This window comes from Neorhizobium sp. CSC1952 (genome assembly GCF_030378245.1).
GTDB classification, from domain to species: domain Bacteria; phylum Pseudomonadota; class Alphaproteobacteria; order Rhizobiales; family Rhizobiaceae; genus Neorhizobium; species Neorhizobium oryzae_A.
The window spans coordinates 549,982-603,685 of sequence record NZ_CP128416.1 but is presented as its reverse complement, the minus strand read 5'-3'; the positions used below and the strand labels follow the sequence as shown (position 1 = coordinate 603,685).

The following is a 53,704-nucleotide window of genomic DNA, read 5'->3' as shown; positions in this document are numbered from 1 at the left end:
GGATGTCTTCGGCCTGGATGTAGCGCCAGATGTCGACCTCCGTCCAGTTGGAGAGCGGGAAGGCGCGCACGCTCTCGCCCTTCTTGATCATGCCGTTATAGATGTTCCAGAGCTCCGGCCGCTGGTTGCGCGGGTCCCATTTGTGGTCCGGCGTGCGGAAGGAATAGATGCGCTCCTTGGCGCGCGAGGCCTCCTCGTCGCGCCGCGCGCCGCCGAAGGCCGCGTCGTAGCCGCCGGCGTCGAGCGCCTGGCGCAGCGCCTCCGTCTTCATCACGTCGGTATAGAAGGCCGAGCCGTGGGTGAAGGGCGTGATGTTCTCGGCCTTGCCGCGCTGATTGGTGTGGACCACGAGGTCGAGATCGTATTTCTCGGCGATCTCGTCGCGGAACTCGATCATCTCGCGGAACTTCCAGGTCGTGTCGACATGCAGAAGCGGGAAGGGGACGCGGCCGGGATGGAAGGCCTTGCGGGCGAGATGCAGGAGGACGGACGAGTCCTTGCCGATCGAATAGAGCATCACCGGCTTTTCGAACTCTGCCGCCACTTCGCGAAAGATGTGGATCGCTTCGTTTTCGAGGGCTTTCAGATGGGGATCGAGCGGCGGTCTGGAAACGGGCGGATTCTTGATTTCCGTTTCCTGTACGGACAGGGGCATTTCGGTCTCCGGGTATTCGACTGTAACAAACACAAAAGGTTAGCTGGCTTGCTTGGCTGGCCGGTTTAGCTGGCCCAGTTAGCTGGCTTGGGCGACGGGTTGAGCGGCGCTTTCCGGCACATGGTTGTCCGGAACATGCAGGCCGCATTCGCGCTTCTCGTCGTTTTCCCACCACCATCGGCCCGCACGCTCGGGCTCGCCGGGCTTGATGGCGCGGGTACAGGGTTCGCAGCCGATCGAGGGGTAGCCGCGCGCGTGCAGCGGGTTGACCGGGATCGCTTCCGCCGCCACATGGGCGCGGATCGTCTCGATGTCCCAATCGGCGAGCGGGTTGATCTTGATGAGGTTGCGCTCGGCATCGTATTCGGCAAACGGCGTCGATGCCCGGTTGCCCGATTGGCCGCGGCGGAGGCCGGTGATCCACACGTCGGCGCCGGCAAGCGCCCTGGCGAGCGGCTTCAGCTTGCGCACGTGACAGCAGGCGTGGCGGGCTTCGACGCTGTCGTAGAAGCCGTTCAGACCGTATTGCGCGGCATAGGCGTCCACGTCGTCCTGTTCCGGCACGAAACGGCGGATCGTGATGCCGTAGCGCTCCTCGGTCTCGCCGATCAGGTCGACGGTTTCCTTGAACAGGCGGCCGGTCTCCAGCGTCGACACCTCCACCGGCAGGCGGTGGGTGCCGATCGCGGCGGCGATCACCTGGTCCTCGATGCCGAGCGAGGTGGTGAACACCGCGTGGCCGAGCTCGGCAGCCAGCGAAAGGCGGCCTGCAAGGTCGAGGCTTTCGAGCTTTGCATCAAGAGTTTCGGCCAGCGCCGGAGGATCCAGTGCCGGGGAATCTGGGGCCGAACGGTCTTGGCCTGCATCGTCGTGAAGGGTCATCATGTCTTCTTTCGTGAGCGATTTCTTGATTATCCCGGTTTCGCGCACGTAAGGACAGAAAAACCCGTTTCTTCCCATGGAGATGGAGAGCAAATATCTCTCCAAAGCCGGCCTCACACAAAAAACCTGCCGCCTTAACCAAAAGTGACCGATTTTATCTTCGGAAACGCTCGCATTGGTTTGTATTTTCTCATGATTTGAGCTAATCGGGATATATGCCCGCAAGGCAGGGTTTCCGATTGCGGACATGCACCCCTTGAGCGCCTTTGCGGCGAACCCGTGGATGCCCCGTACGAAGCTGATTGAGCGGCGCCGTGAGGACCGATTTGGCCTTGCGGCGGCGTTATTGTCGATGGTTGCGTGATGATATCCCAGAAAGCGAAATATGCGCTGAGAGCGCTCGCGGCGCTCGCGCAGGCCGATCCCGCCGAGCCGATGCTGATCTCCGAGATCGCCGTCCAGCAGAGCATTCCGAAAAAGTTCCTGGAACAGATCCTGCTCGACCTGAAGCGCTCCGGCATCGTCGTCAGCCGCCGCGGCAAGCAGGGCGGATATCTCCTCCTGAAGCCGGCCCACGCCATCACCTTCGGCGAGGTGCTGCGCCTCGTCGACGGGCCGATCGCGCCGCTTCCCTGCCTCAGCCAGACCGCCTACCGCAAATGCGAGGACTGCGACGGCGAGCATCTCTGCGAAATCCGCCACGTCTTCGCCCGCGTCGCCGATGCTACCCGCGACGTGCTGTTCAGCACGACCATCGCCGATGCGGTCGAAGGCGCCGGAGAGCCGAAGGCCGCCCCGGTCCGGGAACTGCTGACGGCGTAAGGCGTCGATCCTTCGTCTTGGCGCTGTAGGGCTCGCGCGTACAGACTTTTCCTGTGCGCTGCGACGCTTCCGAGGGCTTCTAGGCGATCGCGATAATCTCGAGCTCCTGATCGCCGACGTTCACGACATCTCCCACGGCCTTGTCGGTGAGGGCGCGGGCTACCGGTGATACGTAGGAAATCGATCCCGCTTTGGGATCGGCTTCGTCCTCTCCCACGATGCGGTACGTCTGCACTCGCCCGTCCTCTCTGGCGAAGGTGACTGTGCTTCCGAAAGCAACCGTCTCGGTCGAAGTCGGGGCAGGCACGACCTGAGCGGTGCGAAGTCTTTCCGCAAAATAGCGCAGATCCCGAAGCGGGCTTGCTGCCTGGCGTCGCCGTTCGTTCACGTCTTCGATCGTGCTTGCCGCATCGTAGGCCTTTCGGGCTTGATCCAGCTGCAATTCCAGCGCTTTCCATCCCGCTTCGGTAACGAGGTTCGGGTGAGGAGAAATCGGACGATCCGGCAGCAGCGTTTCCGAAGCGGTTTCGGCACTCTCTTCCTTGGTGAAGGCAACGCTCAATTTCGAACTCCGTTCAGGCGTGGCAAGGTCTTAAATCCGTGAAGCGGCGGTCCGGCATTTTGTCAGAAGCGGGCATGACCCGTAACCGGCTGCGCTATGGGATGCGTGAAAAATCTTTCTTCGAATGCTGCAAAATCCGGATTGTGGCGGGATTGTGATTTTCCGAAGCCGGGTTTTCCCGACGCTGGCATTCTCTTCGCGGACTGGCGGTTAATGCTTTCTTTGCTGGCGGGACCCGCGCGGGGAAACAGTTTTGCCTTCTTTTGTCCCTCGATTGACTAACACGACCTAGCCGATAGAGTTTCAGGCGAAACAACAGGAGGGAACCTCATGTTCAATTTTGCCCAGGGACTTGGCCAGGGATTTGGTAAACGATTGGGGGCCGTCGCCCTCGGCCTGTCCCTGACCGTCGGGATGACGGCGGGGGCGGTTGCGCCGGCTTTCGCCGAGACGCAGCTCCTCAACGTCTCCTACGACCCGACCCGCGAGCTCTACAAGGATTTCAACGCCGCCTTCGCCAAATACTGGAAGGCCCAGTCAGGCGAGGATGTCACGATCCGCCAGTCGCATGGCGGTTCCGGCGCGCAGGCCCGTTCGGTCATCGACGGTCTGGAAGCGGATGTCGTGACGCTGGCGCTCGAAAGCGACATCAACGCGATCGAGAAGAGCGGCAGGATCAAGGAAGGCTGGCGTGCGCGCCTGCCCAACAATTCCTCGCCCTATACGTCGACGATCGTCTTCCTGGTGCGCAAGGGCAATCCGAAGGGCATCCACAACTGGGGTGACCTCGTGAAGGACGGCGTACAGGTCATCACGCCGAATCCGAAGACATCAGGCGGCGCGCGCTGGAACTATCTGGCCGCCTGGGCCTGGGCGAACGAGGAATACAAGGGCGATCTGGAAAAGGTCAAGGCCTATGTCGCCGATCTGTACCGGCATGCGCCCGTGCTCGATACCGGCGCCCGCGGCTCGACGGTGACGTTCGCCCAGCGGCAGATCGGCGACGTGCTGCTCGCCTGGGAAAACGAGGCCTATCTCGCCGGCGAGGAATTCGGCAAGGACGCCTTCGAGATCGTCGTCCCGCCGATCTCGATCTTGGCGGAGCCGCCGGTCGCGGTCGTCGATGCGACGGTTGATGCCAGAGGTACCCGCAAGGTCGCCGAGGCCTATCTGCAGTATCTCTATTCCGACGAGGGCCAGAACATTGCGGCCAAGCACTTCTATCGTCCTTCCAAGCGTGATGTGGTAAAGCCGGAACTTCTGAAGGCGCTGCCGGACATCAAGCTGGTGACCATCGACGACCCGATCTTCGGCGGCTGGAGGAAGGCGCAACCGGAACACTTCGGTGACGGCGGCGTCTTCGATCAGATCTATAAGCCTGGTAAATAAAGTCGGGATATCGAATGACGAACATAGCTGCCGCAGCTCCGGCGCGGTGGCGATTGAAACAGCCGAGCATCATCCCGGGTTTCGGGCTGACGCTCGGTTTTTCGCTCGCCTACCTGTCGCTGATCATTCTCATCCCCGTCGCCGGACTGTTCTGGCGAAGCGCCGAGCTGGGATGGGCCGGCTTCTTTGCGATCCTCGGCGACGAGCGGACGCTGAGGGCTCTCTACGTTTCGTTCGGGACCGCCTTGGCGGCGGCGCTTGTCAACGTGGTGTTCGGCACGCTTGTCGCATGGATGCTGAGCCGCTACAGCTTTCCCGGCCGCAAGCTCATCGATGCGATGGTCGATCTGCCTTTCGCTCTGCCGACCGCCGTTGCCGGTATCGCGCTGACAACTCTTTACGCGCCGCAGGGCTGGATCGGTTCGCTCTTCATGCCTTTCCGCATCGCCTTCACGCCGCTTGGCATCGTCATAGCGCTGGTCTTCATCGGCTTGCCCTTCGTGGTGCGCACGGTTCAGCCCGTCATGGAGGAGATCGACCGGGAGATCGAGGAGGCGGCGGCGACGCTCGGCGCCAACCGTTTTCAGACGATCCGCCGTGTCCTTCTGCCGGGGCTGATGCCGGCGATCCTGACCGGTTTCGCGCTCGCCTTCGCCCGCGGGGTCGGGGAATACGGCTCGGTCATCTTCATCGCCGGCAACATTCCTTACGTTTCGGAAATCGCGCCGCTCTTGATCGTCATCCGCCTGGAGGAGTTCAACTATGCCGGCGCCACGGCGATCGCCACCATCATGCTGATCATCTCCTTCCTGATGCTTCTCGTCATCAACCTGATCCAGGCCTGGAGCCGCAGGAGATATGGCAATGCCTGATCAGCTCCGTTCCCCTTCCGCAACGCCGCCGGCCTTCCGCGATCCCGCCAGCGAAGGTCTGCTCGCCAAGGTTCTTCTGATCCTTCTGGGGCTCGCCTTCCTCGGCTTTTTCCTCGTCCTGCCGCTGGTCTCGGTTTTCGTCGAAGCCTTCCGCAACGGCTTCGGGGATTATTACGAGGCGTTGATCGAACCGGATGCGGCTGCCGCAATCCGCCTGACGCTTCTCGTCGCCGCGATCGCCGTGCCGCTCAATCTGGTCTTCGGGCTTGCCGCCTCCTGGGCGATCGCCAAGTTCGAGTTCAAGGGCAAGTCGTTCCTCATCACCCTGATCGACCTGCCGTTCTCCATTTCGCCGGTCATCTCCGGCCTGGTCTACGTGCTTCTGTTCGGCGCCAACAGCGCGCTCGGGCCGTTCCTCAAGAGCTACGGCATCGAGATCCTCTTCGCCGTGCCGGGCATCGTGCTCGCCACCGTCTTCGTCACCTTCCCCTTCGTGGCGCGCGAGCTGATCCCGCTGATGCAGGACCAGGGCACCGGCGACGAGGAAGCGGCGCTGTCGCTCGGCGCATCCGGCTGGCAGACCTTCTGGTACGTGACGCTGCCGAACATCAAATGGGGCCTGCTCTATGGCGTGCTCCTCTGCAATGCGCGCGCCATGGGCGAATTCGGCGCCGTCTCCGTCGTCTCCGGCCGCATCCGGGGGCTCACCAACACCATGCCGCTGCATGTCGAGATACTTTATAATGAGTATAACATGGTCGCGGCCTTCGCGGTGGCTTCGCTGCTCGCGTTCCTGGCGCTTGTCACGCTCGCGCTCAAAACATTTCTCGAACTTCGGTTCGGTGCCGGTGCTACCGGCGGCAGGCATTAAGAGGTCCTATGGAAGTCACCATCAGCAATATCCGCAAGGAGTTCGACCGTTTCCCGGCGCTGAACGACGTCTCGCTCAAGATCGCCTCCGGCGAGCTGATCGCGCTGCTCGGCCCCTCCGGCTCGGGCAAGACGACGCTTCTGCGCCTGATCGCCGGGCTCGATTTCCCGACGGACGGCAAGATCTTCTTCGGCGAGGAGGATGCTTCGCACCGCTCGGTGCAGGAGCGCAATGTCGGCTTCGTCTTCCAGCACTATGCGCTCTTCCGTCACATGACGGTCGCGGAGAACATCAGTTTCGGCCTCAAGGTGCGTCCGTCCTCGGCCCGGCCGCCGAAGGCGGAGATCCGCCGCCGCGTCCTGGAACTCCTGGACATGGTCCAGCTCGGCGGTCTTGAAAAGCGCTATCCGCACCAGCTTTCCGGTGGGCAGCGCCAGCGCGTGGCGCTCGCCCGCGCCATGGCGATCGAGCCGCATATCCTGCTTCTCGACGAGCCTTTCGGCGCTCTCGATGCGAAGGTGCGCAAGGAACTGCGCCGCTGGCTGCGCGAATTCCACGATCGCACCGGCCACACGACGGTCTTCGTCACGCACGACCAGGAAGAGGCGCTGGAGCTCGCCGACCGCGTCGTCGTCATGAGCCAGGGCAGGATCGAGCAGGTCGGCTCGGCGGACGACGTCTACGACCGCCCGGGTTCGCCCTTCGTGTTCTCCTTCATCGGAGAGTCCTCGCAGCTTCCGATCGAGGTCAAGGGCGGCACGGTGCTCTTCCAGGGGCAGCCGATCGGCATTTCCGAAACAGAGGAAGGGGCAGGGGAGCTGTTCTTCCGCCCCGAGGACGTGGTGCTCGTCGACGCGCCGGATGCACTGTTCGGCAAGGTGACCGCCTGCCGCCGTCTTGCCGGTACCCGCATTGCCGAGATCGACATCGCCAACGACGGGCACGCGCCCTATCACGTCGAGGTGGAGGTGCCGCTCCATGCGCCGGTCGAATTGCGCAGCGAATTGCGCTTCCGCCCGACCCGCTGGAAGATCTTCCGGAAATAGGCGTCTTCAGGCCCGCCGCGCTCCTCTGCGCGAGCGGGCCTGGCGACGATGAACCGATATTCAATAAGGTGTGAAACCTCTGGTCATCGATGGCGGCTTCCACATCTTCGGGGATATGATCGCCGCAAAGGGAGAGCCGTCATGTCCAGCCTTTCGATCGCCCGCATCCTTGCCGGAACTGCCATAGCCGCGGCCGTCGCCGGCTCTGCCGCCGCCCATCACGGCTGGTCCTGGGCCGAAGCCGACCAGGTAGAGCTCCGGGGCACCATACATTCGATTTCCTTCGCGCCCCCGCATCCGACGCTGGAAGTCCGTGCCGAAGACGGCGTCTGGCGCGTCGAACTCGGCAATCCGAACCAGACCCAGCGGTCGGGTTTCGTTGAAGGACAGGCGAAGGTCGGCGACGAGATCGTCGCCACCGGCAACCGGTCCGAGGACCGCAACGAGAGGCGCATGAAGGCGGTGCGCATCGTCGTCGCCGGCAAGACCTTCGACATCTATCCGGAACGCATCCGGACGAACTGAGCCAGGAACAGTATCCGAGATGGAATTTCTCGCCCCGCTTGCCGAGACGCCGCTCGCGCGGGCGCTGATCTCGTCCTCGACGATCTATCTTCTGGTCAATGCCGCGCATATCCTCGGCATCGGCATGCTGTTCGGTGCGATCCTGGCGCTCGACCTCCGGCTCCTGGGCCTCGCGCGGGCCATGCCGCTGCCGGCCACAGCCCTCTATCTTTCGCGCATGGCCGGCGCGGGCGTCGTGCTCGCGATCGTCACCGGGCTCTGTCTCTTCACCGTCAAGCCGGTGGAATATGTCCGCAATCCGGCTTTCCTCTTCAAGCTGGGGCTGATCGCCCTCGGCCTCGTCAACGTTGCGGTCGTCCATTTCGGCGCGGGCTGGAAAGCGATGCTTGCGGGAGAAAACCCGAGCACCGCCCTTCGCATCTCCGCGGCATTTTCCACGCTGATCTGGATCGCTGCGGTGATCTCGGGGCGGTGGATCGGGTTTCTGTAGTTCCTTGATAAAAACATGCATCTCATGCATATTGCATCGCAATTGCGATGCATGGAGCAATGTCATGAAAACTGCGACGATCCCCTCTCTTCGCGTCGATCCGGAACTGCGTGCTGCTGCCGAAAGCGTGCTCAAGGAAGGGGAGACCTTGTCTGCTTTCGTCGAGGATTCCGTGCGAAAGCAGATCAATTATCGCAAGACGCAGACGGAGTTCATTGCACGGGGGTTAGCTTCGCTTGCGGAAGCGGAGCGAACGGGCATTTACTATACATCCGAAGAAGTTCTGGCTGAGCTTAAAGGCATGCTTGATGCCAAGCGGGCCGAGAAACGAAAGCAATGACATATCAGGTCAAGCTTACGGAAAAAGCTCGGCATGATCTGCGGCGCCTTTATGCATATATGCTTGATTTGGATGAGGATGCGGCGGTGCGGGCTTTGGAAGCGATAACCTCTGCGATGGCAATCCTTGAAAGATTTCCCTTCTCCTGCCGTAAAGCGATTGGCGATAATCCGCTTTTACGAGAACTCCTCGCGCCATTCGGCTCGTCCGGCTATGTTGTGCTGTTTCGTATTGATGGCAGCGAAACGGTGACGATCGCTGCCATTCGTCATCAGCGCGAAGAAGACTATCACTGATCACCGATCGCTTACCGCCGCCCGCGGGTTGACCCAGGGCTCCTGATTGCTCCGCGGCAGCGGCTGCTTGCCGAGGATATGGTCGGCTGCCTTCTCGCCGGTCATGATCGAAGGGCCGTTCAGGTTGCCGTAGGTCACGTGCGGGAAGATCGAGCTATCCGCGACGCGCAAGCCCTCGACGCCGATCACCTGGCACTCCGGATCGACCACGGCGAGAGGATCGCCCGCCCGGCCCATGCGGCAGGTGCCGCAGGGGTGATAGGCGCTTTCCAGGTGCTCGCGCAGAAAGGCGTCGATCTCGTCGTCCGTCTGCACCTTCTCGCCCGGCTGGATCTCCGGTCCGCGATATTGGTCGAAGGCCCTCTGCGAAAAGATTTCGCGCGTCAGCCGCACGCAATGGCGGAATTTCTCCCAGTCCTCCGGATGGCTCATATAGTTGAAGCGCAGCACCGGATCGGCCTTCGGATCGGGCGAACGAAGCGTCACGCTGCCGCGCGATTTCGAGAGATTGTAGCCCACATGAACCTGGAATCCGTGGGTATTGGCGGCCGCGCGCCCGTCATAGGAGATCGCCACGGGGAGGAAATGGTACTGGATGTCCGGCTGCTTCAGCCCGGGCGCGGAGCGCAGGAAGGCGCAGGCCTCGAACTGGTTGGAGGCGCCGAGCCCGCCCTTGGAAAGCAGCCATTGCGCGCCGGCCACACCCTGCCAGAACCAGGGAAGCCAGGAATAGAGCGAGACCGGCTTCAACGAGATCTGCTGGAAGTAGAATTCCATATGATCCTGCAGGTTGGCGCCGACGCCCGGCCGGTCGGCCTTCACCTCGATGCCCATTTCCTTGAGATGCGCTGCCGGACCGATCCCGGAGAGCATCAGCAGTTTCGGCGAGTTGAAGGAGGAGGCGGAGACGATGACCTCGCGGTTCGCGCGGATGATTTCGGTCACGCCCCGCCGCTCGATCTCGACGCCAACCGCGCGGCCGTTCTCGATCACGATCCTGTTCGCGAACCCGTGGACCAGCTCGACATTCGGCCGTTTCAACGCGGGCTTCAGATAGGCATTGGCCGCGGACCAGCGGCGGCCGCGATGGATGGTCTGCTCCATCAGCCCGAAGCCTTCCTGCTTCGAACCGTTGTAGTCGTCGGTCAGTTCGAAACCGGCTTGGCTGCCGGCCTGGATGAAGGCGTGAAAAAGCGGGTTCTTCACCGGCCCGCGCTTGACATGCAGCGGCCCGTCGGTGCCGCGCCAGCCTTCCTCGCCGCCCTCGGAATTCTCCATCCGCTTGAAATAGGGAAGCACGTCCGCATAGGCCCAGCCGGTCGCGCCGAGCTCTTCCCAGCGGTTATAGTCTTCCGCGTGGCCGCGCACATAGACGAGGCCGTTGATGGAGGACGACCCGCCGATCACCTTGCCGCGCGGCGCCGTGATCCTGCGGTTGTTGAGATTGGGCTCGGGTTCGGAGAGATAACCCCAGTTGTAGCGCTTCATGCTCATCGGCCAGGCCAGCGCGCCGGGCATCTGGATGAACGGCCCGAAATCCGATCCGCCCGCCTCGATGACGATCACCGAATGCCTGCCGTCCTCCGACAGGCGATAGGCCATGGCGGAACCCGCCGAGCCCGAACCGATGATGACGAAATCTGCCTGAAGCATGTCAGTTCTCTCCAGACCGTTTCTCTATGTCGTGCCGTGTCCGCCCCCCTCTGGCCTGCCGGCCATCTCCCCCACGGGTGGGGAGATTGGATGGGTGCACTGGCTTCCCCAAACAAAAAGCCGCGGCAGCGAGCGCACCGTTCACGTGACGGGAAGGCCGAGCGGCCTGTGATCTCCCCACCTGTGGGGGAGATGGCCGGCAGGCCAGAGGGGGGCGATCTTGCGCGACGGCCATGGTGGACATCAATACGGCGCCTCGACCGGTCCCATGCCCACATAGACCGTCTTCAATTCCGAATAATGCTCCAGCGCCGCGAGCGAGTTCTCCCGTCCGAAACCGGATTGTTTCGAACCGCCGAAGGGGATTTCCACCGGGCAGAGATTGTAGCTGTTGATCCACAACGTACCGGCCTGCAACTGATCCGCCACCCGGTGTCCGCGCGTCAGGTCCGCGGTGAACACACCGGCCGAAAGGCCGAATTCGGTGGCATTGGCCCGTGCGATCGCTTCTTCCTCGCCGTCGAAATCGAGCACGCACATGACCGGCCCGAAAATCTCTTCCCGCGCGATGGTCATCCCGTCCGTGACGTCGGCAAATACGGTCGGCTGCACGTAATAGCCTTCGCCCGTCACGTGGTTCGGAATGCCGCCGCCGGTGACGAGCGTCGCGCCCTCGGCCTTGCCCTTGTCGATATAGGAAAGCACCTTCTGCCGCTGGTCGAAGGAGACCATGGGGCCGAGCTGGGTGGCCTCGTCCATCGGATCGCCGATAATGATCTTCTCCGTCCGCTCCTTCAGCCGCGACAGGAACTCCTCCTTCACGCCGCGTGCCACGAAGACCCGCGTGCCGTTGGAGCAGACCTGGCCGGTCGAATAGAAATTCCCGAGCATCGCGCCGCCGATGGCGCTATCGAGATCGGCATCCTCGAAGACGATCAGCGGCGATTTGCCTCCGAGTTCCATCGTCACGCGCTTGAGGCGGCCGGCGGCGGCCGCGGCCACCTTGCGGCCGGTCGGTACCGAGCCGGTCAGCGAAACCTTTGCCACGTCGGGATGGTTGATCAGCATCGGTCCGGTATTCCGGTCGCCCTGGATGACGTTGTAGAGTCCCTTGGGAAGCCCGGCTTCCACCAGGATTTCGGCAATCTTCAGGGCTCCGAGCGGCGTATTTTCCGAGGGCTTGAAGACCATCGCATTGCCGGCCGCAAGCGCCGGCGCGCCTTTCCAGCAGGCGATCTGCTGCGGATAGTTCCAGGCGCCGATGCCCACGCAGACGCCGAGCGGCACGCGCTTGGTATAGGCGAAGTCGCGGCCGAGCGGGATGTAGTCGCCGTTGAGGCCTGCGGCGATCACGCCGCCGAAGAATTCGAAACTGTCCGCCCCCGAGGTGGGGTCGGCGACGATCGTCTCCTGGATCGGCTTGCCGGTGTCGAGCGTCTCCAGTTCGGAAAGCTCGCGGTTCCTCTCGCGCATGATCTCGGCTGCACGTTTCAGGATGCGGCCGCGCGCCGTCGGGCTCATCGCGGCCCATTCCGGCTGGGTGCGCTTGGCCGCGGCGATCGCCTTCTCGATGATCGCGGGTGTCGCCGCATGCAGCCGGGCGATGACCTCGCCGGTCGCCGGATAGAGGCTTTCGATGACGGCGCCGTCTTCGTCCTCGACATATTCGCCGTCGATGAAGTGGCTGGCGGTCGGCTGGGCTTTCATCTCATTCGCCTCTTGGATAACGCTTCGATTCCTCGAGATTGTCGAGGTTCATGTGGTTGCGCATATAGCGCTCGGAAGCCTTTTGCAGAGGCTGGTGATCCCACGGGTAATAGGCGCCGTTTCTGAGCGCCTCGTAGACCACCCAGCGGCGCGCCTGGCTTTCGCGTACGGCGGCGTCGAATTCCTGCATGTTCCAGTGTGCCGCCCGCATATCCCTGAACGCCTGAAGAATGTCGGCATGCTGGGGAGCCGCCGCCAGGTTGGTCAGTTCGAGCGGATCGGTTTCGAGATCGAAAAGCTGCTCGGGATCGAGCTCGCAATGGATATACTTCCATTTGCCCTCGCGGATGGCGACAAGCGGCGCATAGGAAGCTTCCGCCGCATATTCCATCAGCACCGGGCTGGTGCGGCTGTGGCCCTCCATGATCGGCTTCAGGCTTTCGCCGTCCGTCCAGGGCTTGATCTCCTCCATGGAAATGCCGGCGAGATCGCAGAGCGTCGGCGTCACGTCGAGGTTGGAGACAGGCGCCATATGCAGGGCAGGGGTGATGCCGGGGCCGGCAATCATCAGCGGCACGCGCGCCGAGCCTTCGAAGAAGTTCATCTTGAACCAGAGGCCGCGTTCGCCCAGCATGTCGCCGTGGTCGGAGCAGAACAGGATCAGCGTATCGTCCAGCATCCGCGTGCGCGAAAGCGTATCGATGAGTTCGCCGACCTTCTCGTCGATATAGGAAATGTTGGCGAAATAGGCCCGGCGCGAGCGGCGGATGTTCTCTTCCGTGACCTCGAAATTCTTGTAATCGCAGGAGAAGATGATCCGCTGCGAATGCGGGTCCTGCTGTTCGATCGGAATTTCCCCGATGTCGGGAGCCAAGTGCCCGCAATCCTCGTAGAGGTTCCAGAACTTCTTCCGCGCCACATAGGGGTCGTGCGGGTGGGTGAAGGAGACGGTGAGACACCACGGCCGCCGGCTCTCGTCGTCGTTCTCGCGCGAAAGCTGGTAGAGCTTCTGGTTGGCGAGGAAGGCGACCTCGTCGTCGTATTCCATCTGGTTGGTGATCTCGGCGACGCCGGCGCCGGTGACGGAGCCGAGATTGTGATACCACCAGTCGATCCGCTCGCCCGGTTTGCGGTAGTCGGGCGTCCAGCCGAAATCGGCGGGATAGATGTCGGTCGTCAGCCGCTCCTCGAAGCCGTGGAGCTGATCCGGCCCGACGAAATGCATCTTGCCGGACAGCGCCGTGTAATAGCCGGCGCGGCGCAGGTGATGCGCGAAGGTCGGGATCGAGGAAACGTATTCGGCGGCGTTGTCGTAGACGCGCGTGCGGCTCGGCAACTGCCCGGCCATGAAGGAGGCGCGAGCCGGCGCGCAAAGCGGCGAGGAAGTGTAGTTGTTGGCGAACCGCGCCGAGCGGGCCGCGAGCGCCTTCAGATGCGGCGCATGCAGCCAGGCGGCCGGCCCGTCCGGAAAAAGCGTGCCGTTCAGCTGGTCGACCATGACGATGAGGATATTCGGCTTGGTCACGCGCATGGTCCTTTAATGGCCCGATCAGCATATGGTGGATCGAAGCTGCTGCCCACGGCGGACATGTTCACACAGCTCGTCTGTGGGCAGATCCTCGGGACAAGCCCGAGGATGACGGAGTGTATGGCGCGGGCCGGCAGGACAAGAGCCGTCGCAACTTGCTCAAGGCTCTCCATAAGGACCTGAGGCACGATCTCTCCGCCGTCATCCTCGGGCTTGTCCCGAGGATCTGTCCACAAACACTGCTGGAGATAGACCGCGATGTCGTACGTGCTAACCCTACCCCCGAGGCGAAGCATTGGTATGCATTGCCGTCCTGCTGTGACCATATTGAAATCGCCTTAGATTCCCTCAGCAAATTGAGTTATTTTCGATCTCGACGGCAATCAAGAATGGTTTGCGAACCTTCCTGTCTCAAAAACGCAGGCTGTGGCACATGATCATGCTGATGACCAAGCGTAAGCCAGCGACGGTCGGGGAAATCCTTGTCGAGGAGTTCCTGGAGCCGCTGGGCTTGACTCAGGGCGCGTTGGCCGAGGCCATGGGCGTGCCGCGCAAGCATGTGAACGAACTCTGCAACGACCGCCGCAATATCACCGCGCCGACCGCGCTCATCCTTGCGCGGGTATTCGGCAACAGCCCGGATTTCTGGCTAAACATCCAGCGGCGCAACGACCTGTGGAATACGATGCACAATTCGAAGGAGCTGGAACGGATCGAGCGTGCCCGACCGATCCATAACGCCGCGTGACGAACCGTTGACCTCCGTCAAGCCTGCTCCACATCTTATCCGATAGCTTCGGGTAAGGCTTTGCGGAAAGGGGATGGACATGACATTCGGTCTGGACACGCCGTCGATCTCGATGGTTCGCGACAAATGGGGCTGGTTTCTCGCCCTCGGCATTCTTCTTCTCGTCTTCGGCATCATCGCTTTCGCCAATCTCTTCGTGGCGACGGTCGCTTCGGTCTTCTATATCGGCATGATGATGCTGATCGGCGGCGTCGCCTATCTCGTCCATGCCTTTCAGGTGAAGGGCTGGGAGCAGATCCTGTTCTGGGCCTTGAGCGGTGTCCTTTATACCATTGCCGGCCTGCTCGCCTTCTGGAATCCGGCCCTGACGGCGGTCGTGCTGACCTTCCTCATGGCGGTGGCGCTCGTGGTCGCCGGCATTTTCCGCCTCTGGGTCGGCTTCAGGATGCGTCCGATGAAGGGCTCCGGCTGGGTCATCGTGGGCGGCGTCGTCACCGTCCTGGCCGGCCTGATCATCGCCATCGGCTGGCCGGTCAACAGCCTTTGGATATTGGGGCTTTTCCTGGCGATCGACCTCATCATGCAGGGATGGGCGCTGATTGCGGTGGCACTCGCTGCAAGAAGCGGTGGAGTTGCGCCCCAGGTTGCCGATAAGTCTTTATAATATTAAATAAAAGCGGATTTTTCCGTCATCAAACTTTCACTGAACCGTCATCAACGGGAAAGGGATTTTTGACGAATTGCTGGGAGCCTGACTGTCGTGTTTTAGGCCATTGCGCAGTGGAGAGTATTGAGTATGTCGTCTGCGGCCATTCTTGAACCGGGCGTCTTCCGGCGATATGCGAGCGACCAGCTGGTCACTCTGGCGAAGCTGGTTCTGGAAAACGCCTTCCAGCCGATCGTCGAGGTGGGGACCGGTTCCGTTTTCGGATACGAATCCCTGCTGCGCGGCCAGGAACGGATCGGTTTCTCCTCGCCGCTCGAACTGCTCGACCAGGCCCAGGAGACCGGGCAGCTCCTGGCTCTGGAACAGATGATGGCGAACCGGGCGCTGGCGAAATTCGCCAGCCTGCCGGATTTTTCCTCCGCGACGCTCTTCCTCAATCTCGATGTGCGGATGATCCGCCACGGCCAGTATTTCCTGGAAAAGCTGGTGCAGCACCTGCGCACGGCGAATATTGCCCCGTCTTCCGTCTGCTTCGAATTCTCCGAGAGGTTCGACAACACCAGCGTGCCGGAATTCGCCGACCTGGTGACGCAGATGCGCAAGGAGGGCTTCAAGCTCGCGATCGACGATTTCGGCGTCGGACACGGCGAGATGAAACTGCTCTGCGACTATCCGGTCGACTATCTCAAGATCGACCGGCACTTCGTCGCCGGCATCGACAGGAGCCCGCGCAAGCGCCATCTGGTCAAGAACATCGTCAGCATCGCCCATGTGCTCGGCATCCGCGTGATCGCGGAGGGCATCGAGACGGAAGCGGAATTCCTGGCCTGCCGGGAATATGGCGTCGATCTCGTGCAGGGCTGGTTCATCGCCCGGCCGACGACCTTCGTCTCCGAGCTACAGCCGTCCTTTCCCTACCTCGCCGATATCGGCCGCAGCCGCCGCTCCAGCCAGTCGCTCGACGAGATACTGATCCGCAAGCAGATCGAGCACCTGCCGACCGTCTACGAGAACGAGAGCATCGACAGCGTGTTCGAACTCTTCCGCCGCAATCCGCGCCAGGCCTTCTTCCCGGTGCTGAATGCCAATGGCGAGCCGCGCGGCGTCATCAACGAATATCATCTGAAGGAATACATCTATCAGCCTTTCGGCCGCGACCTCCTGAAGAACAAGGTCTACGAGCGTTCCATCTCGCATTTCGTCGATCGCGCGCCGATCATCGGGCTCGATGCGGAAGCGGAGGAGCTGATGAGCCTTTTCGCCAACATGGACAACAGCGCCTGCGTCATCCTGACGGAAAACATGCGCTATGCGGGCGTGGTCTCCGCCGCCTCGCTCATCAAGGTCATCAACGAGAAGCAGTTGAAGATCGCCCAGGACCAGAACCCGCTGACGGGGCTGCCCGGCAACCGCGCCATCCGCGATTTCATGCAGGAGACCGGCCGCGACGACGAGGAGACCCGTTTCTTCTGCTATTGCGACTTCGACAACTTCAAGCCGTTCAACGACCACTACGGCTTCCACATGGGTGACCATGCGATCTCCCTCTTCGCCGCCCTGATGAAGCGCTACTTCTTCTCGGATGGCGATTTCCTCGGCCATGTGGGCGGCGACGATTTCTTCATCGGCGTGCGCGACTGGACCCGCGAGGAATTGAACGAAATCCTCGAACGGCTGCTGTCCGATTTCCACGACGATGTGGCCGAGCTTTATTCGCCGGAGGAGCGGGCCGCGGGAAAAATCCGCGGCCACGATCGTTCCGGCGCCGAGCGGGATTTTCCGCTGCTGCGCTGCTCGATCGGGGTTCTGGAATTGCCGCAGGGCCTGCTGCTCGACGATTTCGGCCGCATCGGCGCCGAGATCGCCGCGGTCAAGGCCGAAGCCAAGGATAGCGAGGGCGGCCTGGTCTTCGCCGCCTTCGGCGAGACGAAATAACCCCTTTTCCGAAATAACTCCTTTTCAAAGCGTGGGGCGCAGTTGCGGCGGTCGGTCGCCTTCCTATGATGCGGGGCATGTCCTAAGTCAGTGGTCATCACCGAGAGGAGACCCGTCATGCCGCTTCCCGCCGAAATGCGTTTCATCGATCTGCCGTCCTTCGGAGCGCCGGAGGTCATGACCGTCGCCAGAAGGCCGCTGCCGGCCGTCCGGCCCGGCGAAATCCTGGTCAGGGTGGAGGCGGCCGGCGTCAACCGGCCGGATGTGGCGCAGCGCCAGGGAACCTATCCGCCGCCGAAGGATGCAAGCCCGATCCTCGGGCTGGAGATATCGGGCGAAGTGGCGGCGCTCGGCGAAGGCGTCACCGAATTCAAGCCGGGCGACAAGGTCTGTGCGCTGGCGAACGGTGGCGGCTATGCCGATTATTGCGCCGTGCCGGCGGGGCAGGCGCTGCCCTGGCCGAAAGGCTATGACGCGGTAAAGGCGGCGGCGCTCTGCGAGACCTTCTTCACCGTCTGGGCCAATCTTTTCCAGATGGCCGGGCTGACGGAAGGCGAAAGCGTGCTGATCCACGGCGGCACGAGCGGCATCGGCACGACCGCGATCCAGCTTGCCGGGGCTTTCGGCGCGACCGTCTATGCGACTGCCGGGTCCCAGGAAAAATGCGAGGCTTGCGAAAAGCTCGGCGCCGCAAGAGGCATAAACTACAGGACCGAAGATTTCGCCGAAGTCATCAAGGCGGAAACCGGCGGCAAGGGCGTCGATGTCGTGCTCGACATGATCGGCGCGGCCTATCTCGAAAAGAACCTCAACGTGCTCGCGAAGGACGGCTGCCTGTCGATCATCGCTTTCCTCGGCGGCAACGTGGCCGAAAAGGTCAACCTCTCGCCGATCATGGTGAAGCGCCTGACGGTGACCGGCTCCACGATGCGGCCGCGCACGGCCGACGAGAAGCGCGCCATCCGCGACGATCTTCTGGCCCAGGTCTGGCCGCTTCTGGACGAAGGCAAGGTCGCGCCGGTCATCCACTCGGTCCTGCCGTTCGGCGAGGTGATCGAGGCGCACCGGCTGATGGAGACCGGCAGCCATATCGGCAAGATCGTGCTGAAGCTTTAGGTGTCTTGCTGATTTATACTGATTTTGATATAAGGTGCGGGCGATATGAGACCGCTGGTATTTTTGGGCGATGCTTTGGAGTGCTTGCGGGATTTCCCTGAGGCCGCGCGCAGGCAGGCCGGCGTTCAACTGCATAAGGTCCAGTTGGGCTTGGAGCCGAGTGATTGGAAACCGATGGCGACGATTGGTCTCGGTGTGCGGGAAATCCGTATCCGGGACGAAGCCGGTGCGTTTCGGGTGATCTATGTCACCAGGATCGAAGACGCCGTTTATGTGCTGCATGCGTTCCAGAAGAAGACGCAGCAGACGGCCAAGCGGGATCTGGATCTTGCCGCCGCGCGCCTGCGGCAGATCGGATAGGAGTGAAGGGATGGAACGTCAAAGCTTTGAAAATGTCTGGGATGCACTCGAAGACACGCCGGCGGAAGCAGCGAACATATCGATGCGCTCCGCGCTTTTGATCGCCATAGAGCAGAAGGTGAGAAGCTGGGATATGACGCAGGCGGAAGCCGCGCACCGTTTGGGCATCACCCAACCGCGGCTGAACGACCTGCTGAAAGGCCGCATCACAAACTTCAGCCTGGATGCCCTGATTAACCTGTCAGCCCAGGCAGGCCTTTCGGTACGGCTGGATATCGCTGATGCTGCGTGACCGCGATAACAAATTTTCGGCTTCGTTTACATAACGTGCCTTGCAGATGAGGATTATCATCCTTACCTTCTCAATATCGTCAACGTAACGAAAGGAAGGTGATCCAATGTCTAGTGAGATTTCGGTCTGCGTAACGGGCAATGGAAAGGTGATGGTCTCGACGGGGCAGCCCTCGGCCTGAACTTCATCTTCCTTCGAGACGTTCAAGAACGGCTCGGGTTCGTTCAACCGGACCAAACTCATGGAAGGGTCGCCTCGCGCGGCCCTTTTCCTTTTTGGGGCGGTGCCTTCCTCTTTCCGTTCCTTCCCGCGATCGATATGTCAGGTCCTATGCGTCGAACGCATAGGTGGCGTGTAAGTTGAGCGCTTTTAGAGCAGCCGGGTTGAGCCTATATACCGGTCATCGAAGTTACTGAGAGCGCCAAGGACTGGCAGCTAGGCTTCGAAAATCCCAGGAAAGGGGAACCATCATGAACGTCGCACGCACTCTCAACAACTGGCGCAAATACCGTCAGACGGTTGCCGAACTGGGCCGTATGACCCCGCGCGAACTGAGCGATCTCGGCATCGAGCAGAACGACATCCGCCGCGTCGCACGCGCCGCCGTCGGCTTCTGATCATAATTCGAGCAGCATAGTGGGAAACGCCTGCGTCTTCGCGGGCGTTTTGCATTTTGTGCATAGCTGGTCTTCAAATTCCGATGCGCCCCACCGCCGGCACCTTGATGCCGGGGTTTGTGAAGTCGAGGCCCGCCACCAGCCCCAGGAAATGCACTTCGAAACCGCTGCGCAGGCCGGCTGAGAAGCCGATCAGGCCGCGCAGCGTCACGTGCAGGTCCTTCCAGTCGCCGTCGAGATGCACGAACTCGCCGTCCGGCAGGTAGTCGCGCCCGACCGCGTGCGGCGGCAGGACGGCGTCGAGTTCCGGCACGCTGCGCAGCACATGGGCAACGAACGTGTTGGAATTCGGCCCCGGCCATATCGTGTAGCCGCCCGGTTCCGCATAAGGATAGGCGGCGATCGCCGCCTCGATCTTGGGGATCAGCAGTTCCGCTTGCGCACCCGTCACCGAGGTGACGATCTCCGGCGGGTTGGAGTACCAGTAGGCGTCAGGCGGCCGGTGATTGCGGCGGATCGGCGTGCCCCAGCCGACCTTGTCGTAGCGCGTATAGCTGTTCGCGCCCTTTTCCTTGGTGACGATCCAGGCGTGGCTCGCGACGGCGCCCTTGAGCCCGCCGGTCATGGCCGAGAAGATGTAGACTGCCGCGTCCTCGCCCGCCGAAGCTTCCGGCAGGATGCCGGCCGAGGTCCATCGGGCCTCGCTCCAGCGGGCCGGCCGGTCCTTCATCGCCCAGAGCCCTGCCGAGGCGAAGGTCGGCGCCAGATAGACGACGAAGATCGCCAGAAACAGCCGTTTAACCGATTTCATGCTAGGCCCCCGATGAAAATCCCGCCGGACTCGTTTATGAGCCCGTGATAGGCACTATTGAAAACAGCAATTTCAGGACCGGCCATGCAAAATCCCGTTACCGTCGAAGTCACCAGAGGCAAGCTGGTCGAGAGCCGTCACCGCGGCATGGGCGCAGTCGTCGATGGCGACGGCAAGGTCGTCTTCTCCTTCGGCGAGGCGGAAGCGGCCGTTTTCCCGCGCTCGGCCTGCAAGGCCATGCAGGCGCTGCCGCTGGTCGAAAGCGGTGCGGCGGATGCCTACGGCTTCGGAAACGTGGAACTGGCGCTTGCCTGCTCCTCCCATTCCGGCGAGGACGCGCATGTGGCGACCGCAGCCGCCATGCTGGCGAAAGCCGGCCGCGACGATGGCGCGCTCGAATGCGGCGCTCATTGGGCCTCCGACCAGACGGTGCTGATCCATCAGGCGCGCACGATCGAAAAGCCGACCGCTCTCCACAACAACTGCTCGGGAAAACATTCCGGCTTCGTCTGCACCTGCGTCCATTCGGGGCTGGAAGTGCAGGGTTACGTCGGCTACGACCATCCGCTGCAGGCGGAAATCCGCGGCACGATGGAAGTGCTGACGGGCGCTGCATTGGGACACCAGAACTGCGGCACCGACGGCTGCTCGATCCCGAGTTATGCCGTGCCGCTCAAGGGCCTGGCGCACGGATTCGCCAAGATGGTCACCGGCAACACGCTGTCGACCGAGCGTGCGAAAGCTTCGCGCCGGCTGATGCAGGCCTGCATGGCCGAACCCTTCTATGTCGCCGGTACCAATCGCGCCTGCACCAGGCTGATGCAGGTGGCGCCCGGAAAGATCTTCGCCAAGACCGGCGCGGAAGGCGTCTTCGTCGCGGCGCTCCCCGATCAGGGCCTCGCCATGGCGGTCAAATGCGAGGACGGCGCGACACGCGCCGCGGAGGCCATGATCTTCGCGCTCATCGCCCGTTATTTCGAAAAGGGCGGCGAGGTGCACGCGAAACTTCTCTCCATGGCCAACAAATCCATGAAGAACTGGAACGGCATCCATGTGGGCGATATAAGGGTCACGGACGCCCTGTTCGCCTGATTGCGGCGGCGTCGTTTGAGGCTTTCCGTCGTGAAGAGCCGTGCTAAAACAGCGAGGCCAACCGGAGGATTCCCATGTACACGCTGTTCTTCTCGCCCAATGCCTGTTCGCTCGCCAGCCACATAGCGCTTGCCGAATCCGGCCTGCCCTATGAGATCAGACGGGTGAAATTCGCCGAGAACGAACAGCAGTCGGACGCCTATCTGAAGATCAATCCAAAGGGCCGCGTGCCGGCGCTGTTGACGGACAGGGGCGTCCTGACAGAAACCGTCGCGATCCTCGCTTTCATCGCCCAGGCCGCGCCGGATGCGAAGCTTGCGCCGCTCGATGATTCCTTCCTCTTCGGCAGGATGCAGGCCTTCAACGCCTATATCGCCTCGACGGTGCATGTCGCCTATGCCCATTTCCGCCGCAGTTATCGCTGGGCGGACAACCAGGCATCCTTCGACGACATGATGGCCAAGGCGCCGAAGAATTTTCACGATTGCTTCCGGCTGATCGACAAAGAGTTTCTCGAAGGCCCCTATGTGCTCGGCGACACCTATTCCGTCGCCGATCCCTATCTCTACCTGATGACGAGCTGGCTGCCGAACCTGAAGCTCGACCGCGCCGATTTTCCCAAGGTGAACGCCCATTTCGAACGGATGAAGGAGCGCCCCGCCGTGCGGCGCGCCGAAGCGGAGCAGGCGGCTGCCGCCTAACGTCGATAGGTGGCGGCGAGCCTATGGATCGCCGCCCGCCATATGACCCTCCCTGCGGGAAATAGGCGATCGTATGCGGGAAGGACAGTGCGGCATATCGATCTCCCCCTTGAGGGGGAGATGCCCGGCAGGGCAGAGGGGGGTGTCGTTTCAGCATGCTCGTCTCGGCAACTGATCCGGACGCGCCGTCGCTACCCCCCTCTGTCACCTTCGGTGACATCTCCCCCTCAAGGGGGGAGATCAGAGGGAGCTTGCCGCATCGCACACGTCCTCATATGCGCTTCCCCTGCCGCCGGGAGGATCATAAATCCGTCAGGCGCATTTCGCGAGCGGCGCTTTTTCGCAGGAGCTTTCGTCGCGGAAGATGCCGGGGAAGGGCAGGTCGGCAAGCTGCCGGAGGTTCATCTCGCGGATGTCCGGATGGCGAAACGGATCGTCGGACTGCGTTTCAACCTGGGTTTCCGTCGCTTTCAGCAAAGCTTTCAGGTTCAAGAAAAACTTCAGCGGTGTCATGATTGTCACCTCGCAAATTATTATCATTTGCAGCATGAATATTGGCCTGAAAGCGTGATCTTTCAATTGAGTTCTCGAGCGGCATAGTTTAGAAAATCTATATGAAAAACCTGAACCTCGTGCATCTCAACGGCCTGCGCGCATTGGAAGCGGTGGCCCGCCTCGGCTCGCTGCAGGCGGCGGCTGCCGAGCTGGGTGTCTCGGTCGGCGCCGTCAGCCAGCAGGTCATCAAGGCCGAGGCCCAGCTCGGCCAGCCGGTCTTTCACCGTCTGCCGAAGGGCATGGTGCCGGTCGATGCGGCGCGGCCCATGCTGGCGCGGCTGAGCGAAGGCTTCCAATCGCTGTCGGAGGCGGTGGGGATCGGCAGGCGGCGCGACGAGACGCTGCTGACGATCTCGGTGGCGCCGGTCTTCGCGGCGCGTTTCCTCGTCCACCGGCTCGATCGGTTCTCGGCGCTCCATCCGGATATCCGGCTGCGCATCGATGCGACGACGGCCATGGCCGATTTCGTCACCGATGGCGTCGACCTCGGCATCCGCGTCGGAGCGGGCAAGTGGCCGGGCGTGGATGCGCAGCTCCTGCTGCCGCAGCTTGTCTTTCCCGTCTGCGCGCCCGCTCTGGCGGAGAAGCTGAGGGAGCCGAAGGACGTCCTGCAACTGCCGGCGATCATCGACGGTCCGTCGATGTTTTCCTGGGATGTCTGGTTCCGTGCGGCCGGCATCGAGCCGAGGCCGATGGCGGTGCGGCATGTCTTCAACGAGGCGTCTCTATGTCTCGATGCGACGATGGCGGGCGAGGGGGTGATGCTCGCCTGGCAGACGCTGGCCGCCTATGCGCTCGATCAGGGAAAGCTGGTCGAGCCGTTCTCGATCCGGGCAGCGACCGGTTTCGGGCACTATTTCGTCACCCGCGCCGGCTCGCGTCCGCCGGCGAAGGTCAAGGCGTTTCATACATGGCTGAAAGCCGAGCTCGCCGCACTGGAAGAGCCCCGATAGAGCTGGATGCCGCCCGAAAGGCGCAGGCGGCTTTCGGGCGGCATCCCGCTCAAAAAGCAGGATTACGCCGGTTCGGCGGTACGCTTCTCCCACATCGCCTTGAAGCCGGGGCGCGCCTGAGCGGCTTCGATCCAGGCCTTCAGCGCCGGGCGGCTGTCGAAGAGCGGCGCATGGCCCTGGGCATAGCGCACCACTTCCGCGACATTGATGTCCGCGACGGTGAAGCGGCCGCCGACCATGTGGCTGTTCTTTGAAAGATGCTTTTCGAGCACGTCGAAGGGCCGCTTCAGGAGACGGGCGGCGACGTCGATTTCCGTCTTGCCTTCCTCGGTCTCCTGCTTGCCGCCGGCGATGGTCGAGGAGATCTTGAGCGCGGGCGTCTCGATGCTGGTCGCGCCGAACAGCGACCACTGCACCATCAGCGCCTCTTCGTTGATGTCCTTTGAGCCGAGTTCGCCGCCGTATTTGCGGGCGAGATAGAGCGTGATCGCCAGCGATTCGTGCAGCACGAACCCGTCGTCGTCCATCGAAGGGATCGAGCCCATCGGGTTGATCGCGAGGAATTCCGGCGACAGCGTGTTGACCCGCGCCCCGGGCGCCATCGGCTCCGGCAGGCGATAGCCCTGGATGACCGGCACGATCTCGAACGGAATTCCTAGCTCCTCGACGAGCCAGAGCGGCCGTGTGGCGCGCGAACGATAGACGCCATAGATTTTCAGCATTCAATGTCCCTCCTGAAATATCGGCCGCACGCTAGGGGCATATGCCGCGAAACGGAAGATCAATCCGCGTTGGACGGCAATGAAAGTTTTCGATAGGATTTAATCGTGTCGGACATTCGAGGAGTCTTTGATCCATGCGTACCACCCAGTCGCTCAGCATCACCCTGCCGATCGAAATGGCCGAGATGGTCAAGGCCAAGGTGGCCTCCGGGGAATATGCGACCGAAAGCGAGGTTATCCGCGATGGCCTCAGGACGCTGATCGCCCGCGACGCGGCGATCGAGAAATGGCTGGTGGAGGAGGTGGCCCCGGCCTATGACGAGTTGAAGGCGCATCCGGATCGGGCGCTGTCGCCGGACGATCTCCGTAAAAGGCTCGATGCCCGTGCGGCTTTGCTTCGTCAAAAGCAGAGCAAGGCATGAGCCATCGCGTCATTTTCGGACCGAAGGCCGCCGAAGATCTTGAAGACGTTATGACCTATCTGGCACCCAGGATGGGTGCCGAAGCAGCGCACGAATATGTCCGCAAGATCGAGAGCTATTGCCTCGGGTTCGCGACCTTCCCGAAACGCGGCATGTTGCGCGAAGACATAAGGCCCGGTCTCCGTCTTGTCGGCTATCGCCACAAGGCGACGATCGCTTTCTATGTCGTGGGGGATATCGTGATGATCATCCGCATCTTCCATCGCGGCCGCAACGTCGATTTCGGCGATGAGCCCGGCGATCTCGCCTAAACGATCCGGTTGTTCTCGACCGTCAGGTGCCTGAAACTCTGGCCATCGCCGCGGCCCAATTCGGCCGTCGCGGGCGCCTTCCACCGGTAGCCGATCACCGCACCGTTCTTCATGCCTTCGAAGACGTTGTTCAAGATCATGGCGCTGCCGGCGCCCTCGACCACGGTCACCGCGCAGCCGACACCCGCCTGCCGCACGATGTTGCCGGTCGCGATGACGTTGCGCAGATAGGGGCCGAAGCCGAGCGCGATCCCCCAGAGCGGCACGTTCTCGATCACGTTGCCGGTGACCGCCGTATCTGCCTCGACGCTGATGCCGACGCCGAAGATCGCTTCGTCCAGCACATAGGGACCGATCGGCTTGAGATTGCGGACGATGTTGTTGGCGACGGTCGCGAGCCGCCCCCCTTCGTTGAAGTTGACGACCGAGATGCCGTTCGCTGCCCCGTCGACGATATTGCCGGAGACCATCGCCCCTTCGAAGGCGAATTCCGCATAGATCGCCGTTTCGCCGGAGGCGAGGCACTGGTTGTTGGCGATCTGGATGTTCGAGGCGCTGTTGGCGCGGATCGCCGAAAAGGCGGATTGCGAAATGTGGTTGCCCGTCACCATCACGTCGTCGGCGCGGAAAAGGTTGATCGCATTGCCGTATTGGCCGGTGCCGCCGTTCGTCGCCCCGATCCGGAAAATGCGGTTGCCGGAAACGATCGTGCCGTCGGGGCCTTTCGTCCGGCGGTGGATGAGGATGCCGCCGTTGCCGCAGTCGGAGACGGTGTTGCCGGTGAGGGAAAGGCCGGTGCTTTCGATGGCGAAGAGGCCGTATTCGGCGGCGCCTGAAATGCGGTTTCGCTCGATCCGGCCGCCGGACCGTTCGATCTGCACGGCCGTCTTGCGCGAGCCGATGATCTCGCAATTGTCGATCGTCAGATCGCTGACGCCGCGCATCTGGACGAGCGCCGGGCTCTGCTCGTCGAGCCGGCGGTTCGCGCCGTCGATGACGAGGTTGGAAAGTTCTATGCGGCGCGCACCCTCGGCCCTGATGAGATATCCGTCGCCGGAATGGACGAGCCTCGAGGCGCCCGGCACGCCGGTGATGCGAGCGCCATCGGGCAGGTCGAGATTGGAAACCTGGTAATTGCCGGGCGGCAGGAAGACGGGCATGTTCTGGCGCGCGGCCCTGGCGATGACCTCGCCGAGCTTGTGGCCCTGCCTGTCGCCGCCTTCCGGCACGACGGCGTGTTCGCGGGCATCGATAGAGCCGCGCAGGTCGATCGTCGCGAAACCCTGAGGCGCCGAAAAGGCACGCTGCGGCAGGATGCCGGCAGCGGCGCCGGCGATCGTCGTCAATGCTGCCCGTCTCGAAATCATCCAATGCTTCTCCGCGCCGTCAAGGAAGCATTTCCCATGCCGGTCCTTTGCATGGTTGTAATGCGAAATAGTTTGCGATGAATGAGCGGAATAGACTTTTGTACAAGCTTCAAGCGTGGCAATTTCACGATGTTTTTAAGCAACGATAAGGAACTCTCCGCCATGTTAGGGAACAACGGGCGGCGGGTTTTTGCGTATTTTTTCTGAATGAAAAAAGGAGATGCAGGGATGGTGGAACCCCTGTCACATGGCGTGCCCCTGGCTTTCCTCGCCGATCCGCTGGAGGAACTGTGCAATCGCCTGCTCCGTGTTGCCACCGAGAGCGATATCGATTTCGACGTGGCGCTTGTGACGCGCGAGCTCGAAACGCGCACCCTTCTCGATCATCTCCCGGACTTCATTTATGTGAAGGATCGCCGCAGCCGCTTCATCTTCGCCAATGCCGCCGCCACCCGCAACGGCAAGTTCCACATCGGCTCGGACATGACCGGCAAGACCGATTTCGATTTTCTCGACCACGGGACCGCGCGTGAACTCTTTGCCGTCGAGCAGGAGATCATGTCGACGGGCGTGGCGGTCGAAGGCCGCGAGGAGCGGGTCAAGCTTGCCGATGGCCGCGTGCTGTGGCTCACCACGTCGAAGATGCCGCTGCGCAATGCGGACGGCCAGATCGTCGGCCTTGTCGGCATTTCGCGGGATATCACCGAGCGCAAGCGCCAGGACGACCGCCGCCACGGCCATGCCCGTCTGCTGGAGATGATCGCCCGCGGCCAACCGCTGCAGGCGGTGCTGGACGCGCTGGTCCGTACCGCGGAGGACGAGCTCGACGGCATTACCGCGTCCGTCCTTTTTCTCGAGGAGGACCGCCTGCGCCACGGGGCCGCGACCAGGCTGCCGCCGGCCTATGTGAAACTTATCGACGGCATCCGGATCGGCCCCGGGGTCGGATCTTGCGGCACCGCCGCCTGGCGGCGCTCGCCGGTCTTCGTCAAGGACGTCCTGGCCGATCCGCTCTGGCAGGATTATCGCGAACTCGCGATCCGGTTCGGCTTCCGCTCCTGCTGGTCGACTCCCATCCTGGCGCCCGATGGCCGGGTGCTGGGCACGTTCGGTCTCTATTCCGACAGTCCCCGGGAGCCCACGGATCTCGAACTCGAACTGACCGCCATGGCGACCGATATCGCCGGCATCGCCATCGAGCGCGCCCGCAACGAGGAGCGCATCCGGCACATGGCCCATCACGACCCCTTGACCGGTCTGCCGAACCGGACGCTGTTCTGGGCGCAATTCGGCCGCACCCTGCATGAGGCCCACCGCGAGAGCCGCAAGGTTACCGTCGCCTATATCGATCTCGACAACTTCAAGCGGATCAACGATACGCTCGGCCACGCCGCAGGCGACGAGGTACTGAAGACGCTGGCCTCCCGCATGGAGGGCTGCATCCGCGCGAGCGATCTTCTGGTCCGTCTCGGCGGCGACGAGTTCGCGATCGTCTTCAGCAATCCCAACCATGACGAAACGGGGGTCGTACGCCGGTTGCAGGATCTGCGTGCCGCAATCGCGAGCCCCGTGGTCATCGAAGGCAAGAGCATCATCGCGACATGCAGCATGGGGATCGCCTTCTTCCCGCAGGATGGCGACACGCCGGAAACCCTGCTCGCCCGTGCCGACCGCGCCATGTACGAGGCGAAGGACATGGGCCGCAACAGGCTGTGCGTCTCGGCAGGCGAAGGGGTTTAGCCTTCGTCTTCCGATTCGACGTCGATGCCGAAATGCTTTTCGGCATCGCGATGGCCTTCGAGGATGTTGACGATCTGGAAGCGGTTGTCGGCGTAACGGAAGTAAATGATATATCCCCGGTGCGCGACGCTTCTTAAACCATGTCCGAGCTCGGAACGGTCCCGCCCCATGGTCCCGGGCAAGCTGGCCACATGCCGACATTTCTGCCGAAGGGCTTCGACAAATTTGTGTGCGGTTGCGATGCTGCCGCTTTCTCTGGCGACATAATCGAAAATATTCCTGAAATCCGCGTGAGCGCTATCGAGATATTGAACGCGAGGCACTCAACGATAACCTTCCTTGCGCAGTTCTTCCGCGATTGCTTCAAGTGAAGCGTCCAGCTCTTCTTCGCTGACATCTCCACCGGCCTCGATCGACCGATGCAGCGTCTCGCGCAACGCCGAAAGCTTCGCCTCGCGCTCCTCGACGAGCCGCAGCCCTTCGCGCACAATTTCGCTGGCGGAGCCGTAGCGGCCGTCCTGCACCGCTTCCTCGATGAATTTTTCCCAGCGGGGACCGATCGAAACGTTCATGTCTGATGCCTCCGGTATCTCCTCTCGATGATACCGGAATGTCAATTTATGCGCAATCTTTGACATCCCTACGAGGCGTCGGAAAGCTGAGGCTCCTGTGCCTTCTCCGCCGTTACGTAAAGCGCCTCGAAGCGCGAGACGAACTTTTCAAAATGCAGCGAAAAGGCGCTGAGTTCGTCTTCCGGCCAGTCTTCCAGCACGCGGGCGAGCAGCGAGCGTTTGACGGCGCGGATCTCGGCGAGCAGGCTGTCCCCGAATTCCGTCCTGACGACGAGGGAACGGCGTCCGTCGGCCTGGGATGCGTCGCGGCGCAGGATGCCGCGGGCGACGAGGTCGGCGACCAGCCGGCTGCCGCGGGAGGGGTCGATGCGCATGGCTTCGGCAATCGCTCCGACCGTCACCTCGCCCTCGATGCGGCGCATCACGTCCAGCACGTCGAGATGCGAGATTTCCAGGCCCGGCGCGATATTGGCGATCGCGGTGCGGCCGATGATGCGCCGGCCGATCAACAATCGCATGCGGCCGAGCGTCTCGCTGATGCGGGCCACGTCTTCCTGGGAGGGGGCGGCCGCGGTTTCCTGTTTCAAAAGGCTCTTGGTCGTCATCCCCAAATCATACCAGAGCACCGGCCTCATTCCAACAGTTCTTTGCTTTTCGCATCAAGGTGTCATTGACAATTATATGCGGAAGTCACATAAATTTCCGACGCTTTGGATCGACCTATGGATATGACCCGCCCGGCCCATGTGCCGCTCGTCGCCAGCCACCGCCAGCGGTTGGCGATCTTCTGTTTTTTGCTGACGGCGCTGTTCATGGCGACGCTGGACAACCAGATCGTCTCGACCGCTCTGCCGACGATCATCGGCGAGTTCGGCGAACTGGAGCGTTTCGGCTGGGTCGGTTCGGCCTATCTTCTTGCGAGCAGCGCTTCGATGCCGATTTACGGCAAGCTGGGCGATCTTTTCGGCCGCAAATATGTGATGCTGGCGGCCATCGTCGTCTTCACCGTCGGCTCTTTGACCTGCGGGCTCGCCTGGTCGATGGATTCGCTCATCGCCTCGCGCGTGCTCCAGGGCCTCGGGGGCGGCGGCATCATGGTGTCGATCTTCTCGATCAATGCCGATCTCTTCGAACCGCGCGAGCGGGCGAAATACCAGAGCTATTCGAGCCTCGTCATCATGGCGTCCGGCAGCCTCGGCCCGCTGCTCGGCGGCACGATGAGCGAACTTTTCGGCTGGCGGTCGATCTTCCTGATCAACCTGCCGGTCGGGATCGTCGCGCTGACCGGCATCTCGCTCCTGCTTCCCTACCGCCGCCCGGTCCGCAAGCCGAAGATCGATTATCTCGGCGCGCTTCTCCTGGCCGGCACGGTGGCGAGCATCGTCGTCTGGGCCGACAGCGTCACCCTGTTCGGCTCTCTGGTCGCCTGGCAGTCCATGATCGTCGTCGCCGCGGGTGCCGCCTGCGCCATCCTCTGGATCTTCGTCGAGGGCCGGGTGCCCGAGCCGATCGTGCCGCTCAAACTCTTCAGGGATTCCACCTTCTCGCTCTTCCTTATCGTCTCCTTCTGCACGGGATCGGTGGCGATCGGCATGGCGAACTATTTCGCGCTCTTCCTGCAGACGACGACGGGACTTTCGCCGACCGCGGCGAGCTTCTGCTTCGTCGCCACCACCGTCGGCATCGTCATCGGCTCCATCTCCACCGGCCGCCTGATCTCGATGACCGGCCGTTACAAGCCTTTCACACTCATCGGCCTGTCGATGAACGTCGTGGCGCTGTTCATCTTCTCGCAGCTTCCGGTCGGAACGCCGGTTCCGGTCATCCTTGGCTTCATGCTGATGCAGGGGCTGGCGATCGGTTTCGGCCAGCAGGCGCCGATCATCGGCGTGCAGAATTCCGCGCCGCGCGAGGATGTCGGCGCGGCGACCGGTGCCGTGACGCTGATGCGCATGGCCGGCGCCTCGATCGCGATCTCCATCTACGGCGCGATCGTCGCCGCCGGCATCCGTGGCGTCGGCACCAGCATTCCGGGGGTGGCGGATATCGGCTCGCTGACGCCCACGATGATGCTGGCGCTGCCGGAAGCGTCGCGCATCGCCGTCCACACGCTTTATACGCACGCGTTCATACCGGTCTTCCTGACCGGGAGCGTCATGGCCGTGATCGGTCTCGTCGCCGGCTTCCTGCTGAAACCGGTCCGTCTGCCGCCCGCAGTGGTGCGCACCGAGAGTTCTTCCAAGCCTGCAACCTGATGCAACTAAAAGTCATTTATTGATATACTTAAAACTATAAGTATAATTCTCTCCTGCTTTAGCGGGGGGCTTTGCGATGGCTAACGATGATCCTGGCCACGATATCGGCGGCAACGGCAACGGCGCCGATCCTCAGAACCCGGACCCGAACGGGCCGGGAGGCGGAGGGGGTGGAGGAAATGGACAGGGGCCGGGAGGCGGCGGAGGTAACGGGCCGGGACCGGGCGGCGGCGGAATTCCTCCCCATCTCACCAGCATAGCGATCGTGGTCGGGCTGCTGATGATCGTCGGAGGGGTATCCGCGGGATTCCTCGATCAGAAATCCCTTCTGACGACCTTGATCGCCTGCGCCGGCGTTGCCGTCGTCCTGTCGGCATTCGGCGCTCAGGCGCAAGGAGCCTGGCGGGGGTGGACGATGGGTGGATCGGTCGCGATAGCATTCGCCATGTTCCTGCTTCTGCAGGCCTATGACACGCCGCCCATGCTCTACAAGACCGGTTCGATCAGCGGCGATATCGACAAACTGAGCGATGTCGTCATTCTGGATGACGATCCGCTGTATCAGTATCGCGATCTCAACGCCAAGGAGATCAAGTTCATCCTGACCAACAACGGTTTCCGTAAGTCGAATATCCGCATCCGGGTGACCACGCTCGACAGCGGCCAGCCCCGTTCGGAATTCACGATGGTCGCCGGCGCCGAAGGCATCGCCAAAGCACACCTGGGACCGCTTTTCGGCAACAACAAGAATATCGATTGGGACTTCGATCTCGCCCGCCGGGTGGTGACCGAAAATGGCAAGGTCGTCTTCAAGGAAGTACGCTCGCTGCAGGATCTGGCGATCGCCATTCCTCAACCGGGTGCAGCCCCGGTCCCGTTTCTCCGGTCGCTGCTCCTTCCGGCCGCATTCGCCCAGTCTCCGCCGTTGGATATCGATCCCGTGATATTCGATCGTCTGCAGGATGACGACGCCTCCATCCGCCGCAGCACGCGCGACAATCTGGCGGCCCTCGGCCCGGCGGCGGTCCCGGCCATGGTACGGCATCTGAAAGAGGATCAGGACGACTACCGGACCAAGCTCGGCATAACCTACGCGCTGGCCGAGATGATGCGCCGCTCGCCGACGGCCGAAACGAGGCAGGCCATATCCGCCAACCTCAAGGGAGAGGACTTTCCGGTTCTGGTGGCGGCGGCGCAGGATGACGACGACACCGTTCGGCTGCAGGCCGGAGAATTTCTCTACCTCCTGCAGGATCAGCGCTCCATCCGGCCGAGCATCGATGCGGCAGCCACCGCGTCGGACGAGACCAAGGCGGCGGATCAGGTATTGATTATCCGCGAGGCGGGCAAAAATCTCTCCTCGGACGAGAAGCTCAAGGTCATCGAATCCCTGAACGATCTGGGTGCGGTCAACGACCTGATCAAGAACAAGGATGCGCTGACCAGGATCCTGAAATGGTGACAGCGTCCGGTCGGGGCCGCCGGTCTGGCGTCATGCGGTTTTTGCCCTATCTTCAAGGGCATGAAACCCGAGGCGCTGCTTCATCCCACCCCGGCCGGGCTGTTCTGTCCCATCGGCCGCTTCCATGTCGATCCCGTGCGTCCCGTCGAACGGGCCCTGATCACCCATGGCCATTCGGACCACGCCCGCGCCGGACACGGGGCGGTGCTGGCGACCCGCCATACGCTCGACATCATGCGGTTGCGTTACGGCGATGGTTTCGCCGGCTCGCAACAGGCCGTCGCCTTCGGTGAGGAGATCGACCTCGACGGCGTCCGGATCAGCTTCCACCCCGCCGGTCACGTGCTCGGCTCCGCGCAGATCGTCATCGAGAAGGACGGGCTGCGCATCGTCGTTTCGGGCGATTACAAGCGCAGCACGGATCCCACCTGCGCGCCCTTCGTGCCGGTCGCCTGCGATATCTTCATCACCGAGGCGACTTTCGGACTGCCGGTCTTCCACCATCCCGATCCGAAGGCCGAGATCGAAAAGCTCTTCACCTCGCTCGAACAGTTTCCCGAACGCAGCCACCTCGTCGGCGCCTATGCGCTCGGCAAGGCGCAGCGCGTCATAAGGCTGATCCGCGATTGCGGTTATTCCGAACCGATCTTCATCCACGGCGCGCTGGCGAAGCTTTGCGACTATTACGTCGGGCAGGGGATCGATCTCGGCGATATAAGACCCGCGACCACGGAAAAGAGCGATCCTTCCGCCTTCAAGGGGGCCGTCGTCGTCGGTCCGCCCTCGGCCTTTCAGGATCGCTGGGCGCGGCGGTTCAACGAGCCGCTGATCGCCTTCGCCTCCGGCTGGATGCTGGTCCGGCAGCGGGCGAAACAAGGGGGCGTCGAACTGCCGCTGGTCATTTCCGACCATTGCGACTGGCCCGAACTGCTCGCCACCATCGAGGAGATCGGCCCGTCCGAAGTCTGGGTCACCCATGGCCGCGAGGAGGCGCTGGTCCGCTGGTGCGAGCTCAAGAACATCCCCGCCCGGCCGCTGCATCTGGTCGGCTATGAGGACGAGGGGGATTGATGGTGATGGCTCCTTGCGCAAGTCGCCACCCCCCTCTGGCCTGCCGGCCATCTCCCCCACAAGGGGGGAGATCACAAGCGGCATGCTCCTCCCGCCAAACTGACGATGTTCCGAACAGCAGCGCTTGTCGTTTGGGGAAACCGGCGCGTCTTGCCGATCTCCCCACCTGTGGGGGAGATGGCCGGCAGGCCAGAGGGGGGCATGCACGGCACGCCACCAAAGAGGTGGCATGATGAAAGCCTTCGCAACCCTCCTCGACCGTCTCGTCCTCACCCCCTCGCGCAACGGCAAGCTCACCCTGCTTGCGGACTATTTCCGCGATACGCCCGATCCCGACCGGGGCTATGGTCTCGCCGCTCTCGCCGGCGCGCTGGACCTGAAAAGCGTCAAGCCGGCCATGCTGCGCGATCTGGTGCTGGAGCGCATGGACCCGGTCCTTTTCCAGTATTCCTACGACTATGTCGGCGATCTCGCCGAGACCATCTCGCTCGTCTGGGACGGCGGCCGGAAGGACGTGATCGACGACGAGCACCAGCCGCGCCTCGGCGAGGTGGTGACGCGCATGAATTCGCTCGGCCGCACCGAGGTCCGCTCGGCCGTTCGCGACCTGCTCGACCGGCTCGATACGTCGAGCCGCTTCGCCTTCCTGAAGCTTGCCACCGGGGCGCTGCGCATCGGCGTATCGGCCCGGCTCGCCAAGCAGGCGCTGTCGGACATGAGCGGCTCCGGAGACGGCAAAAAAGATGTGACGGAAATCGAGACGCTGTGGCACGGCCTGACGCCGCCTTACGAGCCGCTCTTCGCCTGGCTGGAGGGCAGGGCGGAAAAGCCGGTGCTCGCGACGCCCGCGATCTTCCATTCCGTCATGCTGGCCAATCCGGTGGAGGAGGGCGATCTCGAAAAGCTCGATCCGGCCGATTACGCCGCCGAATGGAAATGGGACGGCATCCGCGTGCAGATGTCGAGCTACGGCGGTACGAAGAAGCTCTATTCCCGCTCCGGCGACGACATCACCGGCGCCTTCCCCGATGTCGTCGGCGCGATCAATTTCGAAGGCGTCATCGATGGCGAACTGCTGGTCGGCGGTACGGCGCGCTCCAACAGCCCGACCCGCACCTTTTCCGACCTGCAGCAGCGGCTCAATCGCAAGACGGTGACCGGAAAGATGCTGGACGATTATCCGGCCTTCGTGCGCGCCTACGACCTGCTGTTTCAAGGCGACGAAGACATCCGCGCCGAGACCTTCTTCGAGCGCCGCCGGCATCTCGGCGACGTCATCGACAAGGCGCCGCACGACCGTTTCGACCTTTCCGAACTCGTGCCTTTCTCCACCTGGGACGAGCTCGACCGGCTGCGCATCGCCCCGCCCGATCCGGTCATCGAAGGTGTGATGATCAAGAAGAAGGACAGTCCCTATCAGGCCGGCCGCCTTAAGGGGCCGTGGTTCAAGTGGAAGCGCGACCCCTACAATATCGACGCGGTGATGCTCTATGCCCAGCGCGGCCACGGCAAGCGGTCGAGCTACTATTCCGACTTCACCTTCGGCGTATGGGCGCAGACGCCGGACGGCGAGGAACTGGTGCCGGTCGGCAAGGCCTATTTCGGCTTCACCGATGCCGAGCTCGAAGTGCTCGACAAGTTCGTGCGCGACAACACGGTCGACCGTTTCGGGCCGGTAAGGGCCGTGCGGGCGGAGCCGGATTTCGGCTTCGTGCTGGAAGTCGCCTTCGAAGGCATCAACCGCTCCACCCGCCATAAGTCCGGCGTCGCCATGCGTTTCCCCCGGATCGCCCGCCTGCGCCAGGACAAGCTCCCCCGCGACGCCGACCGCCTTTCGACGCTGACGGCCATGGTGGAGGCGAGGGAGGGCTAAGCTCCCGTTGTTCCCGAATCCTTGAATGGACAAGCACCCGAGCCAGGTGATGATATGCCGGACATTTCGAAACGCTGATCAGGCACGGCAGACATGGCAGACGACCGCATCTTCTCCTCGAAACCCTCTTCGGAAGATGGCGGTCCGACCCGCCGCATGCTGCTCGCCGGCGCGGCCGGGCTTTCGGCAGCGGCTCTGTTGCCGGCCGCGGCCAAGGCCGACTTTCCCATTCCGGAAATCCCACCGCTCGAACGGCAGGATTACGGCGAGGCGCGGAAGCGCTTTCATACGAACCTGCTGCGCAAGGGGCCGGCCCCGGAGAAGTCCGAGACGCTCGGCACGCCGTCCGGAGCAAAGCGCGTCACCTATCCCGGCGGCCCGGACGGTTCGATCGAACTGGTGGCCTGGATCTCGCCTTACGAGCCCTCTTCGAAACCGAGGCCGGCGGTGCTGTTCCTGCACGGCGGCAATGCGACGGGTGACGGCCATTGGGATCTGATGAGGCCCTATTGGGAGGCCGGCTTCGTCGTCATGCTGCCCTCGTTCCGCGGCGAGAACGGTCAGGCGGGCAATTTTTCCGGTTTCTACGACGAGACGGCCGATGCGCTGGCCGCCGCCGGCTATCTGGAGCAATTGCCGGGGATCGACAGGAACCGCGTCTTTCTGGCTGGACACAGCAATGGCGGCACGCTGGCGCTGCTCGCCGCCATGAGCCGGACATTCCGTGCCGCCGTGCCGATCTCGGCGGGCGTCAATTCCTGGCGCTTCTTCAACCGCTACGAACGGGAAATCCGCTTCGACGCAAACGACCCCGAGGAGTTCGTCATGCGCTCGTCGGTCTGCTTCGGCCCGAGCCTCAAATGCCCGACGCTGCTTCTGCGCGGCAGCGAGGAACGGCCGTTCGACAAGGACCACCAGCTCCTGATCGACCGCGCCCGCCCGGCCGGCATTTCGATCGAGGCGAGGACATTGCCGGGAACCCATAACGGCGTGGTGCCCGGCGCCGTCACCGAAAGCATCCGCTTCTTCCGTCAGGTGGCGGGATAGGCCCGGGTCTGTCTTTTCCGTGGCTTTCGCACTATGTTTCCAAAATGGAAACCGCGCAGGACCGCACCATCATTCCCGCCGATTATCCGGAGCTGAAACAGCTCGTCTGGAGCCACGATCCGCTGCGCCCGATTCCGGCCGGAGAGGCCCTCGCGATCTACGAGCGCAACTGGCGTTTTGTCGATGAGGAGCGCCTGACGAAGCGGGAGGCCGACCTCATTCGCGATCTGGCTGCCGAATTCGGCCGCGGCGTCTTGCTGGAATCCTCATCCGGCCTCAGCCGGTTGCCGAAAAACATCCGTTAGAACGCCCCGAACATCAGGAAGCGGTGCGCCGCGGTTCCGGCCATCGCGCCGTCGCCGACCGCGAGCGCCACGGAGCCTGCGGCCCTTGCGGCATCTCCGCAGGCGAAGACGCCGGCAATGCTGGTCTGCTTCGTCTCGTCGGTGCGGATGAACGGCCCCATCGGACCGTCCTCCAGAGCGCAGCCGAGCTCTTCGGCGATCGGGCTGCCGATCTCGGTGCGCGGCATGGTGAAGAGCCCCGCGAAAGAGAGCGTCCGGCCGTCCTGCAGGTGCACGTCGGCATGGCCGCCGATCGAGTGGATCGGGCTTTCTTCGATCCTCGTCCCGCGCCGGGAAAGCTCGCCCCGTGCCTCGCCGTCGGGCTGGAACGCGCCGTTCAGCAGCAGCGTCGTCGGCCCCCAGTCCGGCAGCATCAGGCCGTGGTGCAGCGATGCGGGCGAAACCGCGATTACGCCGACCGCCCCCTGGTTCAGCTCGTAGCCGTGGCAATAGGGGCAGTGGAAGACGCTTCTGCCCCATCGCTCCTGGAGCCCCGGTATCTCCGGCAGGTGGTCCTTCACGCCGGTGGCGAGCACCAGCGCCTTGCCGGCCATGTCCTTGCCTCCGGCGGAGACGATGAAGCCTTCGCCTTCCTTGCGGGCCTTGTCCGCTCGTCCATCGATCCAGCCGACCGTCGGATAGGCCATCAGTTGCGCCCGCGCCTTGCCGGCGATCGCGCCCGGCTTCTCGCCGTCCTGCGTCAGGAAACCGTGCGAGTGCTCGGCGAACCGGTTGCGGCGAATGCCTTCGTCGATCACGAGAACCCGCCGTCGGGCACGGGCAAGGGGAAGGCCGGCGGAGAGGCCGGCATAGCTGCCGCCGACAATGATGGCGTCATAGGTCATCGGTTCGCTCCTTCGAAATGTCTCGATACTCATAAAGTTACATGAATCGGTTGTATGTCAAGCGATTTGTAACTTTTCTTGTTGCGTGATGTTTCCTGAGCTAGAATGGCGAGGCGAGATCGAAAAGAGGAAGAACCCGATGAGACATGACGGCCGCCTTTCACGCATGCTGCACGTGCTGATCCACATGGACCGCCATCAGGGTGCGGCCACGTCGGAGACGATCGCCGCGATGCTGAATACCAATCCGGTGGTGATCCGCCGCACCATGGCCGGCTTGCGGGAGAAGGGATATGTCCGTTCCGAAAAAGGCCATGGCGGCGGCTGGACGCTCGGCCGCCGCCTGCAGGAGATGACGCTCCTCGATATCTACCGTGCGGTAGGCGAGCCGCCGGTCTTTGCGGTCGGTCCCGCCTGCGACAGGCCGGAATGTCTGGTGGAGCAGGCGGTCAATGCCGCCCTTGCCGATGCCTTCGAAGAAGCGGAGAGGCTGCTCCTGGAGCGCTTCGCCCATGTGACGCTGGCCGATATCGCACGCGATTTCGACAGCCGGATGGCGAGGCGTCCGATGCCGGTGGCTGAAGCGGGCGCAGACTGCCCTTCGTGAACCTTTCCATAAGCTTCGCGCCAGCCGCGCCTGCCATTGTCGCTCCGACGTCATCTGCCGGAAGCGGGTTTCCATGCCATTTTCTTCTCAGCCTCTCCGCCGAATCCCTGGTCTCTCGCTGGTCGCTGCCGCGGCCGCTGCCTTGGCCGGTTGTCAGGTTCCCTTCGTCACCGATACGAGCCGGATGAACCCGGATGTCTTCGTCCAGGAGACGGCGCCTGTCTTTTATATTCCGCCCTACGCCGATCCCCCGACCAACCTGCCGCCTCCGATGCCGGGCGGGATTCCGCACAGGCGCCAGCTCTACCCGACGGACTTCCACCAGAAATATGGCCTGCCGGTCTCCAACCCGGTGCACCGGATGATGTATGGCGTCGTCCGCGACGAAGGGCACACGCTTCCGGCGATCCCCTATTCCCGCATCGACGCCCGCTTCCTGCGCCAGGAAGTCGAGTACCGTTCGAACGAGGCGCCCGGCACGATCGTCGTCGATACCCGCACGCATTTCCTCTATCTCGTCCAGCCGGAGGGCAGGGCGATCCGCTACGGCGTCGGTCTCGGCAAGGCGGGCTTCGGCTGGTCGGGCCGCGGCGTCATCCAGCGCAAGGCGAAATGGCCGCGCTGGACGCCGCCGGACGACATGGTCGCGCGTCAGCCGGAGCTGCGCCAGTTCGCGGCCTCCAACGGCGGCGCCGATCCCGGCCTCAACAACCCGCTCGGAGCCCGCGCGCTCTATATCTTCCAGGACGGCAGGGACACGCTCTACCGCGTCCACGGCACGCCGGACTGGCAGTCGGTCGGCAAGGCGACGTCCTCCGGCTGCGTGCGCATGCTCAACCAGGATGTGATCGACCTCTTCGACCGGGTGCCCTCCGGCACGCCGATCGTGGTCATCTGACGTTGAAACAGCTTGTTGCGGGACCTGCAGGGGCGGCTTCGGCCGCTCTTTCCGTTCCCATCTCGCGGGTGTGAAATGTCGTGTAGGTGTCGTGAATAGTTGCTTAATTACCGCAGACTTATGTTTTGAAGGCTGCGGAACGGGTCGGGAACCTTTAAGCCACCCTTCCGTTGAAGTATGCTTTTTGCTGTCCACGCGTTTTCATCGAGCGGTTCTCCACATATGGTCCTGAACAATCCCTATTCCCGCCGAGGCTTTCTTTCTCTCCTGGGCGCGGGCACGGCATCGACCTTGGCCGGTTGCGCTTCGCCGGGGCCCGCCCCCGGCGATACGATCATCAGCTATCGCGATGGCGGCAGCGTCCGCCGGCCCTCCATTCTGTCCGGCGGTTCCGCGGAGCTGGATCAGATGTATGGCACCGTCGTCGATGGCGGTTTCGTCATTCCGGCGGTTCCCTATCAGCAGATCAACCCGCGTTATTATCGCCAGCGGGTGGTGGATCCGACCGGCGAGCGTCCGGGCACGGTGGTGGTGGATACGCCCTCCCGTTTCCTTTACCTCGTCGAGCCCGGCGGCTCGGCCATGCGTTACGGCGTCGGCATCGGCCGCGAGGGCTTCGCATGGTCGGGTGACGGCGTCATCCAGTGGCGGCAGAAATGGCCGAAATGGACGCCGCCGAACGAGATGATCGCCCGCCAGCCGGAACTTGCGCGATTTTCGGCCGACAACGGCGGTATGCCGCCGGGGCTCACGAACCCGCTCGGCGCCCGCGCGCTCTATATCTTCCAGAACGGCAAGGATACCCTTTATCGCCTGCACGGCTCGCCGGAATGGAATTCCATCGGCCGCGCGGTTTCGTCGGGCTGCGTGCGCCTGATGAACCAGGACATCATCGATCTTTACGACCGCGTGCCCCAGAAGGCCCGCATCGTCGTCTGGCAGTAGTTACGGTTCGCTGACGAACCCATCGTCTGCCGAAGGCTTGAGGTGTCGCCCATGCCTGAAATCGATGCGCTGCTGGTCGAGAGGCTGGTTGCCGCGCAGTTCCCGCATTGGGCGCACCTGCCCGTCCGGCCCGTCGCGGCCGGCGGCTGGGATAACCGCACGTTCCACCTCGGCGACGAGATGTCGGTACGCCTGCCGAGCGCGGAACGTTACGTCGCCCAGGTCGAGAAGGAGCACCGCTTTCTGCCGGCGCTCGGCGCCCGTCTGCCGCTTCCCGTCCCGGCTCCCGTCGGGCTCGGCAAGCCGGGAGAAGGCTATCCCTGGCCCTGGTCTGTCTATCGCTGGATCGAGGGCGAGACGGCGAAGCGCGAGCGGATCGCCGACATGGTCCGCTTCGCCGGGGACCTGGCGGATTTCCTCTTGGCGCTGTGGAGGATCGATGCCTCCGCGGGTCCGCCCGCCGGAACGCATAATTTCCACCGCGGCGGATCCCTCGCGGTCTATGACGACGAGGCACGCCGTTCGATCGAGATCCTTGCCGACGAGCTCGACGCGCCGCTGATGACCGAAATCTGGGAGAGGGCGCTCGCCTCGACCTGGACGGAGAAGCCGGTCTGGGTGCATGGCGATGTCGCGGAAGGCAATCTGCTCGTCCGCGAGGGCAGGCTTTCGGCGGTGATCGATTTCGGCAGTTCCGGCGTGGGCGATCCCGCCTGCGATCTCGTCATCGCCTGGACCCTGTTCGACCGGCCGGCTGCGCAGGCGTTCCGGGAGCGCGTGGCGCTCGATCCCGATACCTGGGAAAGGGCGCGCGGCTGGTGCCTGTGGAAGGCGCTGATCACGATCGCCGATCTCAGGGAGAAAGACGGGAGGAGAGCCGATCTCCACCGCCGCTGGATCGGGCGGGTCGTTTCGGATCATCTCGCCGCCGCAGCCTGATCGCCGGGAACCACCCTTGGAACTTTCCCGTTACAAGGCGTGACATTTCTGGAGAGAACCCATGCAGCAGCATTCGTTGTGGCGGGCCTACAGCTACGCCTGGATCACCCTTGCCTTCTTCGTCTTCAGCCTCGTGGGTCATTGGCTGTTCGGCTGGTTCGCCTTCGTCCAGGAACAGGCCGAACACGGGCAGCCGATCGAGCTTTCCGGCTATCTGGTCGAGATGCTCAGGGATACGTTCGAGAACTGGCAGTCCGAATTCCTGCAGCTTCTTTGGCAGGTGGGCGGCCTGGCGTTCTTCCTCTTCCTCGGCTCGCCGCAATCGAAGGAAGGGTCCGACCGGCTGGAGGCGAAGATAGACGTGATCCTCCGCAAGGTGGACCCTCAAGACGGGGAAGGGGTCATCCGGGATCTGGACGAGCGCTATTCCGGCCGCCATACGGACGAGCCTCACGCCCATAGGCCCTGACCTCGGCCATCATCCCTCGGAGGCCGAGAGCAATCTTTCCCTCAGCGCCACCAGCCCGTCGCGCAGCTCCGCCGCTTCGTCGAGGCTGCAGCCGAGAGCCTTGCCGATCGCCTGGGTCACGCCGGCAGCCTGGCTCTTCAGTTCCGCGCCTTTCGCAGTCAGAGAAATCCTCACCTGCCTTTCGTCGTCGCGGTCGCGCTTGCGGGCGACGAGGCCGGATTGCTCCAGCCGTTTCAGGAGAGGGGAGAGCGTGCCGGAATCGAGGCCGAGCTTTTCGCCGATTGCCTTCACCGGCTGGCCGTCCTCCTCCCAGAGCGCGATCATCACCAGATATTGCGGATAGGTGAGCCCGAGCGGATCGAGGAGCGGCTTGTAGGTGCGCGTGAAGGCATGCGCGGCGCCATAGATCGCAAAGCAGAGCTGCGCATCGAGCCTGATCTCAACATCTTTCGCGTCGCGCACTTTTTTCTGCATGGCTGGTCCTGTCTTCACGTATCCGTGCTCTATGTTTTCCTCGTCGGGCATTTTCGCAGGCTTGACGCGGGATTGCAATGCGCGTAACTAGATTGCGCGCAATTTAATTGCGAACAAATTATCAACCCAAGGGAGTTTGAACCATGCCCATTCTCTACACCACCAAGGCTTCCGCCACCGGCGGCCGTGCCGGCCATGCCCGCTCCGCCGACGGCGTGCTCGACGTGAACCTCACCGTTCCGAAGGAACTCGGCGGCGACGGCGCCACCGGCACCAATCCGGAACAGCTTTTCGCGGCCGGCTACTCCGCCTGCTTCCTCGGCGCGCTGAAATTCGTCGCCGGCAAGGAGAAGGTGAAGATCCCGGACGACGCCAAGGTGACTGCGACGGTCGGCATCGGCCCGCGCGAGGATGGCGGCGGCTTCGGCATCGAGGTTTCGCTGCTGGTCGACATCCCGGGCGTTGAAAAGTCGGTCGCCGAAGATCTCGTCGCCAAGGCGCATATCGTCTGCCCCTACAGCCACGCCATGCGCACCTCGACCGAGGTTCCGGTCTCGGTCGCCTGATCGGTCGGGAAGCTGGGAAGCAAGGCCGGCCCGGCAGTAACCGCATCCGGTATTCCATGCGTCATCGCCTTCCCGGCGATGGCGCATTTGTCATTTTGGGATCTGTCTCGGTTGGCCGCGAAGCGTGGAGCTTGTCCGGCCATCTCGTGACGCTTGAAGATTGACCTTCCTCCTGCGCGCGCCATGTCATCGGTAGCTATGTCTTCGATAGCTGCGCATATGCCTTCCGATTGTCCATGACCGTTATGTAGAGATGCGATTATCCCGAATTGTCTTTCTGTCTCTCTCGATATCGCTAGCCATTGCTTTTCAGGCGCAGGCACAGGACAGGCCCCCCTCCAAGGCGCCGGTGAGCGTAGGGGTCTATGTGAGCCCTCCGTTCGTCGCCAGGGACGGCGACGGCTTTGGCGGCATGGCGATCGAGCTGTGGGAGGCGGCGGCGAAACCCCTGAATTTCGCCTATAGCTATCGCGAATATCCGACGTTCGAGGCGCTCGTCGGCGCCGTCCAGCGCGGGGAAGTGCGGGCGGCCGTCTCCAATCTCACGATCACCAAGGACCGGGCCGAGCAGGTAGCCTTTTCCCAGCCCTGGTACGATGCCGGCCTGCGCATCATGGTCGCGGAAAGCGAGGAGGCGGGCTTCTGGCAGGTGGTCGGCGGGCTTGAGCGCGCCGGTCACCTGAGAGCCATGGCATGGGTCCTCTTTGTCATTGTGATCTCGACGATCCTGCTCGCCGTCTTCTATCGCCGCTTCGACAGGGATTTCCCTCGGACATGGCATGAGGGATTGGCGGAAAGCTTCTATGAGGTCATGTCGGTCGCGACATCCGGCAAGATCACCCGGCAGAACATGCTGGGCTGGATCGGACGGGTCTCCGGCGGGCTTTGGATGGTCTGCGGGGTTGCGGTCATCGCTTATGTAACGTCCTCGGTCACCAGCGTCATGACCGCGCTGGCGCTGACGCACCATATCAATTCCCTTGCCGATCTTCCCGGCAGGACGGTCGGCGTTCTGTCGGGAAGCGTAGCGGAGGCCTATTCGCAGCAACTGGGTCTCTCGACCCGGCCGTTCGCCGACTTGCAGAGTTCCGTGGACGGCTTGAGGGCCGGCCAGGTCGATGCCGTCGTCGGCGATGCGCCGGTGCTCGAATATTACGCGAACAGCAATCCCGGCGTGCCGCTCTCCGTGGTCGGAGCGATCTTTCACCCCGACAAATACGGATTTGCCTTCCGGCGGGATGACGAACTGGGCCATCAGGTCACCCTGCAGATCCTCGCGCAGCAGGAGACGGGCGCGCTCGAAGCCCTGCGACAGAAGTATTTCGGCAACGAGCGCTAGGGTAGACGCCAGCCGCCGCCGGATCGAGGCAAGCTTGACCATGGCAATGCAATGGGAAGGCCGCCGGCGGGCTGGTTGCCCATTCGCGGTTATCGGTTGGCCGCCGCACTCATCCACCAGCCCCGCGTGGCGTGACACGTCTCCAGCGCCCGTCGATAGCCGCCGCGCTCGCGCAGCCGCGCTACATAGGCCTGCTCCACAGCGCCGAGCACGAACCCGATATTCCTCCGCGCCATTTCCAGCGCATAGCCCACCGAAATGTCCGCGGCAGTGAATTCATCCCCCGCCAGATAGGGGGCGCGCTCCAGCTGCCGCGTCACGAGGCTCAGCCGGCTGGTGAACGTGTCCATCGCCTGGCGCGCGCTCCAATTGTCGCGCTCGCTTTCCGGTGCGAGATTCCGCGCTCCCGAAACGAAGTAAAGGGAGGCCGCGAGGCCCGCTTCGCCGAGGTGGAGGAACTGCTGGTAGGCGGGAAAAGCGGCGTCTCGCGCATCGGGCGCCAGCGCCGCCGGCCCGTAATGCGCCAGGAGATATTCCATGATCGCGATGGATTCGACCATCGTGACTTCGCCGTCGCGGATCGCGGGTATGAAGCCTGCAGGGTTGATTTCGAGGAACTCGGTATCATGCTCGACCCCGGCCAGAAGGTCTACGTCCCGCAGCCGGTACGGCAGCCCCATCTCCTCCAGCAGCCAGACGACCCGGAAGCCCCGGCCTTCTCCGAAAACGGTGATCATCGCACTCCCTCCCATCGACCGACGCTCCTTACCGGATCAGGTTCAGTGTCGCTCTCAGCCGGTCCGGCTCGCCTTCGCCGAGCTCCGCGTCGATCTCGGCATGCACGCGCGTCCAGATCGGCAGTGCTGCGGAAAGCATGGTCATGCCGTCGTTCGTCAGCCTCAGAAGCCGGCCGCGCCGGTCCTTCGGATCGACGGTCGTCTCCACGAGCCCGCGCCGTTCCAGCACTTTCAGCGCCGCCGTCAAGGTCGTGCGGTCCATGGCGAGCAGCTTGGCGACCGATCCCATCGGGGCGGGCTGCGGCCGGTTCAGCGCCATCATCAGCGAGAACTGCCCGTTGGTGAGCCCGATCGGCTTCATCGCGTTGTCGAAACGCCGCGCAAGCGCCCGGGCCGCCCGCTGCACATGCAGGCAGAGACACGTGTCGCGCACATGCAGGGTCGTCGAAAAAGGAATCACATCGATATTTTGAGTATTTGACAGCATGGAAAGACTATGTTGATATCAACTTATCTTGTCAAGGATAGGAGGAGGCTTGTCATGGACGCCACCGTTTCATCGAAAAACCCGCCTGAGAACCAGGTCGTATCCCGCGAGGAGTGGCTGGAAGCACGCCGCAGGCTGCTGGCGCTGGAAAAGGAGGAGACGCATCTGCGCGACAAGGTGCGTGCCGAACGCCAGGCGCTTCCCTGGGTGAAGGTCGACAAGGACTATGTGTTCGACACGCCGGCGGGGAAGAAGACGCTCGCCGATCTGTTCGACGGCCGCAGCCAGCTCGTCGTCTATCATTTCATGCTCGGTCCGGAATGGGAGGCCGGCTGCACCGGCTGCTCCCTCCTGTCCGACCACCTCGACGGCACGCTGCCGCATCTCAACCATCACGACGTGACGCTGATCGCGGTCTCCCGCGCCCCGCTCGAAAAGATCGAGGCCTACCGGAAGCGCATGGGCTGGAAATTCCCCTGGGTCTCGTCCTACGGCTCGGATTTCAACTTCGACTACCACGTATCCTTCACGAAGGAGGATCTGGCAAAGGACAAGGTCTTCTACAACTTCGCCGCCATCCCGCCGGAACAGGCGAATGACGAACTGCCGGGCCTTTCCGCCTTCTACAGGAACGGGAAGGGCGAGGTCTTCCATACCTATTCGAGCTATGCCCGGGGCGGCGAGGAACTGATCGGCACGCTGATGATCCTCGACCGGGCGCCGCTCGGCCGCAACGAGGAATCGACCATGAGTTTCGTCAAGCGCCACGACGAATACGAGCCGAAGCCGGAAGGGACGGCTTCATCCTGTTGCCATTAAGTGGCGCCATGATGGGCTCGTCAGAGGGAGGAACAACCATGGAAATGGAACTAGCAAAGCCGCAGGCCGAACACGCTTTTCTGGAAAGAATGGTCGGCACCTGGGACGTCAGGTCTCCTGACATGGGCAGCGACGAGACATGGGTCGAGGTCTGCCGGTCGCTGAACGGCATCTGGTTCGTGGCCGAAGGCAACGGCAACATGCCGGGGAGCGGCCAGCCGGTGACCACCGTGCTCACCCTCGGCTACGACCCGGCGCGCGGCAAATATGTCGGAAGCTGGATCGGCTCGATGATGAACCACATGTGGGTCTATGAGGGCGAGCTTTCCGACGACGGCAACACGCTCAGCCTCTATACGACCGGGCCGGATTTCGCCGACCCCGGCAAGACCGGCGAATACCGCGAGCAGATCGTCTTTGCGGACGACGATCATCGCGTCTTCAATTCCAGCGCCCGGCAGGCCGACGGCACCTGGAAACAGTTCATGGAAGCGCATTACGCACGCAAGCGGTGAGCTTGTCCGCATCAAAACAATCTCATGGAGGAGACGACCATGTTGCAGACAGCTCCCGGGTCCCGTTCGGAGACCCATGGCAAGTTCATCTGGTGCGAGCTGATGACGCCCGACACCGATGCCGCCGGAAAATTCTATTCGTCGGTGGTTGGCTGGACGGTGAACGAATGGACCATGCCGGACCTGCCTTCCTATTTCCTGTTCCAGATGGGCGAGGGCGACAATTGCCCCGGCATCGGCGGCATGATGAATTTCCCGCCGGAACTTGAAGGCAAGATCCCGCCGAACTGGACCGGCTACGTCGCGGTCGACGATTGCGACCGCACGGCGAAGGATTTCGCGGAGAATGGCGGCCATGTGCAGCGCGAGCCGGAGGACATCCCCGGCATCGGCCGTTTTGCGGTGGTCGCCGATCCGCATGGAGCGGTCATCTGCATCATGACGCCGATCCCGCCGGAAAACCCGCCGCAGGAACTGGCGCCCGATGCGGTCGGCAATGTCGGCTGGCGCGAGCTCTATGCCGGCAACGGCCAGGAAGCCTTCGCCTTCTACTCGAAAGTTTTCGGCTGGACGCTGGACCACGATTTCGACATGGGTCCGATGGGCGTCTACAAGGTCTTTGCCCATAACGGCTGTCAGATCGGCGGCATGATGACCAGGCCGGAGCAGGTGCCCGTGCCCTGCTGGTGCTATTACTTCAACGTCGACGCGATCGATGCGGCGGTCGAACGGGTCAAGGCCGGCGGCGGCCAGATCGTCATGGGGCCGATGGAAGTCCCCGGCGGAAGCTGGATCATCCAGGGTCAGGATCCGCAGGGCGCATTCTTCGCGCTGCTGGCGCCGAAGAGATAGGCCGAAACAGCTCGGAGTGCCTGCTGAGGCGCCCTTCGCGAACGGCAGGGCGCTCACCCGCTGCCGCGTATCGAAACCCGGCTGTCTGCCCTGCGCGGCGGCATCCGAATTCCTCCCGACGGCGGCGGCATCGCGGATTTTTTCGCACGCCTCTGTCGGCCCGGCGAGGGCTCGCTCGTCCTCCGGGCATCAAATCCCAGATGGAGACAAGAACATGCGCAGGATTGTAATTTCCGCCTTTGTCAGCGTCGATGGCGTCATGCAGGCCCCGGGGGCGCCGCAGGAAGATACGACGGGCGGCTTCGCCCACGGCGGCTGGCTGGCAGGACTTCAGGACGAGGAGATCGGCCAGGCGGTCGGCGAAATGTTCACCAAGCCCTTCGATCTGCTGCTCGGGCGCTGGACCTACGACATCTTCGCGGCCTACTGGCCCTATATCGAAAAGAACCCTTCGGCAGACGGCTACCACGAAGGCACCGCCAGGATTGCCGAACTTTTCGACAGGGTCACCAAATTCGTGGTCACCCACCGCTCCGGGACGCTCACCTGGGCGAACAGCCGGGCGCTCGGCGAGGATGTCGTGGGCGCCCTCCGCAATCTCAAGCGGGAGGAGGGACCGGATCTTCTCGTGCAGGGATCGACCGAGGTCATCCAGATCCTGCTGGAAAACGACCTGCTCGACGAGATGACGCTGATCATCGCGCCGATTGTGCTCGGCAAGGGCAAGCGGTTCTTCGGCGCGGGCGCGGTTCCTGCCGGACTGGAACTCGTGAAATCCGGCACCACGCGGAAGGGCACCATCATCGCCCGGTACCGTCGCGCCGGCGATATCGAAACCGGCTCCTTCGCTCACCAGCCGCCGAGCGCGGCGGAACTCGAACGCCGAAAGAAGATGGCGAAGGCCTGAGGAGGGAAATCGGTGAGGGTTATCGACTGGCCGAAGCCCACCGGTCTCGCCGCGACTCGCCCGGCACCCCCCTCTGCCCTGCCGGACATCTCCCCCACAAGGGGGGAGATCGGCTGGGTGCAGCGGCTTCCCCAAACAACCAATCGATACCCTGAAGCGGTCGCCGTTTGAGGCAACGGTCCGGCAATTCGAAGCTTGGGTGAGGGCCGGTTCCTTGCTACTATCCGATCTCCCCCCTTGTGGGGGAGATGCCCGGCAGGGCAGAGGGGGGTAAGCAGCACCCGGCAGGGAACCGTATCAGGCACAAGTCATTGATGTGTCTGCGTGACCCGGCCGGAGCCCGGCTCTCCCGCCTACCGCTTCAAGCTCCCGAGAATACCGCGCACCAGCGCCCGGCCGACCTGTGTGGCGACGGTGCGTGCGACGCTCTTCATCGCCGCTTCGACGACCGTCTCGCGCTGGTAGCCCGTACGGCGCGGCTGGGCGCGGCCCCGGTCGCTGCCGCCGTCGTCGCCGCCGGTGCCGAAGCCCGGCAGCGTCCACCCGCCCGTCTCGCCGGAACCGGCAGACGGCGCGGTCTGCAGCTCGTCCTGCGCCTTTTTCGCGGCAGCCGCGTCGGCGGCCTGCTTGGCGCGGGCCGCCAGGATTTCGAAGGCGGATTCGCGGTCCACGTCCTCGTCGTAGAGCCCGAGCACGGGGCTCTTGTCGATCACCGCCTGCCGCTCCTGGTCGGTCAGCGCGCCGATGCGGCCCGACGGCGGGCGGACCAGGGTGCGTTCCACCATCGAGGGCGCGCCCTTGCCTTCGAGCGTCGAGACGAGCGCCTCGCCGGTGCCGAGATTGGTGATCGCCTCGGCGCAGTCGAAGGCCGGGTTGGGACGGAAGGTATCGGCGGCGGTCCTCACCGCCTTCTGCTCGCGCGGCGTATAGGCGCGCAGCGCGTGCTGCACGCGGTTGCCGAGCTGGGCGAGCACGGTTTCCGGCACGTCGAGCGGGTTTTGCGTCACGAAATAGACGCCGACGCCCTTCGAGCGGATGAGGCGGACGACCTGCTCGACGCGTTCGGTGAGCACCTTCGGCGCGTCGTTGAAAAGCAGATGCGCCTCGTCGAAGAAGAAGACGAGCTTCGGCTTGTCCGGATCGCCCACTTCCGGCAGCTCCTCGAAGAGCTCCGAGAGCAGCCACAGCAGGAAGGTCGCGTAGAGCCTGGGATTCATCATCAGCTTGTCGGCGGCGAGCACCGAAATCTGCCCGTAGCCGTTATTGGCCGTGCGCATGATGTCGGAGATCTTCAGCGCCGGCTCGCCGAAGAAGTGCTCGGCCCCCTGCTGTTCCAGCACCAGCAGACCGCGCTGGATCGAGGCGACGGAGGTCTTGGAAATCAATCCGAACTGGCTGGAAAGCTCGCCGGAGTTTTCCGCCATGTAGTTGAGCAGCGAGGCGAAGTCCTTGAGGTCGAGCAGCGGCAGGCCCGCCTTGTCGGCGATCTTGAAGGCGATGTTGATGACGCCTTCCTGCGGCTCGGAAGCGTCCATCAGCCGGGAGAGGAGAAGCGGCCCCATCTCGGCGATCGTGGTGCGGACCCTGTGGCCCTTTTCGCCGAAGAGATCCCAGAAGATCACCGGGAACTGTTCGAAATCGTAATCGGCAAAGCCGATCTGCTCGGCGCGCTTGGCAAGGAAATCCTTGGGCTCGCCCTTGGCGGCGACGCCGGAAAGGTCGCCCTTGATGTCCGCTGCGAAGACGGGAACGCCGGCCCTCGAGAAGCCTTCCGCCAGGATCTGCAGCGTTACGGTCTTGCCGGTGCCGGTGGCGCCGGTGATGAGGCCGTGCCGGTTGCCGAACTTCAAATCCAGATATTCGGCCTTGTTGAGCGAATCGTCCGGATTGCGGCTGCCGCCGATGAAGAGTTTACCCGTTTCGTCCATGCAACTATGCGCTCCCTGGCCGCGTGCCGCCCTCATAGAAGGTTAGTTATAGGGTGAGCAGCGAAAAGCGGCAACGGCAAGTGCAACGGTTGGTTACTCCTTCCACCGGATGGTTCACCGGGCGGGCTTTTTATTGTCATAGGCCTCCTGCGCCTGCTCGATCTCGTGCAGATGGTCGATCGCCCAGTCATACGCCGCTCCGAGCGGGGCTTGCAGGGTGCGCCCGAGTTCCGTGATCGAATATTCGACCGCGACCGGCGACGTGGCGAAGACTTTCCGCTCGACCAGCCCGTTGCGCTCCAGACGCCGCAGGGCCTGCGTCAACGCCTTGTGCGTCACTCCTTCCAGCCTCCGCCTGAACTCGTTGAAGCGCGTCGGCTTTTCGGTGAGGACGGTGAGGATCATCACCGACCATTTATTGGCGACCTGATCGAAGAAAGAGCGTGCGGCGCAGTCCGCAAAGAAGACCGCATCAACCTGGCCCGTCATCCCGGTATCCTTCCGTATATCTACGCACCTGAAAGTGCATTCTTGATCCTAGATATACAATGGATATCTGTCCTGCAACTCGCAGGCCGCCAGCATCGCCACGCCGATCCACGTCCTTGCGAGGCAGCCGAACACGAAGCTTTGCAAACGACAGAGGATAAGATGGAAACCAGATTCTCCCGGCGCGGCCTGCTGAAATTCGCCGGCGCCACGGCCGTTGCGACCGCGGCCTTCAAGGGCGCGCCTGCGGCGGCAGCACCTGCGGCGAAACTCTTCTACACCGAGGCCGGCACGGGCAGGAATGTGATGCTCCTGCACGGCTGGACCTGTGATTCCAACGATTGGATCGGGCAGTTTCCATTGTTCGAAAGCAAGTACCGCGTCGTCGCGCCCGATCTGCGCGGGCATGGAAGGTCGCAGATCATGCCATCGGGCGCCTATACGCCCGCCGATTACGTCGCCGATATCGAAACCCTGCTCGCAACCGGGTATCCGGGCGAGAAGTTCGTCATCGTCGGCCACTCAATGGGCGGGCAGATCGCTGCGCGCCTTGCCCTCAAGCGGCCGGATCTGGTCGACGCTGTCGTGTCCGTCGACGGGGCGCTCGGATTTGGCGGTGACGCAGCCCAGTTGTTCGACAAGACCGTCCGCGACCTGAACGCCGGCGATCCCGCCGTCGTGGTGCCGGCTCTGTTCCAGCTCGTCTATGATGCGGCGACCGATCCGGCATTCAAGCGCTGGCACGCGAGGCGCGTCCAGGGCATGCCGGACCACGTCGTGCGAGAGACCTTCAGCCCGCTCTTCTTCGGAGCGGAGCAGGTCGGCGTCGGAGAGGCGAGCGCGAGATTCTGCGAGCGGCTGACGGTTCCCGTCTATCACCTGTGCCGCGATCCTGCCCAGGCGGACCGCATGCGGCCATGGTTCTCGCACCCGAAGTCGAAAGTCGATATATGGTCCAATGCAGGCCATTGGATCATGCAGGACCGCCGGGAGGACGCAAATGCGGCGATCACCGCCTGGATCGATGCGCTTTAGGACCATAGTACAGGCGATCCGCCGGTTCACCGATTCGACCGGCGCAAATTTGCGCCTATATTTACGGCTGCCCACTGGCTTGGTGGCCAGACAGTGTGTATTACTTTGACGTCAACGTCAGATTTCGAGGAGAATCTTTATGAACGAGCTGGTTACCCGCGTCGCCGAGAATGTCGGCATTGCCCCGGATGTCGCCGAAAAGGCGGTCGGCATGATGCTCGGTTTCCTGCAGCGCGAGGCCGATGACGGCGCGGTCGCCAGGATGATCGAAGCGATCCCCGGCGCGACGGAACTGGTCGCCCAGTTCAACGGCGAGGGGAGCGGCAACGGCGGCCTGCTCGGCGGCTTGATGTCGAGCTTCGGCGGCGGCGTCATGGCGCTCGGCCAGCAGTTGATGAGCCAGGGCCTCGGCATGGGCGAGATCACCGCGCTTGCCAAGGAGACGATCGCGATCGCCCGCGAGCACGCCGGCGACGAGGTGGTCGACACGGTCGTCGCCTCCGTTCCGGGCCTTTCCCAGTTCGTTTGAGGCCGCGGCATCGCCCGATACGAAAGTTGTTGACTTTCAAACGGCTTGAGCGCATGCCGTTTGGTGAAGCGGCGCCCGTCCGGGCGCCGTTCTTTCAAAGGACAAGAGAGATGAACCCCGACAGTCGAAGTTCGACGTCAATATACCGACCCGTCCTTTCGGGGCTCTGATCCTTTCTTTGGGGATACGCGCTCCTGAAGGACCGATGGTCCGAGAAAAGGAGCTGTCATGCTGCGTATCCATGCCTATGACATCGACCGCCTTGTGCTGGTTGCGTCCGATACGCCCGCCGTCGCCATGGCGCCCGCTGCCGCGGGAAGTGCCGCAATCGCGCTCGACGCGAATGCGCCGGCTCAGCCGCCCGTCGTCTGGTACGACCTCATCAACCCCACGCCGGAGGAGGAGCGTTCCGTCGGCGAGGCCCTCGGCATTGCCGTGCCGACCATGGACGAGATGGAGGACATCGAGCTTTCCGCCCGGCTCTACCAGGAGGACGGGGCGGAGTTCATGACCATGACGGTGCTGACCCGGCCGGATGCCGGCACGCCGCGCAAGGTTCCCGTCACCTTCATCATCAAGGGCCAGGCGCTGGTGACCGTGCGCTATTCCGAGCCGCGCCCCTTCGACGCCTTTCTCGCGCGTGCCCGCCGCGCCAACGGCGCCGGCCTGCATTGCGGCAATGGCGAGCTCATCATGGCGGGGCTGATCGAGGCGGTGATCGATCGCATGGCCGATACGCTGGAGCGGCTCGGCAGCGACATCGACCAGATTTCCCAGGAGGTTTTCAGCGCCAAGGCCGCAAAGGTCAACAAGAAGACGCGCGACCTTCAGGAACTGATCCGTGAGATCGGCCAGACGGGGGAATTCCTGACGGTCGTGCGGGAAAGCCTGGTCAGCGTCGCACGCGTGGTGGCCTATTACAGCGCGCTCGACGGCCTCGACCGCAAGCTCGCCAAGGAGCTTCGCCAGCGCCTCAAGCTCTTGCAGCGGGATGCGGCCTCGCTCGGCGATCACTCTGCGTTTCTGTCCGGCAAGATCAATTTCCTGCTGGATGCGACGCTGGGCCTGATCAACCTCGAGCAGAACCAGATCATCAAGATCTTCTCGGTTGCCGCGGTGGTCTTCCTGCCGCCGACGCTGGTGGCCTCGGTCTACGGCATGAACTTCGAGATCCAGCCCGAGCTGAAATGGCACTACGGCTATCCGATGGCGCTCGTCCTGATGGTCGTCTCGATGATCCTGCCCTACCTGTACTTCAAGAGGAAGGGGTGGCTTTAACCACTTCCTCTTTTTGAGGGAAGGCGTCCCCTCTCCCGCATGCGGGGAGAGGGCTAGGGTGAGGGGCAAATCCCCGAGGCCGGCCACCTCCTACTGCCCCGCCGCCTGCGGCTCGTAGTCCATGATGAAGCGGCAAGGCTCGTTGTCGTAACGGGCGCTCGCGGCCTGGCACGCCTTGGCGATCGATGCGGGGCTTGGTTTTTCGCCCTTGTCGATCCAGTCCACCATGGCGGCGAAGACCGCTGCATATTGCGGCGTTGAGAGCTTGCTGTGCTGGTTCTCGTCGGTGAAGGTCTGGACCAGCAGATCGGCATTGCCGGCTTTCGCCACCGTCTCGCGGTATTGGGCTTCCAATTCCACGAACGCGGTCGGATC

At 63.0% G+C, this 53,704-nt stretch carries 62 protein-coding genes (2 of these 62 running past the window's edge); 42 read left to right on the top strand and 20 right to left on the bottom strand.

Annotated features, from left to right (window positions below):
• Positions 1-655: the 5' portion of a sulfate adenylyltransferase subunit CysD gene (gene cysD / locus QTA58_RS03260; protein WP_085422622.1), read on the bottom strand. It extends 299 nt beyond the left edge of the window; 655 of the gene's 954 nt are visible here — the first part of the coding sequence; the start codon lies at positions 653-655; its stop codon lies beyond the left edge, outside the window.
• 78 nt (positions 656-733) lie between these two features.
• A complete protein-coding gene (locus tag QTA58_RS03255) occupies positions 734-1,540 on the bottom strand; it encodes a phosphoadenylyl-sulfate reductase (protein ID WP_289671702.1) in 807 nt (268 codons plus the stop codon).
• Positions 1,541-1,900: 360 nt separating this feature from the next.
• Here QTA58_RS03255 and QTA58_RS03250 point away from each other — a divergent pair, with 360 nt between their 5' ends.
• On the top strand, positions 1,901-2,359 hold the full coding sequence (locus QTA58_RS03250) for an Rrf2 family transcriptional regulator (protein ID WP_085422623.1): 459 nt from the start codon (positions 1,901-1,903) through the stop codon (positions 2,357-2,359).
• A gap of 79 nt (positions 2,360-2,438) precedes the next feature.
• Here the strand turns inward: QTA58_RS03250 and greA are convergent, their stop codons facing one another.
• Positions 2,439-2,921: a transcription elongation factor GreA gene (greA, locus tag QTA58_RS03245; RefSeq protein ID WP_289671701.1), complete on the bottom strand. Its 483-nt coding sequence runs from the start codon at positions 2,919-2,921 to the stop codon at positions 2,439-2,441.
• A 330-nt stretch (positions 2,922-3,251) separates the two neighbouring features.
• On the opposite strand from greA, the gene QTA58_RS03240 reads away from it, so the two are divergent.
• The 8 genes from QTA58_RS03240 (at position 3,252) to QTA58_RS03205 (ending at position 8,750) form a co-directional block, all read left to right on the top strand.
• Positions 3,252-4,310, top strand: coding sequence for a sulfate ABC transporter substrate-binding protein (locus QTA58_RS03240; RefSeq protein WP_289671700.1), 1,059 nt, complete (start codon positions 3,252-3,254; stop codon positions 4,308-4,310).
• Between the two features lie 14 nt (positions 4,311-4,324).
• A complete protein-coding gene (gene cysT / locus QTA58_RS03235; RefSeq protein ID WP_085422626.1) occupies positions 4,325-5,182 on the top strand; it encodes a sulfate ABC transporter permease subunit CysT in 858 nt (285 codons plus the stop codon).
• The gene (gene cysW, locus QTA58_RS03230) at positions 5,175-6,053 is read left to right on the top strand and encodes a sulfate ABC transporter permease subunit CysW (protein ID WP_289671699.1); all 879 of its coding nucleotides are present in this window, start codon (positions 5,175-5,177) and stop codon (positions 6,051-6,053) included. The genes cysT and cysW overlap by 8 nt, the downstream gene beginning before the upstream one ends.
• Positions 6,054-6,061: 8 nt before the next feature.
• Entirely contained in the window at positions 6,062-7,099 is a 1,038-nt protein-coding gene (locus QTA58_RS03225; RefSeq protein WP_289671698.1) for a sulfate/molybdate ABC transporter ATP-binding protein, read from the top strand.
• Positions 7,100-7,240: 141 nt separating this feature from the next.
• The gene (locus QTA58_RS03220; protein ID WP_085422629.1) at positions 7,241-7,624 is read left to right on the top strand and encodes a DUF6152 family protein; all 384 of its coding nucleotides are present in this window, start codon (positions 7,241-7,243) and stop codon (positions 7,622-7,624) included.
• Positions 7,625-7,643: 19 nt separating this feature from the next.
• Positions 7,644-8,114, top strand: coding sequence for a DUF2214 domain-containing protein (locus QTA58_RS03215; RefSeq protein WP_289671697.1), 471 nt, complete (start codon positions 7,644-7,646; stop codon positions 8,112-8,114).
• A 64-nt stretch (positions 8,115-8,178) separates the two neighbouring features.
• Entirely contained in the window at positions 8,179-8,454 is a 276-nt protein-coding gene (locus QTA58_RS03210) for a YlcI/YnfO family protein (RefSeq protein WP_289671696.1), read from the top strand.
• Positions 8,451-8,750 (top strand): type II toxin-antitoxin system RelE/ParE family toxin, encoded by a 300-nt coding sequence (locus QTA58_RS03205; RefSeq protein ID WP_289671695.1) that lies wholly within the window; start codon positions 8,451-8,453, stop codon positions 8,748-8,750. The genes QTA58_RS03210 and QTA58_RS03205 overlap by 4 nt, the downstream gene beginning before the upstream one ends.
• On the opposite strand, the gene betA is transcribed toward QTA58_RS03205, so the two are convergent.
• The 3 genes from betA to betC all read right to left on the bottom strand — a co-directional run bounded on the left by betA (position 8,751) and on the right by betC (position 13,641).
• Positions 8,751-10,403 (bottom strand): choline dehydrogenase, encoded by a 1,653-nt coding sequence (gene betA, locus QTA58_RS03200; protein WP_289671694.1) that lies wholly within the window; start codon positions 10,401-10,403, stop codon positions 8,751-8,753.
• Between the two features lie 243 nt (positions 10,404-10,646).
• Complete coding sequence (gene betB, locus QTA58_RS03195) at positions 10,647-12,110, bottom strand: betaine-aldehyde dehydrogenase (protein ID WP_289671693.1); 1,464 nt, start codon at positions 12,108-12,110, stop codon at positions 10,647-10,649.
• Position 12,111: 1 nt separating this feature from the next.
• Positions 12,112-13,641 carry a choline-sulfatase gene (gene betC / locus QTA58_RS03190; protein ID WP_289671692.1) on the bottom strand — a complete coding sequence of 510 codons (1,530 nt, stop codon included), beginning with the start codon at positions 13,639-13,641 and terminating at the stop codon, positions 12,112-12,114.
• Positions 13,642-14,077: 436 nt separating this feature from the next.
• Between betC and QTA58_RS03185 the strand changes: the two genes are divergently transcribed.
• From QTA58_RS03185 to QTA58_RS03155, 7 genes are all read left to right on the top strand, one after another.
• Positions 14,078-14,386, top strand: a complete 309-nt coding sequence (locus QTA58_RS03185; RefSeq protein WP_289673353.1) for a HigA family addiction module antitoxin — start codon at positions 14,078-14,080, stop codon at positions 14,384-14,386.
• 79 nt (positions 14,387-14,465) lie between these two features.
• The gene (locus QTA58_RS03180; RefSeq protein ID WP_289671691.1) at positions 14,466-15,050 is read left to right on the top strand and encodes an HdeD family acid-resistance protein; all 585 of its coding nucleotides are present in this window, start codon (positions 14,466-14,468) and stop codon (positions 15,048-15,050) included.
• Positions 15,051-15,182: 132 nt separating this feature from the next.
• Positions 15,183-16,988: a GGDEF domain-containing protein gene (locus QTA58_RS03175; protein WP_085422636.1), complete on the top strand. Its 1,806-nt coding sequence runs from the start codon at positions 15,183-15,185 to the stop codon at positions 16,986-16,988.
• A 117-nt stretch (positions 16,989-17,105) separates the two neighbouring features.
• On the top strand, positions 17,106-18,104 hold the full coding sequence (locus QTA58_RS03170; protein WP_289671690.1) for an NAD(P)H-quinone oxidoreductase: 999 nt from the start codon (positions 17,106-17,108) through the stop codon (positions 18,102-18,104).
• 45 nt (positions 18,105-18,149) lie between these two features.
• Positions 18,150-18,464: a type II toxin-antitoxin system RelE/ParE family toxin gene (locus QTA58_RS03165; RefSeq protein ID WP_289671689.1), complete on the top strand. Its 315-nt coding sequence runs from the start codon at positions 18,150-18,152 to the stop codon at positions 18,462-18,464.
• Positions 18,465-18,474: 10 nt separating this feature from the next.
• Positions 18,475-18,756, top strand: coding sequence for an XRE family transcriptional regulator (locus tag QTA58_RS03160; protein WP_085422639.1), 282 nt, complete (start codon positions 18,475-18,477; stop codon positions 18,754-18,756).
• Positions 18,757-19,226: 470 nt separating this feature from the next.
• A complete protein-coding gene (locus tag QTA58_RS03155) occupies positions 19,227-19,373 on the top strand; it encodes a DUF1127 domain-containing protein (RefSeq protein WP_085422640.1) in 147 nt (48 codons plus the stop codon).
• Between the two features lie 73 nt (positions 19,374-19,446).
• Here QTA58_RS03155 and QTA58_RS03150 read toward each other — a convergent pair whose 3' ends face one another.
• A complete protein-coding gene (locus tag QTA58_RS03150; protein WP_289671688.1) occupies positions 19,447-20,184 on the bottom strand; it encodes a DUF3750 domain-containing protein in 738 nt (245 codons plus the stop codon).
• A gap of 84 nt (positions 20,185-20,268) precedes the next feature.
• Between QTA58_RS03150 and QTA58_RS03145 the strand changes: the two genes are divergently transcribed.
• Both QTA58_RS03145 and QTA58_RS03140 read left to right on the top strand, forming a co-directional pair.
• Positions 20,269-21,276, top strand: a complete 1,008-nt coding sequence (locus QTA58_RS03145) for an asparaginase (RefSeq protein WP_289671687.1) — start codon at positions 20,269-20,271, stop codon at positions 21,274-21,276.
• A gap of 74 nt (positions 21,277-21,350) precedes the next feature.
• Positions 21,351-21,977, top strand: coding sequence for a glutathione S-transferase N-terminal domain-containing protein (locus tag QTA58_RS03140; protein ID WP_289671686.1), 627 nt, complete (start codon positions 21,351-21,353; stop codon positions 21,975-21,977).
• Between the two features lie 312 nt (positions 21,978-22,289).
• On the opposite strand, the gene QTA58_RS03135 is transcribed toward QTA58_RS03140, so the two are convergent.
• On the bottom strand, positions 22,290-22,526 hold the full coding sequence (locus QTA58_RS03135) for a hypothetical protein (protein WP_289671685.1): 237 nt from the start codon (positions 22,524-22,526) through the stop codon (positions 22,290-22,292).
• Between the two features lie 65 nt (positions 22,527-22,591).
• On the opposite strand from QTA58_RS03135, the gene QTA58_RS03130 reads away from it, so the two are divergent.
• Positions 22,592-23,485, top strand: a complete 894-nt coding sequence (locus tag QTA58_RS03130) for a LysR substrate-binding domain-containing protein (protein WP_289671684.1) — start codon at positions 22,592-22,594, stop codon at positions 23,483-23,485.
• Between the two features lie 62 nt (positions 23,486-23,547).
• On the opposite strand, the gene QTA58_RS03125 is transcribed toward QTA58_RS03130, so the two are convergent.
• Entirely contained in the window at positions 23,548-24,207 is a 660-nt protein-coding gene (locus QTA58_RS03125; RefSeq protein WP_289671683.1) for a glutathione S-transferase family protein, read from the bottom strand.
• Positions 24,208-24,341: 134 nt separating this feature from the next.
• Between QTA58_RS03125 and QTA58_RS03120 the strand changes: the two genes are divergently transcribed.
• Together QTA58_RS03120 and QTA58_RS03115 are read left to right on the top strand one after the other, a co-directional pair.
• Positions 24,342-24,629, top strand: coding sequence for a type II toxin-antitoxin system ParD family antitoxin (locus QTA58_RS03120; protein WP_085422649.1), 288 nt, complete (start codon positions 24,342-24,344; stop codon positions 24,627-24,629).
• A complete protein-coding gene (locus QTA58_RS03115) occupies positions 24,626-24,940 on the top strand; it encodes a type II toxin-antitoxin system RelE/ParE family toxin (RefSeq protein WP_289671682.1) in 315 nt (104 codons plus the stop codon). The genes QTA58_RS03120 and QTA58_RS03115 overlap by 4 nt, the downstream gene beginning before the upstream one ends.
• Here QTA58_RS03115 and QTA58_RS03110 read toward each other — a convergent pair.
• Positions 24,937-26,307: a TIGR03808 family TAT-translocated repetitive protein gene (locus tag QTA58_RS03110; protein WP_289671681.1), complete on the bottom strand. Its 1,371-nt coding sequence runs from the start codon at positions 26,305-26,307 to the stop codon at positions 24,937-24,939. The two genes, QTA58_RS03115 and QTA58_RS03110, sit on opposite strands and share 4 nt — an antisense overlap.
• Before the next feature lie 228 nt (positions 26,308-26,535).
• On the opposite strand from QTA58_RS03110, the gene QTA58_RS03105 reads away from it, so the two are divergent.
• Positions 26,536-28,047: a diguanylate cyclase gene (locus QTA58_RS03105; protein ID WP_289671680.1), complete on the top strand. Its 1,512-nt coding sequence runs from the start codon at positions 26,536-26,538 to the stop codon at positions 28,045-28,047.
• Here the strand turns inward: QTA58_RS03105 and QTA58_RS03100 are convergent.
• The 3 genes from QTA58_RS03100 to QTA58_RS03090 form a co-directional block, all read right to left on the bottom strand.
• Entirely contained in the window at positions 28,044-28,370 is a 327-nt protein-coding gene (locus tag QTA58_RS03100) for a type II toxin-antitoxin system RelE/ParE family toxin (protein WP_085422652.1), read from the bottom strand. The genes QTA58_RS03105 and QTA58_RS03100 overlap by 4 nt on opposite strands.
• The gene (locus QTA58_RS03095) at positions 28,371-28,619 is read right to left on the bottom strand and encodes a type II toxin-antitoxin system ParD family antitoxin (RefSeq protein ID WP_085422653.1); all 249 of its coding nucleotides are present in this window, start codon (positions 28,617-28,619) and stop codon (positions 28,371-28,373) included.
• 68 nt (positions 28,620-28,687) lie between these two features.
• Entirely contained in the window at positions 28,688-29,224 is a 537-nt protein-coding gene (locus QTA58_RS03090) for a MarR family transcriptional regulator (protein ID WP_289671679.1), read from the bottom strand.
• A gap of 117 nt (positions 29,225-29,341) precedes the next feature.
• Here QTA58_RS03090 and QTA58_RS03085 point away from each other — a divergent pair, with 117 nt between their 5' ends.
• From QTA58_RS03085 to QTA58_RS03060, 6 genes are all read left to right on the top strand, one after another.
• Positions 29,342-30,874 carry an MDR family MFS transporter gene (locus QTA58_RS03085; protein ID WP_289671678.1) on the top strand — a complete coding sequence of 511 codons (1,533 nt, stop codon included), beginning with the start codon at positions 29,342-29,344 and terminating at the stop codon, positions 30,872-30,874.
• Positions 30,875-30,950: 76 nt separating this feature from the next.
• The gene (locus QTA58_RS03080) at positions 30,951-32,336 is read left to right on the top strand and encodes a hypothetical protein (protein ID WP_289671677.1); all 1,386 of its coding nucleotides are present in this window, start codon (positions 30,951-30,953) and stop codon (positions 32,334-32,336) included.
• A 60-nt stretch (positions 32,337-32,396) separates the two neighbouring features.
• The gene (locus tag QTA58_RS03075) at positions 32,397-33,407 is read left to right on the top strand and encodes a ligase-associated DNA damage response exonuclease (RefSeq protein ID WP_289671676.1); all 1,011 of its coding nucleotides are present in this window, start codon (positions 32,397-32,399) and stop codon (positions 33,405-33,407) included.
• 232 nt (positions 33,408-33,639) lie between these two features.
• Positions 33,640-35,280 (top strand): cisplatin damage response ATP-dependent DNA ligase, encoded by a 1,641-nt coding sequence (locus QTA58_RS03070; RefSeq protein ID WP_289673352.1) that lies wholly within the window; start codon positions 33,640-33,642, stop codon positions 35,278-35,280.
• A gap of 93 nt (positions 35,281-35,373) precedes the next feature.
• The gene (locus tag QTA58_RS03065) at positions 35,374-36,327 is read left to right on the top strand and encodes an alpha/beta fold hydrolase (RefSeq protein ID WP_289671675.1); all 954 of its coding nucleotides are present in this window, start codon (positions 35,374-35,376) and stop codon (positions 36,325-36,327) included.
• Positions 36,328-36,371: 44 nt separating this feature from the next.
• Complete coding sequence (locus QTA58_RS03060; protein ID WP_289671674.1) at positions 36,372-36,632, top strand: hypothetical protein; 261 nt, start codon at positions 36,372-36,374, stop codon at positions 36,630-36,632.
• Here QTA58_RS03060 and QTA58_RS03055 read toward each other — a convergent pair.
• Positions 36,629-37,516 carry an NAD(P)/FAD-dependent oxidoreductase gene (locus QTA58_RS03055; protein ID WP_289671673.1) on the bottom strand — a complete coding sequence of 296 codons (888 nt, stop codon included), beginning with the start codon at positions 37,514-37,516 and terminating at the stop codon, positions 36,629-36,631. The genes QTA58_RS03060 and QTA58_RS03055 overlap by 4 nt on opposite strands.
• 139 nt (positions 37,517-37,655) lie before the next feature.
• Between QTA58_RS03055 and QTA58_RS03050 the strand changes: the two genes are divergently transcribed.
• From QTA58_RS03050 to QTA58_RS03030, 5 genes are all read left to right on the top strand, one after another.
• Positions 37,656-38,123, top strand: a complete 468-nt coding sequence (locus QTA58_RS03050) for an Rrf2 family transcriptional regulator (protein ID WP_289671672.1) — start codon at positions 37,656-37,658, stop codon at positions 38,121-38,123.
• Positions 38,124-38,196: 73 nt separating this feature from the next.
• Positions 38,197-39,021: a L,D-transpeptidase gene (locus QTA58_RS03045; RefSeq protein WP_289671671.1), complete on the top strand. Its 825-nt coding sequence runs from the start codon at positions 38,197-38,199 to the stop codon at positions 39,019-39,021.
• A 222-nt stretch (positions 39,022-39,243) separates the two neighbouring features.
• Positions 39,244-39,966, top strand: a complete 723-nt coding sequence (locus QTA58_RS03040) for a L,D-transpeptidase (protein WP_085422661.1) — start codon at positions 39,244-39,246, stop codon at positions 39,964-39,966.
• A gap of 51 nt (positions 39,967-40,017) precedes the next feature.
• Positions 40,018-40,905 (top strand): aminoglycoside phosphotransferase family protein, encoded by an 888-nt coding sequence (locus QTA58_RS03035; RefSeq protein ID WP_289671670.1) that lies wholly within the window; start codon positions 40,018-40,020, stop codon positions 40,903-40,905.
• Positions 40,906-40,966: 61 nt separating this feature from the next.
• The gene (locus QTA58_RS03030; RefSeq protein ID WP_085422663.1) at positions 40,967-41,374 is read left to right on the top strand and encodes a DUF6766 family protein; all 408 of its coding nucleotides are present in this window, start codon (positions 40,967-40,969) and stop codon (positions 41,372-41,374) included.
• A 9-nt stretch (positions 41,375-41,383) separates the two neighbouring features.
• On the opposite strand, the gene QTA58_RS03025 is transcribed toward QTA58_RS03030, so the two are convergent.
• On the bottom strand, positions 41,384-41,848 hold the full coding sequence (locus tag QTA58_RS03025) for a MarR family transcriptional regulator (RefSeq protein ID WP_085422664.1): 465 nt from the start codon (positions 41,846-41,848) through the stop codon (positions 41,384-41,386).
• A 143-nt stretch (positions 41,849-41,991) separates the two neighbouring features.
• Between QTA58_RS03025 and QTA58_RS03020 the strand changes: the two genes are divergently transcribed.
• Both QTA58_RS03020 and QTA58_RS03015 read left to right on the top strand, forming a co-directional pair.
• A complete protein-coding gene (locus QTA58_RS03020; RefSeq protein ID WP_085422665.1) occupies positions 41,992-42,414 on the top strand; it encodes an organic hydroperoxide resistance protein in 423 nt (140 codons plus the stop codon).
• Positions 42,415-42,667: 253 nt separating this feature from the next.
• Positions 42,668-43,753, top strand: coding sequence for a transporter substrate-binding domain-containing protein (locus QTA58_RS03015; protein WP_085422666.1), 1,086 nt, complete (start codon positions 42,668-42,670; stop codon positions 43,751-43,753).
• Positions 43,754-43,842: 89 nt separating this feature from the next.
• Here QTA58_RS03015 and QTA58_RS03010 read toward each other — a convergent pair whose 3' ends face one another.
• Both QTA58_RS03010 and QTA58_RS03005 read right to left on the bottom strand, forming a co-directional pair.
• Positions 43,843-44,490, bottom strand: coding sequence for a glutathione S-transferase family protein (locus QTA58_RS03010; RefSeq protein ID WP_085422667.1), 648 nt, complete (start codon positions 44,488-44,490; stop codon positions 43,843-43,845).
• 28 nt (positions 44,491-44,518) lie between these two features.
• Positions 44,519-44,977 (bottom strand): MarR family winged helix-turn-helix transcriptional regulator, encoded by a 459-nt coding sequence (locus QTA58_RS03005; RefSeq protein WP_085422668.1) that lies wholly within the window; start codon positions 44,975-44,977, stop codon positions 44,519-44,521.
• A gap of 54 nt (positions 44,978-45,031) precedes the next feature.
• Here QTA58_RS03005 and QTA58_RS03000 point away from each other — a divergent pair, with 54 nt between their 5' ends.
• The 4 genes from QTA58_RS03000 to QTA58_RS02985 all read left to right on the top strand — a co-directional run bounded on the left by QTA58_RS03000 (position 45,032) and on the right by QTA58_RS02985 (position 48,070).
• Positions 45,032-45,796, top strand: coding sequence for a thioredoxin family protein (locus tag QTA58_RS03000; protein ID WP_289671669.1), 765 nt, complete (start codon positions 45,032-45,034; stop codon positions 45,794-45,796).
• Between the two features lie 44 nt (positions 45,797-45,840).
• On the top strand, positions 45,841-46,311 hold the full coding sequence (locus QTA58_RS02995; protein WP_289673350.1) for a DUF1579 domain-containing protein: 471 nt from the start codon (positions 45,841-45,843) through the stop codon (positions 46,309-46,311).
• Positions 46,312-46,350: 39 nt separating this feature from the next.
• Complete coding sequence (locus tag QTA58_RS02990) at positions 46,351-47,163, top strand: VOC family protein (RefSeq protein ID WP_289671668.1); 813 nt, start codon at positions 46,351-46,353, stop codon at positions 47,161-47,163.
• A gap of 214 nt (positions 47,164-47,377) precedes the next feature.
• Positions 47,378-48,070, top strand: coding sequence for a dihydrofolate reductase family protein (locus QTA58_RS02985; protein WP_289671667.1), 693 nt, complete (start codon positions 47,378-47,380; stop codon positions 48,068-48,070).
• A 353-nt stretch (positions 48,071-48,423) separates the two neighbouring features.
• On the opposite strand, the gene QTA58_RS02980 is transcribed toward QTA58_RS02985, so the two are convergent.
• Positions 48,424-49,998 carry a helicase HerA-like C-terminal domain-containing protein gene (locus QTA58_RS02980; protein WP_289671666.1) on the bottom strand — a complete coding sequence of 525 codons (1,575 nt, stop codon included), beginning with the start codon at positions 49,996-49,998 and terminating at the stop codon, positions 48,424-48,426.
• 114 nt (positions 49,999-50,112) lie between these two features.
• On the bottom strand, positions 50,113-50,487 hold the full coding sequence (locus tag QTA58_RS02975; RefSeq protein WP_085422673.1) for a helix-turn-helix domain-containing protein: 375 nt from the start codon (positions 50,485-50,487) through the stop codon (positions 50,113-50,115).
• Positions 50,488-50,649: 162 nt separating this feature from the next.
• On the opposite strand from QTA58_RS02975, the gene QTA58_RS02970 reads away from it, so the two are divergent.
• The 3 genes from QTA58_RS02970 (at position 50,650) to corA (ending at position 53,329) form a co-directional block, all read left to right on the top strand.
• Positions 50,650-51,522 (top strand): alpha/beta hydrolase, encoded by an 873-nt coding sequence (locus QTA58_RS02970; protein WP_289671665.1) that lies wholly within the window; start codon positions 50,650-50,652, stop codon positions 51,520-51,522.
• Between the two features lie 139 nt (positions 51,523-51,661).
• The gene (locus QTA58_RS02965; protein WP_289671664.1) at positions 51,662-52,051 is read left to right on the top strand and encodes a hypothetical protein; all 390 of its coding nucleotides are present in this window, start codon (positions 51,662-51,664) and stop codon (positions 52,049-52,051) included.
• 297 nt (positions 52,052-52,348) lie between these two features.
• Positions 52,349-53,329, top strand: coding sequence for a magnesium/cobalt transporter CorA (gene corA / locus QTA58_RS02960; protein WP_234811226.1), 981 nt, complete (start codon positions 52,349-52,351; stop codon positions 53,327-53,329).
• Between the two features lie 90 nt (positions 53,330-53,419).
• Here the strand turns inward: corA and QTA58_RS02955 are convergent, their stop codons facing one another.
• Positions 53,420-53,704, bottom strand: partial view of a hypothetical protein gene (locus QTA58_RS02955; RefSeq protein ID WP_289671663.1) — the 3' end only. The gene runs 1,020 nt beyond the window's last position; only the last 285 of its 1,305 coding nucleotides appear in the window; its start codon lies beyond the right edge, outside the window — the gene reads right to left on this strand; it ends in the stop codon at positions 53,420-53,422.

Bases quoted from the DNA above. Each gene is read 5' to 3' on its own strand.
- QTA58_RS03255 (WP_289671702.1), bottom strand. From the start codon at position 1,540: ATGATGACCCTTCACGACGATGCAGGCCAAGACCGTTCGGCCCCAGAT.
- QTA58_RS03250 (WP_085422623.1), top strand. From the start codon at position 1,901: ATGATATCCCAGAAAGCGAAATATGCGCTGAGAGCGCTCGCGGCGCTC.
- QTA58_RS03240 (WP_289671700.1), top strand. From the start codon at position 3,252: ATGTTCAATTTTGCCCAGGGACTTGGCCAGGGATTTGGTAAACGATTG.
- cysT (WP_085422626.1), top strand. From the start codon at position 4,325: ATGACGAACATAGCTGCCGCAGCTCCGGCGCGGTGGCGATTGAAACAG.
- cysW (WP_289671699.1), top strand. From the start codon at position 5,175: ATGCCTGATCAGCTCCGTTCCCCTTCCGCAACGCCGCCGGCCTTCCGC.
- QTA58_RS03225 (WP_289671698.1), top strand. From the start codon at position 6,062: ATGGAAGTCACCATCAGCAATATCCGCAAGGAGTTCGACCGTTTCCCG.
- QTA58_RS03220 (WP_085422629.1), top strand. From the start codon at position 7,241: ATGTCCAGCCTTTCGATCGCCCGCATCCTTGCCGGAACTGCCATAGCC.
- QTA58_RS03215 (WP_289671697.1), top strand. From the start codon at position 7,644: ATGGAATTTCTCGCCCCGCTTGCCGAGACGCCGCTCGCGCGGGCGCTG.
- QTA58_RS03210 (WP_289671696.1), top strand. From the start codon at position 8,179: ATGAAAACTGCGACGATCCCCTCTCTTCGCGTCGATCCGGAACTGCGT.
- QTA58_RS03205 (WP_289671695.1), top strand. From the start codon at position 8,451: ATGACATATCAGGTCAAGCTTACGGAAAAAGCTCGGCATGATCTGCGG.
- betA (WP_289671694.1), bottom strand. From the start codon at position 10,403: ATGCTTCAGGCAGATTTCGTCATCATCGGTTCGGGCTCGGCGGGTTCC.
- betB (WP_289671693.1), bottom strand. From the start codon at position 12,110: ATGAAAGCCCAGCCGACCGCCAGCCACTTCATCGACGGCGAATATGTC.
- betC (WP_289671692.1), bottom strand. From the start codon at position 13,641: ATGCGCGTGACCAAGCCGAATATCCTCATCGTCATGGTCGACCAGCTG.
- QTA58_RS03185 (WP_289673353.1), top strand. From the start codon at position 14,078: ATGCTGATGACCAAGCGTAAGCCAGCGACGGTCGGGGAAATCCTTGTC.
- QTA58_RS03180 (WP_289671691.1), top strand. From the start codon at position 14,466: ATGACATTCGGTCTGGACACGCCGTCGATCTCGATGGTTCGCGACAAA.
- QTA58_RS03175 (WP_085422636.1), top strand. From the start codon at position 15,183: ATGTCGTCTGCGGCCATTCTTGAACCGGGCGTCTTCCGGCGATATGCG.
- QTA58_RS03170 (WP_289671690.1), top strand. From the start codon at position 17,106: ATGCCGCTTCCCGCCGAAATGCGTTTCATCGATCTGCCGTCCTTCGGA.
- QTA58_RS03165 (WP_289671689.1), top strand. From the start codon at position 18,150: ATGAGACCGCTGGTATTTTTGGGCGATGCTTTGGAGTGCTTGCGGGAT.
- QTA58_RS03160 (WP_085422639.1), top strand. From the start codon at position 18,475: ATGGAACGTCAAAGCTTTGAAAATGTCTGGGATGCACTCGAAGACACG.
- QTA58_RS03155 (WP_085422640.1), top strand. From the start codon at position 19,227: ATGAACGTCGCACGCACTCTCAACAACTGGCGCAAATACCGTCAGACG.
- QTA58_RS03150 (WP_289671688.1), bottom strand. From the start codon at position 20,184: ATGAAATCGGTTAAACGGCTGTTTCTGGCGATCTTCGTCGTCTATCTG.
- QTA58_RS03145 (WP_289671687.1), top strand. From the start codon at position 20,269: ATGCAAAATCCCGTTACCGTCGAAGTCACCAGAGGCAAGCTGGTCGAG.
- QTA58_RS03140 (WP_289671686.1), top strand. From the start codon at position 21,351: ATGTACACGCTGTTCTTCTCGCCCAATGCCTGTTCGCTCGCCAGCCAC.
- QTA58_RS03135 (WP_289671685.1), bottom strand. From the start codon at position 22,526: ATGCTGCAAATGATAATAATTTGCGAGGTGACAATCATGACACCGCTG.
- QTA58_RS03130 (WP_289671684.1), top strand. From the start codon at position 22,592: ATGAAAAACCTGAACCTCGTGCATCTCAACGGCCTGCGCGCATTGGAA.
- QTA58_RS03125 (WP_289671683.1), bottom strand. From the start codon at position 24,207: ATGCTGAAAATCTATGGCGTCTATCGTTCGCGCGCCACACGGCCGCTC.
- QTA58_RS03120 (WP_085422649.1), top strand. From the start codon at position 24,342: ATGCGTACCACCCAGTCGCTCAGCATCACCCTGCCGATCGAAATGGCC.
- QTA58_RS03115 (WP_289671682.1), top strand. From the start codon at position 24,626: ATGAGCCATCGCGTCATTTTCGGACCGAAGGCCGCCGAAGATCTTGAA.
- QTA58_RS03110 (WP_289671681.1), bottom strand. From the start codon at position 26,307: ATGATTTCGAGACGGGCAGCATTGACGACGATCGCCGGCGCCGCTGCC.
- QTA58_RS03105 (WP_289671680.1), top strand. From the start codon at position 26,536: ATGGTGGAACCCCTGTCACATGGCGTGCCCCTGGCTTTCCTCGCCGAT.
- QTA58_RS03095 (WP_085422653.1), bottom strand. From the start codon at position 28,619: ATGAACGTTTCGATCGGTCCCCGCTGGGAAAAATTCATCGAGGAAGCG.
- QTA58_RS03090 (WP_289671679.1), bottom strand. From the start codon at position 29,224: ATGACGACCAAGAGCCTTTTGAAACAGGAAACCGCGGCCGCCCCCTCC.
- QTA58_RS03085 (WP_289671678.1), top strand. From the start codon at position 29,342: ATGGATATGACCCGCCCGGCCCATGTGCCGCTCGTCGCCAGCCACCGC.
- QTA58_RS03080 (WP_289671677.1), top strand. From the start codon at position 30,951: ATGGCTAACGATGATCCTGGCCACGATATCGGCGGCAACGGCAACGGC.
- QTA58_RS03075 (WP_289671676.1), top strand. From the start codon at position 32,397: ATGAAACCCGAGGCGCTGCTTCATCCCACCCCGGCCGGGCTGTTCTGT.
- QTA58_RS03070 (WP_289673352.1), top strand. From the start codon at position 33,640: ATGAAAGCCTTCGCAACCCTCCTCGACCGTCTCGTCCTCACCCCCTCG.
- QTA58_RS03065 (WP_289671675.1), top strand. From the start codon at position 35,374: ATGGCAGACGACCGCATCTTCTCCTCGAAACCCTCTTCGGAAGATGGC.
- QTA58_RS03060 (WP_289671674.1), top strand. From the start codon at position 36,372: ATGGAAACCGCGCAGGACCGCACCATCATTCCCGCCGATTATCCGGAG.
- QTA58_RS03055 (WP_289671673.1), bottom strand. From the start codon at position 37,516: ATGACCTATGACGCCATCATTGTCGGCGGCAGCTATGCCGGCCTCTCC.
- QTA58_RS03050 (WP_289671672.1), top strand. From the start codon at position 37,656: ATGAGACATGACGGCCGCCTTTCACGCATGCTGCACGTGCTGATCCAC.
- QTA58_RS03045 (WP_289671671.1), top strand. From the start codon at position 38,197: ATGCCATTTTCTTCTCAGCCTCTCCGCCGAATCCCTGGTCTCTCGCTG.
- QTA58_RS03040 (WP_085422661.1), top strand. From the start codon at position 39,244: ATGGTCCTGAACAATCCCTATTCCCGCCGAGGCTTTCTTTCTCTCCTG.
- QTA58_RS03035 (WP_289671670.1), top strand. From the start codon at position 40,018: ATGCCTGAAATCGATGCGCTGCTGGTCGAGAGGCTGGTTGCCGCGCAG.
- QTA58_RS03030 (WP_085422663.1), top strand. From the start codon at position 40,967: ATGCAGCAGCATTCGTTGTGGCGGGCCTACAGCTACGCCTGGATCACC.
- QTA58_RS03025 (WP_085422664.1), bottom strand. From the start codon at position 41,848: ATGCAGAAAAAAGTGCGCGACGCGAAAGATGTTGAGATCAGGCTCGAT.
- QTA58_RS03020 (WP_085422665.1), top strand. From the start codon at position 41,992: ATGCCCATTCTCTACACCACCAAGGCTTCCGCCACCGGCGGCCGTGCC.
- QTA58_RS03015 (WP_085422666.1), top strand. From the start codon at position 42,668: ATGCGATTATCCCGAATTGTCTTTCTGTCTCTCTCGATATCGCTAGCC.
- QTA58_RS03010 (WP_085422667.1), bottom strand. From the start codon at position 44,490: ATGATCACCGTTTTCGGAGAAGGCCGGGGCTTCCGGGTCGTCTGGCTG.
- QTA58_RS03005 (WP_085422668.1), bottom strand. From the start codon at position 44,977: ATGCTGTCAAATACTCAAAATATCGATGTGATTCCTTTTTCGACGACC.
- QTA58_RS03000 (WP_289671669.1), top strand. From the start codon at position 45,032: ATGGACGCCACCGTTTCATCGAAAAACCCGCCTGAGAACCAGGTCGTA.
- QTA58_RS02995 (WP_289673350.1), top strand. From the start codon at position 45,841: ATGGAACTAGCAAAGCCGCAGGCCGAACACGCTTTTCTGGAAAGAATG.
- QTA58_RS02990 (WP_289671668.1), top strand. From the start codon at position 46,351: ATGTTGCAGACAGCTCCCGGGTCCCGTTCGGAGACCCATGGCAAGTTC.
- QTA58_RS02985 (WP_289671667.1), top strand. From the start codon at position 47,378: ATGCGCAGGATTGTAATTTCCGCCTTTGTCAGCGTCGATGGCGTCATG.
- QTA58_RS02980 (WP_289671666.1), bottom strand. From the start codon at position 49,998: ATGGACGAAACGGGTAAACTCTTCATCGGCGGCAGCCGCAATCCGGAC.
- QTA58_RS02975 (WP_085422673.1), bottom strand. From the start codon at position 50,487: ATGACGGGCCAGGTTGATGCGGTCTTCTTTGCGGACTGCGCCGCACGC.
- QTA58_RS02970 (WP_289671665.1), top strand. From the start codon at position 50,650: ATGGAAACCAGATTCTCCCGGCGCGGCCTGCTGAAATTCGCCGGCGCC.
- QTA58_RS02965 (WP_289671664.1), top strand. From the start codon at position 51,662: ATGAACGAGCTGGTTACCCGCGTCGCCGAGAATGTCGGCATTGCCCCG.
- corA (WP_234811226.1), top strand. From the start codon at position 52,349: ATGGCGCCCGCTGCCGCGGGAAGTGCCGCAATCGCGCTCGACGCGAAT.